Consider the following 51,957-nt stretch of genomic DNA (forward strand, 5'->3'; position numbering starts at 1 on the left):
CGCGCATTAGAGTGAGTCACGAGGACCTCCGTTTGAGTTGGTGTGACCGTCGACAAGCCACACCCAACGGGGGTCCTCCCCACTACGTCAACCCTTCCCAGTGTCACCAACCTGTCTGCCACCAACATCTAGGGGCGTGCCGTGGCGGCTCCCGATCGGCGTCGGAGGAGCACCCGCCGTGCGACTCCGTCGGTGCCGCTCGACGGGCGGCACCGACGCCTCAGTCGCGCGGCGGGAGGAGCCCGCGCTCCGTGAGCTCAGCGCGGAGGCGTCCGGCGCCGACGAAGAGGTGGGCGCGCATCCCGACGGCGCGGGCGCCCTTGACGTTGGCGGGCGAGTCGTCCACGAAGAGGGTCCGACTCGCGTCGAGGCCGTAGCGCTCGAGGAGGACGCGGTAGATCTCCGGCTCGGGCTTGGCGAGGTGCTCCTCGCCGGAGACGACGATCCCGGTGAAGCGCGGCAGCTGCGGCACCATGTGCCGGGTGCGCTCGAAGAGCACGTCGTGGAAGTTGGTGAGCGCGTACAGCGGGACGCCGGCGTCGAGGAGCTCGTCGACGATGGCACCGGTCCCGGGCACGGGACCGGTCTTCGTGTCGGCGAAGTGCTCCCAGTAGAGGCGCTGCAGGCGCTCCCAGTCGGGCCGGTCCGGGTGCGTCGACCGGAGGTCGTCGAGGATCTCCTCGAAGGGCGTTCCGCGGTCCGCCATCGCGTTGAGCCGGCCGAACTCGCCCGAGGAGACGAACTCGTCCCAGTCGGCCACGAGCACGCGACCGGCGACGGCGCCGACGGCGTCCCACGTGTACAGGACGTTGCCGTAGTCGAGGACGACGGAGTCGACCGGTCCGACGGCGTCCTGCGCCGTCGAACCGGTCGACCCCAATCGCTCGGGCGGCCGGGCACCGGGACGGACGGGTCCCTGAGCGCTGGCCGCCGTCGTCGGGCTCCCGGTGGTGGTGTCGGCGTCAGCGGGGCTCGTGGTGCTCGACTGCTCGCTCATGACCTCATGCTGTCACGGCAGGATGTCCTCGTAGTAGGTGCCCTTGAGCATCCGCGTGACGATCTTCCCGCCGGGGAGCTTGCCGTCGTTCATCGTCTTGGCGGCGGCGAGGAGGGCGCGCACGTCGTACTGGGCGGGCCAGATCGGTGGGATGTCGCGGTCCAGGTCGAGGAGCTGGTACACGGCCATCATGGCGGTGCGGGCGCTGCCCTCCGTGGTGAAGATGCAGTCGTCGGGGGTCTCGACGAACTGGCCGAGGAGGCCGAGGTTGGTGCAGCCCTCGGGGACGACGTCGGGGCGGTCGCCCTTGCCGCGCGGCCAGAAGAATGAGGTGATGTAGGGCATCGTCGCGAGACGGACCTTGGTGCGGGCCTTGATCTCCTCGAACTGGTCGAGCAGCCCGAAGTGGTAGCAGTACTCCTTGAGGATCTCCTCGCCGGTGCACTCGATCATCGGCTTGCGCACGCAGTCGCCCTTGGCGTGCGGGTAGAGCCCGTAGGCCCAGGCGACGCCCCAGTCCTTGGGCTGGGCGCGGAACTGCGGCTGGCGGTTCATCGTGAGGCTGAGGCACCAGCCGGAGTCCTCGGCGGTGATGATGCCGCCGGTGACGGTGCGGCCGGAGAGCGGGTCGTTGCCGGTGAGCTCCTGGATCTTGCGCAGGAACGGGTGGTCCTCCCCGATGAAGCTGAAGGAGACGGACTCCCAGACGGTCTCGCGCGGGTGGGAGCAGAAGACGTCGGGGCGGCCGAAGACGGAGGACTTCTTAGCGAGATTGCGCCACAGCGTCCAGGCGCCGCCGGGGCGGTCGGTGTAGAAGGGCGGGACGGTGTCCATGTCCCCGTAGCCGGTGGACTCAGTGCACGAGCCGATCGTGGCGAGGACGAGGTCCTTGGGGGCGACGTCGATCGTGTCCTCGGTGCCGTCGGCGCGGTGGTACCGGATGCCGGTGACGGTCTTGCGGCCGGCCGTGATCTCCATGTCGAGGTCGTCGACGCAGGTGTCGTACTGGAAGCGCACGCCCTTGTCCTTGAGCCAGCTGGTGAGCGGCAGGACGAAGGACTCGAACTGGTTGTAGCGGCTGAAGCGCAGGCAGGACAGGTCGGAGAAGCCGGGGAGGTACTGGAGGAAGCGGTGCATGTAGCGCTTCATCTCGGTGAGGGACTCGTACTGCTCGAAGGCGAACATCGTCTTGAACAGCGTGTAGAAGTTCGAGGCCAGGAAGTCAGCGTCGAACCAGTCCTCGATGGTCTTGTAGTAGGTGTCCTCCTCCTTGGCGAGGAGGAGGCGGACCACGGCGAGCTGGCCCTTCTTGTTGAGCCCCATCTTGTAGGTGTCGCGGCGCTTGCCCTGGTGGTGGATGACGCGGCAGGGGTCGACGTTGGGGTCGTTCTCGTTGACGGTGCGGAACTCGTCGAGGACGGTGTAGGGCTCGGGCATCTCGAGGGCGGGGATCTCGCGCATGATGTCCCAGAAGCACTCGAAGTGCTGGCCCATCTCGCGGCCGCCGCGGGCGATGAAGCCGCGCTCGGTGTCGCCGGCGCCGTCGAAGGAGCCGCCCGGCACGGCGAGCTGCTCGAGGATCGTGATGTTCTCCCCCGGCATCCTGCCGTCGCGGACGAGGTAGGCGGCGGCGATCAGGGAGGCGATCCCGGAGCCGACGAGGTAGGCGTGACGCTCGGCGACGTCGGCGGGCGGGGTCGGGTGGTTGTGCGTGTAGAGGCCGAGGTCGTTGTGCACGTAGGGCTTGCCGTCCGGGGAGACGGGGTAGGTCCGCTGGTAGACGTGCTGCGTGTTGGTCATGGTCGCCTCGCTGGTCCCGTCGGCTCTCGCCGACGTAGCGTCCCGTGCCGGCTCGCGCCGGTCGTGGAGCAGCCCTCGGTGGTCGCTGGCCGGGCGCGGGCTGCGGCGCCCGTCCAACAGGTACGAGTCTAGCGATACGCACCTGTATCTGTCCTGCGTTCCGCCTGGTCAGGAGCAGTGAACGACGGCGTCACCAGCACCGTCATCACCGTCACCAGAGCACGGTCGGGTCGAGCTCGATCCTCACGGCCTCCTCGCGTCGCGCGGAGCGCTCCCGCGCCCGGACGCGGAGCAGAGCGGCAAGCTCGCGCCCGCGGCTGACGGGGGCGCGCACGAGAGCCCGCACCTCCCCCGTCCGGGGCGCCTGCCCCCGGGTTGCCGGCGCCTCGACGGGGCCGAGCACCTCGAGGCCGGCCCCGGCGGCCTCGGCGAGCAGCGCCTCGACGGCGCGGCGCGGCCCGTCGAGCCGCGCGGTGCGCCACGCGGGCGGCAGGTGGAGCTCGGCGCGCTCGGCGAGCTCACGCCGGGCGAGTCCGGGCTGGTCCCACCGGATGAGCGCCTGCGCGGCGGTGGGCTCGGGACCGCCGAGGAGGATGACGCGCGCGCCCGGCTGGACGAGCACGACGGCGTTGGACCAGCGCCTCATCGCCTCGCTCACGGCCCCGAGCTCGGGCCGGGCGGACATCGCGGCGCCGTCGAGGAGGAGGGCCGCGCGGTAGCCGCCGAGCGCGGTGGGCTCGGCCCCGGGAGTGGCGACGACGAGGCGCGGGGAGTCGTCGACCTCGTCGATGACGCCGTGGCTCTCGCGTGCGCCGGAGACGACGACGGGCACCCCGGGGAAGGCACGGCCGAGCTCCTCGGCGGTGCGCGCCGAGCCGACGCTCAGCATGCGCAGGGCGCGGTTCCCGCAGGTGGCGCAGGTGAATGCTCCGACAAGTCGCCCGCACCATCGGCAGGTGACACGGCCCTCGCGGTCCATGGACAGCGGCCCGGAGCAGGCGGGGCAGCGGGCGGGGGTGCGGCACCGCGCGCAGGCGACGACGGGGGCGTAGCCGCCGCGGGGCACCTGGACGAGGACGGGGCCGTCGGCGAGCGCCTCCCGCAGGGCGCGGTGCGCGAGCGAGGGGATCCTGGCCCGGCCGGACGGCCCCTCGACCTCGAGCTCGATCTCGCCGGGGACCTCGACGCGCGGGAGTGCGCGGCGCACGAGCGCGCGCGGTGCGCGGAGCTCCCCCGCCCACCCGGCCTCGACGTAGGACTGCGCCTCGACGGAGCGCGAGTACCCGGCGAGCAGGAGCCCCGCGCCCTCGAGGCCGGAGCGCAGGGCGAGGACGGTGCGTGAGTGGACGTAGGGGGCGTGGCGCTCGTCGAGACGGTCGTCGCCGTCGTCCCACAGGACCATGAGCCCGAGGTCGGGCACCGGGGCGAAGGCCGCGGCGCGCGTGCCGACGGCGACGCGGGCGTGCCCGAGCAGGAGCCGGAGGAAGGACCGGTACCTGCGGGCCGGTCCGTGCTCGGCGGCCAGCGCGACGACGGGCTCCCCCTCGAGCTCGGCGCTCAGTGCCGCGGCGACGGCCTCGGCCTGCTCGGTGGTCGCGACGACGACGAGGACCCCTCGGCCCGCCGCGAGCGTCGCGGCGGCCGCCTCCGCCACGAGTGGCACCCAGCCGCGAACGAGGCCCTTGCGCTCGGGGAGGGCCGACCATGCCGCCCGGGGCGCGCCGCCCTCGGCAAGCGCGGCGAGCAGCGCGGTGCCGCCCTCGTAGGCGCCCCAGCCCTGCGGGCCGGTCTCGGGGACGGTCCAGGACGGCGTCTCGGGGGCCGGTTTGTCCCGCTCGGACCGCTCGGTGGTGGCGTGCCGGGCGGGGACGGCGAGGCGGATGACGTCCGAGCGGGTCCCGGCGGCGCGCACGGCGACGGCGTCGACGAGGCGGCGCGCCTCCTCGGGGAGGACGGGGAGGTCGGAGACGACACGGCGCAGGGCGGTGAGGCGCCCCGGGTGCGTCGTCGTGGTGGCGCGCTCCCAGACCCAGCCGTGCATCTCCTGCCCGCCGAAGCGGACGGTGACCCGGGTGCCCACGCCGGCGGCGACGTCGAGCTCGGGCGGGACGAGGTAGTCGAAGGGCCGGTCCAGGTGCGGGACGGGGGTGTCGAGGAGCACCCGCGCGACGGGCAGGGTGACCCCGGTGCCAGTGACCTCGCGCTCGGCGGGCGCGGGCGCGGCGAGGAGCGCGCCCTGGCCGGCCGTGCCCGGGCCGGCGGTGCCGGACTCCGCCATGCGTCCTTCTCCCGTTCGTCCTGCGGTGCGCGCCCAGGGTAGCCCGGGGCCACGACGCGAACGGGGCCGCCTCTGCGCGGGACCGTGACGGTCCCTGCCAGGCGGCCCCGGTGGAGCGCGATGCGCTCGACGAGCGGTGAGCGGCCGGTCAGGCGACGGCGGAGCGGAGCTCCTCGACGCGGTTCGGCTCCTCCCAGGAGAAGCCGGGGCGGCCGAAGTGGCCGTAGGAGCTCGTGGCGCGGTAGATCGGGCGGAGCAGGTCGAGGTCGCGGATGATGGCGGCCGGGCGGAGGTCGAAGACCTCGTCGACGGCGCCCTGGATCTTGGCGACCGGGACCGACTCGGTGCCGAAGGTCTCGACGTAGACGCCGACGGGGCGCGCCGAGCCGATCGCGTAGGCGACCTGGATCTCGCAGCGCTCAGCCAGGCCGGCGGCGACGACGTTCTTGGCGACCCATCGCATCGCGTAGGCGGCGGAGCGGTCGACCTTCGACGGGTCCTTGCCGGAGAAGGCGCCGCCGCCGTGGCGGGCCATGCCGCCGTAGGTGTCGACGATGATCTTGCGGCCGGTGAGCCCGGCGTCGCCGGCGGGGCCGCCGATGATGAACTGGCCGGACGGGTTGACGAGGACCTCGGCGTCGGCGGTGGCGAGGGTGAGTCCCTTCTCCTCCTCCGCCTCGAGCACGGGACGGATCACCTCGCGGGTGAGGGCGTCGGTGAGCCAGGCGCGGGAGCGGTCGGCGTCGTGCTGCGTGGAGACGACGATGTTCTCCAGCGTGACGGCGTCGTTCCCGTCGTAGCCGATGGTGACCTGGGTCTTGCCGTCGGGGCGCAGGCCCTCGACCACGCCCTGCTTGCGCACGGCGCTGAGCCGCTCGGCGAGGCGGTGGGCGAGGTGGATCGGCAGCGGCATGAGCTCGGCGGTGTCCGTGCAGGCGTAGCCGAACATGAGGCCCTGGTCCCCGGCGCCCTGGAAGTCGAGCGGGTCGAGATCGCCGGAGTCGTCGCGGACCTCGAGGGCCTTGTCGACGCCGGCGGCGATGTCGGAGGACTGCTGGCCGATGGAGACCGAGACGCCGCAAGACGTGCCGTCGAAGCAGACCTCGGAGGAGTCATAGCCGATGGACACGATCTCGGAGCGGACGATGTCGGGGATCTCGACGTACGCGCTGGTGCTGACCTCGCCGGCGACGTGGACGAGACCGGTGGTCACCATGGTCTCGACGGCGACGTGCGCGTGCGGGTCCTGCTCGAGGATGGCGTCGAGGATGGAGTCCGAGACTCGGTCGCAGACCTTGTCGGGGTGTCCCTCGGTGACGGACTCGGAGGTGAAGAGGCGAAGAGAGCTGGATGCCATGACGGTATGGGTCCTCGGTGCGGTAGTGGGCTCTGTGAGTGTACGGGGCGTGGCGGAGGGCTTGCGTGTCAGGCCCGCCACCACGGGCGCTGCGGGTAGTAGTGGCCCTCGGGATCGTCGGTGGGGCGCACGGCGAGGAACTGGTGGATCTGGATGTTGTTGCGCTCGAAGTTCCAGCGGGAGCCGGCCATGTAGAGGCCCCACAGGAGCGGGGTCTGCGGACCCACGGCCTCGACGGCCTCGTCCCAGTGCTCCTGGAGGTTCTCGCACCAGTGCTGGAGCGTCCAGGCGTAGTGCTGGCGGAGGTTCTCCTCGTGGATGACCTCGAGGCCGGAGTCCTCCAGGTGCTGGTGCACGACGCCGGGTGAGGCGAGCTCGCCGTCGGGGAAGACGTAGCGGTCGATGAAGGCGCCCGCGCGGTTGCCCTGGCGTGAGTCGCGGCGGGTGATCTGGTGGTTGAGGAGGCGGCCGCCGGGGCGGAGCATCGAGTACATCTTCGCGAAGTACTCGTCGTAGTGGCGAACGCCGACGTGCTCCATCATGCCGAGCGAGCAGATGCCGTCGAAGTTGCGCTCGGGGATCTCGCGGTAGTCCATGACGCGGGCCTCGGCGAGGTGGTCGAGGCCCTCACGCTTGAGCCACTCGTTCGCATAGGACGCCTGGGCCGCGGAGAGCGTGACGCCGATGCCCTGGACGCCGCGGCGGGCGGCGGCGACGAGGACGCTGCCCCAGCCGCAGCCGATGTCGAGGAGGCGTTGGCCGGGCTGGAGGTCGAGCTTGTCGAGCACGAGCCGGATCTTGTTCCACTCGGCGTCCTCGAGGGAGTCGGTGGGCTCGTCGAAGCAGGCACAGGTGTAGGTCATCGACGGGCCGAGCACCAGGCGGTAGTAGGCGTTGGACCGGTCGTAGTGGGAGGAGACGGTCTCGGAGTCGGCCTTCTCGGAGTGGGGACGCAGTCCCTTGAGGGTGCGCTTCCACATGGGGTCGGCCTCGGCCTCGGGGATCTCCGGGGTGCGCAGGTTGCGCACGCCGACGGTGGCGAGGAGACGACGGGCCTCGGCGGGCGAGGGGCGGCGCAGGCAGTGCTTGAGCTTCTCGAGGTCGTCGAAGGCCTCGTAGGGGTTGCCGGGCTGGACTCCCTCAGTGGTGATGTCGCCCATGAGGTAGGCGCGGGCGAGGCCGAGGTCGCCGGGGGCGGTGAGGGCGTACTGGATGGCTCGCGGGCGCGCGACGTGGAAGGTGACGGTCGCGCCCTCGGGGCCCGTCGCGCTGCCGTCGTAGCCGGTGAAGCGCACCGGCAGGGGTGGACGGAGCACCGTCTCGATCATCTCGGCGACTGTCATCGGGCTGGTGGACGCTCGGGTCAATGCAGGTCACTTCCGCGCGCGGTGCCGGGTTGCGAGGACCGCCGCGCGGTCGGTCCGTCTCCGACACCATAGGCACAGATCTCACCTCTCAGACCCGAGGGTTCCGGGTGAGAAGACAGTCAGGCCAGACGCGCCGCGATCAGGTTGACGAGCCCCTCCGCGATGTGGCCCTTGGAGCCGGAGACCCGGGTGACCTCCTCGCCCTCGCGGTCGAGGACGACGACGGCGGAGTCCACGTCCCCGAAGCCGACGCCGTCGCCGACGGCGTTGACGGCGAGCAGGTCGGCGCCCTTGCGGCGCGCCTTGGCGGCGCCGTGGGCGAGCACGTCCCCGGTGGCGTCGCCCGTCTCCGCGGCGAAGCCCACGACGAGAGTCCGTCCTCCGTCGGCGCGGGGCGGCTGAGCGACGAGGCCGGCGAGGACGTCGGGATTCTCGACGAGCTCGATGGGGGCCGGTCGCGTCGAGTGACCGGCCTCCGAGGAGCCCGGTGCGTCGACGCCGTGCTTCTTGATCTTGGTGCCGGAGACGACGGCGGGCCTGAAGTCGGCCACGGCGGCGGTCATGATGACGGCGTCCGCGTCGCCGCAGGCGCTGCGGACGGCTGCCTCAAGCTCCAGCGCCGTGCCCACGGTCACGACCTCGACACCCGCTGGCAGGAGCGACAGGACGTCGGCCTCGACGTTCGCGGCGACGAGCGTGACGGCGGCGCCGTGACGCGCGGCCTCGGCGGCGATGAGGGTGCCGAGCCTCCCGGAGGACCGGTTGCCGAGGAAGCGGACCGGGTCGAGGGGTTCGCGCGTGCCACCCGCGGAGACGACGACGTGCCGCCGTCCCAGGTCAGGCTCCGTGGTGGCGCCGGTACCTTGCGCGTCGACCTCGGCGTGCGCCTCCGCGAGCACGGCCAGCGCCTCGGCGACGACCCTCTCCGGCTCCGGGAAGCGGCCCACGCCGGAGTCGGCGCCGGTGAGACGACCGGAGTCGGGCTCGATGACGGTGACGCCCCGACGGCGCAGCGTGGCGACGTTCTCGACGGTCGCGGCGTTGAGCCACATCTGGGTGTGCATGGCCGGGGCGACGACGACGGGCGACGTCGCCGTGAGGACGGTCGCGGTGAGGAGGTCGTCGGCGCGGCCGGCGGCGAGGCGGGCGAGCAAGTCGGCGCTGGCCGGGGCGATGAGGACGAGCTCGGCCCACTCCCCCACGGCGACGTGCTCGACGGCGGCAGGGTCGTCGAAGACGCCCGTGTCGACGGGATGGCCGGAGACGGCCGCGAGGGCCGGTGCGCCGATGAAGCGCAGCGCGGCCTCGGTAGGGACGACGCGGACCTCGTGCCCGGCGGCCCGCAGGAGGCGGACGACGAAGGGAGCCTTGTAGGCCGCGATGGACCCGGAGACGCCGACGACGACGCGCCGCGTCCCCGTGGGGGTCGCGGCGCGCTGGGGCGAGCTGCTCATGGCTCGGTCGCTCCTCGTTCCGGTGGGGCGGACCCGTCCGGGTGTCAGAACTGGATGTCGTCCAGGGAGGTGGCGGTGCCGCCCTCCTGGCCGTCGTCGCCGAGCGAGATCGGGGAGTCGAGGGGGATGTCCGCGAACATGTCCTCCTCGGCGGCCTGGCGCGCGGCCTCGGCCTCAGCACGACGGGCACGGGCCTCGTCGCCGGGGATGACCTCGAGCTTGTCGCCGGCGATCTCGCGCAGGGCGATGCCGAGGGCCTTCTCCTCGGACTCGGTCTCCACGAGGGGGCCGAAGTAGTCGAACTGGTTGTCCTCGAGCTGCTGGGTGTAACTGTTGATCTGGCGGGCGCGCTTGGCGGCCTCCACCACGAGCGCGTACTTGGAGTCGACCTTCTCGAGCAGCTCGTCGATGGGCGGGTTGGTGATGCCCTCGGGCTGAGCGGAGGTTCCGAGCATGTGCTTCTCCTGCTTTCGTGGACTGACGTGGTCGCAGTTGCAACCGTGACAGTCTAGCCTGCCAGACCGAGGAGCCCCTCGAGCTCGTCCGTGGCACGCGCCACGGTGTCGTTGACGATGACGCGGTCGAACTCGTCGGCGGCGTCCATCTCGACGCGCGCGGTGGTCAGGCGCCGCTCCCGCTCGGACTCCCCCTCCGTGCCGCGGCCGACGAGGCGGCTCACGAGCTCGTCCCAGCTGGGGGGCGCGATGAAGACGAGCCGGGCCTCGGGCATCGACTCGCGCACCTGCCGGGCGCCCGCGAGGTCGATCTCGAGGAGTGCTGGCCTGCCGGCGTCGAGCTCGGCCTGGACGGGTCCGCGGGGCGTCCCGTAGCGGTTCTGCCCGTGGACGAGTGCCCACTCGAGCATCTGCCCGTCGGCGACGAGACGGTCGAACTGCGCGTCCGAGACGAAGTGGTAGTGCACGCCGTCGACCTCTCCGGGCCGGGGCGAGCGGGTGGTGGCCGAGACCGAAATGAACAGCTCCGGGTGGCGGCGCCGCAGCTCGGCCACGATCGTTCCCTTGCCGACAGCCGTGGGGCCGGCGACGACGGTCAGGCGGGGGGCTCGGGACGGAGTGGGGGCGCTCATGACCCGATCATCGCGCACGCCGGCAGCTGCACGAAGCCCGTTCGGGGCACCGTCGTGATCCTCACGCTCAGCCGAAGCGGCGGATGAGCTCGGCGCGCTGGTGGGCGCCGAGACCGCGGACCCTGCGGGAGGAGGAGACGCCGACCTGCGCCATGACGGCGCTCGCGGTGGTGGCACCGACGCGCGGCATCGACTGGAGGAGGGAGACGACCTTCATCTTCCCGAGGACCTCGTCCCCCTTGGCGGCGTCGAGGAACTCCGAGAGCCGCATGGAGCCGCTCTTGAGGGCGACCTTGACCTCGGCACGACGGGTGCGGGCCTGCGCGGCCTGGGCCAGGGCGTCGGCTCGCTGCTCCTGGGTGAGCACTGGCGGCACCATGGTCGGTCTCCTTCGTCGATAGACAATCGTCGGACAGGTCGAGGATACGGTGCCCGGGCACGATTGGGGAGCGGAACGGCGCCTGCAAAGCTGACTGCGGGGTCGTCGTCGAGGGCTCTCGGCGACGACCCCGCTGCTCAGGAGCCCGCGGTGTGGGAAGCGTCGCAACCACCGCGCGGGTGCGGCTGGACCTCGTCAGGCGCGCAGGGCGCGTGCCACGTGGTCGGTGGCGGCCACAGCCGCCTCGCGCAGGCTCGCCGTGTCCGGGCCGGCACGGAGGACGCCGCGGGAGGTCGAGGCGAGGACGTTGCGGCGCGCCGCTCCGAAGACGGCCTCGAGCTCGGCGGCGCCGGCGCCCTGGGCCCCGACGCCCGGAGCCAGCAGCGGGGCGTTCGCCGCGGCCAGGTCGATGCCGAGGCGGTCCACGGCCTCCCCGATCGTCGCGCCGACGACGAGGCCCACGCTCCCGAGCGTCCCGGCGGCCCGGGCGACCGCGTTGGAGTCGGTCGCGCCCTCGACGACGGCCCGGGCGACGGAGCGCTCCGACTCCCCCACCGCGTGCTGGACCGAGGCGCCCTCGGGGTTGGAGGTGAGCGCGAGGACGAAGACGCCCCGCCCGGTCTCGGCCGCGAGGTCGAGGGCCGGGGAGAGCGACCCGTAGCCCAGGTAGGGCGAGACGGTGATCGCGTCGGCGGCGAGCGGAGCGCCGTCGGCGAGGTAGGCCTGGGTGTAGCCGGCCATGGTCGAGCCGATGTCGCCGCGCTTCACGTCGAGGACGGAGAGCGTGTCCGCGTCGCGCAGCGCCGCGAGGGTCTCCTCCAGGACGGCGATCCCTGCGGAGCCGTGCCTCTCGAAGAAGGCCGACTGCGGCTTGACCGCGGCGACCCGTCCTCCCACGGCGTCGACGACCCGCAGGGCGAAGTCCCGCAGGCCTGCGGGGGTGTCGGGCAGCCCCCACGCCTCCAGGAGCGCGGCGTGCGGGTCGATGCCCACGCACAGGGGCCCCCGCTCGTCCATGGCCTCGGCCAGCCGGGCCCCGAAGGGCAGGGCGCCGGGCAGGTCCCCGCGGACCTCGTTGGTCAGGGCGTCGTCCGGGCTCATGCGTGCTCGCTCTCGATGGTGGTGATGGTGCGGACGCTCTCCGCGTCGGTGATGATCCAGTCGCCGGACAGGACGTCGGACTCGGCGCGCTCGACGCGGTCGGCGTCGTGCTCCTGGAGGCTGCGCACGGCGAAGGAGCCGTGCAGCTGGGCCTCGATCGCCTGGACGGCGGCCTGCAGCTCCTGGACCGTGGTGATGATGGGCTTGTCCGCGCTCGTCGTGGCCTCTCGGATGGCGTAGCCGTCGGCGCGGGCGCCCTGGCCCTTGGGGGTGTTGACGACCATGTCGACGGCGCCGGAGGCGATGAGCCCGACGATGGTCTGCGCGCCGCCGTCCCCGGCGCCCTCCGAGATCTTGCGGACTGCGGTGGCGGGGATGCCGTTGCGGCGCAGGACCTGGGCGGTGCCCGTGGTGGCGAGGATCCCGAATCCGAGCTCGGCCAGGCGGGCCACGGGCAGGACGATGGCCCGCTTGTCCCTGTCGGCGACGGAGACGAAGACCGTGCCCGCGGTCGGCAGGCCGCCGTAGGCGCCCGCCTGGGACTTGGCGAAGGCCCGGGGGAAGTCGACGTCGTAGCCCATGACCTCACCGGTCGAGCGCATCTCGGGGCCGAGGATCGTGTCGACGACCCGCCCGGAGCCGGTGCGGAACCGCTTGAACGGCAGCACCGCCTCCTTGACGGCGATCGGGTCGAAGGGGTCGGAGACGGAGGCGTCCTCCTCGGGCAGGACCCCGGCCTCCTTGAGCTCGGCGATCGACTCCCCCGCCATGAGGCGGGCGGCGGCCTTGGCGAGCTGGACGCCGGTGGCCTTCGAGACGAAGGGGACCGTGCGGCTGGCGCGCGGGTTCGCCTCGATGACGTAGAGCGTGTCGCTCATGAGGGCGTACTGGATGTTGATGAGGCCGCGCACGCCGACGCCCGCGGCGATAGCCTCCGTGGAACGGCGGATGCGCGCGATCTCCGTGTCGGACAGGGTCATCGGCGGCAGGACGCAGGCGGAGTCTCCCGAGTGGATGCCGGCCTCCTCGATGTGCTCCATGACGCCTCCGAGGAAGAGCTCGGTGCCGTCGTAGAGGGCGTCGACGTCGATCTCGACGGCGTCGTCGAGGAAGCGGTCGATGAGGAGCGGCCCGTTGGCGTAGGCGCCGCCCGGCTCCGCGCCGGCGCGGGCGAGGTAGTCCGTGAGGCCGTCCCGGTCGTAGACGATCTCCATGCCGCGACCGCCGAGCACGTAGCTGGGGCGGACGAGGACCGGGTAGCCGATGCCCTCGGCGGCGGCGAAGGACTGCTCGTCGGTGAGGGCGGTGCCGTGCTCGGGTGCGGGCAGGTTCGCCTGCTCGAGCACGACCCCGAAGACCTGGCGGTCCTCCGCGGCGTCGATGGCCTCGGGGCTGGTGCCGAGGATCGGGACCCCTGCCGCCTTGAGACGGCGCGCGAGCGACAGCGGGGTCTGCCCGCCGAGCTGGACCACGACGCCGGCGACGGGGCCGGCGGCCACCTCGGCGTCGTAGACCTCCATGACGTCCTCGAAGGTGAGGGGCTCGAAGTAGAGGCGGTCGGAGACGTCGTAGTCGGTGGAGACGGTCTCCGGGTTGCAGTTGACCATCACGGTCTCGTACCGCTCGGCGAGCGCCATGGTGGCGTGGACGCAGGAGTAGTCGAACTCGATGCCCTGGCCGATCCGGTTGGGCCCGGAGCCGAGGATGATGACGGCCTCGCGCTCGCGCGGGGCGACCTCGGTCTCCATGTCGTAGGACGAGTAGTGGTACGGGGTCCGGGCGGCGAACTCCGCGGCGCAGGTGTCCACGGTCTTGTAGACGGGGCGCAGCCCGAAGGCGTGGCGGACCTCGCGGACGGTGTCCTCGCTGATGGACCGCAGGTCCGCGACCTGCTGGTCGGAGAAGCCGTGGCGCTTGGCGGTGGCGAGGAGCTCGGCGGTGAGGGCCGGGGCGGTCCGGACCTCCTCGGCGACCTCCTGGAGGAGGACCATCTGGTCGAGGAACCAGGGGTCGATCTTGGTCGCCTCGAAGAGCTGCTCGACGGTGGCGCCGCCGCGGATGGCGCGCTGGAGGTCGAGGATGCGGTGCTCGGTGGGCGTCGCGATCGACTCCAGCAGCGCGGCGGTCTCCTCCGCGTCGGGCTTGTCCCCCGCCCAGGAGAAGACTGTGCCCTTCTTGTCGAGCGAGCGCATGGCCTTCTGGAGCGCCTCCGTGAAGGAGCGCCCGATGGCCATCGCCTCGCCGACGGACTTCATGGTGGTGGTGAGCAGCGGGTCCGCGCCCCGGAACTTCTCGAAGGCGAAGCGCGGGACCTTGACGACGACGTAGTCGAGGGTGGGCTCGAAGGAGGCGGGCGTCGAGCCCGTGATGTCGTTGGGGATCTCGTCGAGCGTGTACCCGACGGCGAGGCGGGCCGCGATCTTGGCGATCGGGAAGCCGGTCGCCTTGGAGGCCAGCGCGGAGGAGCGCGAGACGCGCGGGTTCATCTCGATGACGATGATGCGGCCGCTGGCGGGGTCGATGGCGAACTGGATGTTGCAGCCGCCGGTGTCCACGCCGACCTCGCGGATGACGGCGATGCCGATGTCGCGCAGGCGCTGCATCTCGCGGTCGGTGAGGGTGAGGGACGGGGCGACCGTGATGGAGTCGCCGGTGTGGACGCCGACGGGGTCGAGGTTCTCGATGGTGCACACGACGACGACGTTGTCCGCCTTGTCGCGCATGAGCTCGAGCTCGTACTCCTTCCAGCCGAGGATGGACTCCTCGAGGAGGACCTCGGTGGTGCGCGAGGCCGCGAGGCCGGAGCCGGCGATGCGCTCGAGGTCGGCCTCGTTGAAGGCGATGCCGGAGCCGAGGCCGCCCATGGTGAAGGAGGGCCGCACGACGACGGGGTAGCCGCCGAGCTCCTCGACGCCCGCGTGGCAGTCGTCCATCGAGTGGCAGATGACGGAGCGGGCCACCTCGGCGCCGCAGCGCTCGACGACCTTCTTGAACTCGTCACGGTCCTCGCCGGCGTTGATGGCGGCGGCGTTGGCGCCGATGAGCTCGACGCCGTACTGCTCGAGGACGCCGGCCTCGACGAGGCTCATGGCCGCGTTGAGGGCCGTCTGGCCGCCGAGCGTGGGCAGGAGGGCGTCGGGGCGCTCCTTGGCGATGATCGAGGTGAGCACCTCGCTCGTGATGGGCTCGATGTAGGTGGCGTCGGCGACGTCGGGGTCCGTCATGATCGTCGCCGGGTTGGAGTTGACGAGGATGACGCGGATGCCCTCGGAGCGCAGGACGCGGCAGGCCTGCGTGCCGGAGTAGTCGAACTCGCAGGCCTGGCCGATGACGATCGGGCCGGAGCCGATGACGAGGACGGAGCTGATGTCGTTCCGCAGGGGCATGTCAGTTCTCCTCCCCCGCCGGTGCGGCGGACGGGTCGGTCGCGGGCGCCTCGCGGTTCTCGCGCATGAGGCGGATGAAGCGGTCGAAGAGGTGCTCGCCGTCGTGGGGGCCGGCGGCGGCCTCGGGGTGGTACTGGACCGAGAAGGCGGGCAGGTCGAGGGCCCGCAGGCCCTCGACGACGCCGTCGTTGAGGTCCGTGTGGGAGACCTCGACGCGTCCGTAGCGACCCCCGTCGAACGGCGCGACCGAGGGGGCGTCGACGGGGGCGTCGACGGCGAAGCCGTGGTTGTGGGCGGTGATCTCGACGCGGCCGGTGGCGCGGTCGAGCACGGGCTGGTTGACGCCGCGGTGGCCGTAGGCGAGCTTGTAGGTCCCGTAGCCGAGCGCCCGGCCGAGGATCTGGTTGCCGAGGCAGATCCCGAAGAAGGGGATCCGCGCGTCGAGGACGCCGCGCAGCAGCTCGACCTCGCTCGTGGCGGTGCCGGGGTCGCCCGGACCGTTGGAGAAGAAGACGCCGTCCGGGTTCAGGGCGAGGACCTCGTCAAAGGTCGTCGACTGCGGCAGCACGTGGACGCGCACGCCGCGCTCGGCGAGCTGCCAGGGGGAGCGGGACTTGATGCCGAGGTCGATGGCGGCGACGACGGCGACGGGCTCGCGCCCCTCGTGGTCGCCGGAGGGCTCGACGACGTAGCCCTCGGGGGTGGAGACCTCGGCGGCGAGCGCCTGACCCGTCATCTCGGGCTCGGCGCGGACGGCGCCGAGGCAGACGTCGACGGCGGCCTGGGAGGGACCGGCGGCGTCCGCGGCTCCGGCGGGCAGCGCGTCGCCGGAGAAGATGCCGGCGCGCATGGCGCCGCGCTCGCGCAGGTGCCGGGTGAGGGCACGGGTGTCGACCTCGCAGATCCCGACGACCTCGGAGTCGGCGAGCTCGTCCTCCAGCTCGCGGCGGGCGCGCCAGGAGGAGGCGCGGCGGGCGGGGTCGCGCACGACGTAGCCGGCCACCCAGATGCGGGCGGACTCAGGGTCCTCGTCGTTGACGCCCGTGTTGCCGATGTGGGGGGCGGTCTGGACGACGATCTGGCGGTGGTAGGACGGGTCGGTGAGGGTCTCCTGGTAGCCGGTCATGCCGGTGTTGAAGACGATCTCACCGACCGTCCGTCCCGTGGCGCCGTAGGCGCGTCCGCGTAGGACGTAGCCGTCCTCGAGGACGAGCAGCGCGGTCCCCCGCGCGCTCGTGGAACGGGCCGTGGGCCCCTCGGTGGTGCTGGCGGGGGAGGTCATGCGACTCAGTCCTCCTGGTTGATGGGGTGGGCGACGGGCTCGCCGTCCAGGACGGTGGGCCGACCGTGCAGGAAGGTGGCGACCACCTTGCCGGGCAGCTCCATCCCCGCGTACGGGGTGTTCGTCGAGTGCGTCCACTGGGCCCGCGGGTCCACGGTGCGGCGCACCTCGGGATCGACGACGGCGATGTTGGCCGGGGCGCCGACCTCGAGTCCCTGACCCTGGTCGGCTGCGCGGCCGATGAGGGCGGGGGCGGTGGACATGACGCGGGCGAGGTCGCGCCAGCTCATGCGTCCGGGGGCGACCATCGTCTCGATGAGGACGGACAGGGCCGTCTCGAGACCGGTCATGCCGAAGGCGCCGGCCTGCCACTCGCAGTCCTTCGACTCAAGCGGGTGCGGGGCGTGGTCGGTACCGATGACGTCGATGGTGCCGTCGGCGAGGGCAGCGCGCAGGGCCTCGACGTCGGCGGCGGTGCGCAGCGGCGGGTTGACCTTGTACAGGGGCGAGTAGGTGCGGGCCATCTCGTCGGTGAGGAGGAGGTGGTGCGGGGTGGCCTCGGCGGTGACGTCGATGCCGCGGCCCTTGGCCCAGCGGATGATGTCGACGCTGCCAGCGGTGGAGACGTGGCAGACGTGGAGGCGGGAACCGACGTGCTCGGCGAGGAGGACGTCGCGCGCGATGACCGACTCCTCGGCGACGGCGGGCCAGCCGCGCAGACCGAGCTCGGCGGAGACGGCGCCCTCGTGCATCTGGGCGCCGTCGGTGAGGCGGGGGTCCTGGGCGTGCTGCGCGATGACGCCGTCGAAGGCCTTGACGTACTCGAGCGCCCGGCGCATGAGGACGGGGTCGGAGACGCAGGAGCCGTCGTCGGAGAAGACGCGGACCTGGGCGGCGGAGCTGGCCATGGCGCCCATCTCGGAGAGATGCTCGCCCTTGCGGCCTTCGCTGACGGCCCCGATGGGGTGGACGTCGACGTAGCCGGCCTCGCGCCCCAGGCGCAGGACCTGCTCGACGACGCCGGCGTTGTCCTGGACGGGGTTGGTGTTGGCCATGGCGAACACGGCCGTGTAGCCGCCGACGGCGGCGGCGCGTGTGCCGGAGAGGACGGTCTCGGCGGACTCGCCGCCGGGCTCGCGCAGGTGGGTGTGGAGGTCGACGAGGCCGGGCAGGGCGACGAGGCCGGCGAGGTCGTGGCGGACGACGTCGTCGGGCGCCTGGTCCGCGGCGTCGGCGCCGACGGCCGCGATGACGCCGTCGGTGACGAGGAGGTCGACGGCGTCCTCGCCGTAGGGGCGGACTCCGGTGAGCAGGTGGGAGGTCACAGCTGGTTCCCTTCGTCGGCGAGGAGGAGGTAGAGGGCGGCCATGCGGACGGAGACGCCGTTGCCGACCTGCTCGATGACGCGCGAGCGCGGGTCGTCGGCGGCGTCGGCGGTGATCTCGAGGCCTCGGTTCATGGGGCCGGGGTGCATGACGATGGCGTGCTCGGGCATGGCCTCGCGGCGGGCGAGGTTGAGGCCGTAGGCGTGGGAGTACTCGGCGGGGCTCGGGAAGAAGCCGCCGCCGGCGGCGCTCATGCGCTCGCGCTGGACGCGGAGCATCATGACGGCGTCCGGGCGGACCGAGGCGATGGCGTCGTCGAGGTCGTAGGAGACGTCGCAGGTCCAGGACTCCATGCCGACGGGCAGGAGCGTGGGCGGGGCGACGAGGGTGACGTGCGCGCCGAGCGTCGTGAGGAGGTCGACGTTGGAGCGGGCGACGCGGGAGTGGAGGACGTCTCCGACGATGACGACCTCGGCTCCGGCCAGGTCGCGGCCGGCCGGGGCGGGCGAGCCGTCGGCGGTGCCGGCGGGGGCGCCGGGGACGTACCAGCGGCGCAGGGTCATGGCGTCGAGGAGCGCCTGCGTGGGGTGCTGGTGCTTGCCGTCGCCGGCGTTGAGGACGGGGACGTCGATCCAGCCGGCGTGGGCGAGGAGGTGGGCGGCGCCGTCGGCTGAGTGTCGGACGACGACGGCGTCGGCGCCCATCGCCATGATCGTCTGGGCTGTGTCCTTCAGGGACTCGCCCTTGGAGACCGAGGAGCCCTTGGCCGAGAAGTTGATGACGTCGGCGCTCAGGCGCTTGGCGGCCGCCTCGAAGGACAGGCGCGTGCGCGTGGAGTCCTCGAAGAAGAGGTTGACGACGGTCTTGCCGCGCAGGGTGGGGAGCTTCTTGACCGCGTGCTGCTGGGTGGCGGCCATCGCCTCGGCGGTGTCGAGGAGCTGGAGGGCGTCCTCGAGGCTGAGGTCCTTGGCGGAGAGCAGGTGCTTCATCGGGTGGCCTCCTCGTGGCCCTCGGCGGCCGCGCCGCTCGCCTGGATGGTGACGGCGTCGTCGGCGGCGCCGAGCTCGGTGAGGGAGACGACGACCTTCTCAGCGCGCGAGGTCGGCAGGTTCTTGCCGACGTAGTCGGCGCGGATGGGGAGCTCGCGGTGGCCGCGGTCGACGAGGACGGCGAGCTGGACGGCGCCGGCGCGACCGATGGAGCCGAGGGCGTCGAGGGCGGCGCGGATGGTCCGGCCGGAGTAGAGGACATCGTCGACGAGGATGACGGTCTTGCCCTCGAGGGTCTCGCCCGGGATCCGGGTGGGCTGGGGGACGCGGATGGGGTGACGGCCGAGGTCGTCGCGGTACATCGTGATGTCGAGGGTGCCGACGGGCACGCGCTCGGGCTCGGGGATCCCGGCGAGGCGGGCGTCCTCGGCGGCGGCGTGGGCGAGGGCCTCGCTCAGTCGCTGGGCGAGCGGCACACCGGCCGAAGGGATGCCGAGGAGGACGACGTCGTCCAGTCCTCGGTTGCGCTCGATGATCTCGTGCGCGATGCGGAAGAGGGAGCGCGCGATCTCGGGGGCTCCGAGGATCTGCTTCCCGGTGGACTGCGGTTCGGCCACGGTGCGTGGACCTCCTTCCCCGCCTCACGGGACGGGCTTCAAGGATGTCTGACGGCCCCGATGCTAGCCTCTCCGAGGAGGGCTCGTGCACCAGGGACGCCGGCCGGACCGGCCTCGTGAGCAGGATCACTCACCCGAGCGCATAGGTATGCGTCGGTTCAGGACTGTCCCCGGAGCAGCTGGTCGAGGGACAGCGGGGGGCGACCGGTAAGGCGCTCGACGTCACCGGTGACGGCTGCGAGCTCGCCGGAGGCGATAGCCGTGTAGGTGCTCACCCACCCGTCGACCTCCCAGGCGGGCGCGCCGTACGAGGCACGGGACGCGTAGGCCTCCTCCACCGTTTCCTCCTTGTACACCGCCGGTCGGCCGTGCTCCGTGAGGACGCGGGCGACCTCGACGAGACTGAGGGACTCAGGGCCGGTGAGGTCGTAGGCGGCACCGCGATGACGGGCGGCCGCCGCGCCCCCCGCCGCCAGGTCGGTGAGGACCGCGGCGGCGCTCCGCGCGACGTCGGCTCGTGCGACCGCCCCGACCCGACCACCGCTCGGTCCGGCGGGCCCGGCGATGACGCCGTCGACGGCGAGGTCCGGGAGGAAGTCGAGGTAGAAGGAGTCCCGCAGGGCCGTCCAGGCGATGCCGGAGGCGCGCAGCGCCTCCTCCGTCGCCCAGTGCGTCCGGGCGAAGGTGAAGGTGGCGTCGGGCGAGGCGGCCAGGAAGCTCGTGTAGACGATGTGCTGCACGCCCGCGTCGGCGGCGGCCGAGATGAGGCTGCGGTGCTGCTCGAGCCGGTCGGCGGCCTCGGACGCGGAGACCATGAGGAGGAGGTGCGTGCCGACGAGCGCCTCACGTGCCGCGTCGGCGTCCCCGTAGGAGGCTGCGGCGACCTCGGCCGCGCCCGCGCTGGCCCACTGCGGGGCTCGCGACGGATCGCGGACGAGAAGCCGCAGGGGCAGGCCCTCATCACGCAGGGCCTCGGCGACAGCACCCCCGATCCGACCGGTCGCGCCGGTGACGGCGATGGTGGGGACGGCTCCAGGCTCCAGGTTGCTCACGCACCCACTATACGTCGACTCGATGTAGTCGCCGCCCTTGGACGTCAGACGGCCCGGCACCCCGCGGGGTGCCGGGCCGTGCACGCGCTCGACGGCGCGGCAGCTGCAAGCGAGGCCGTCAGCGCAGCGTGTCGGCGAGGTCGTCAGCGCAGCGTGTCGGCGAGGTCGCCGATCCGGCCCAGGAGGCCGTTGAGGTAGCGCGGTGACTCGTCGGTGGAGAGCATCCGGGCGAGCGTCATCGCCTCGTCGAGAGCGACCGGCGCGTCGACGTCGTCGTTCCAGACGATCTCCCAGGTGGCGACGCGGGCGATGGCCCGGTCCACGGCCGGCATGCGGGAGAGCGTCCAGCCCTGGGCGTAGGTCTCGATGGTGTCGTCGACCTCGCTGAGGTGGTCGGCGACGCCGGTGAGGATCTCGCGGGCGTAGGCGGGCGCCTCCGTGTGGTTGGCGGAGTGGACGGCCCGCTCGGCGGCGAACTCGCGGAGGCGCTCGGCGGGCTCGCGCTCGTCGTCGGGCTCCTCGAGGGCCGTGTCGTCCTCGTCCTCGACGAGGTACCAGTCCTCACGGTTCATCCGGTCCTCGATCTCGCGCTCGCGCTCCTCGCGGGAGCGGAAGTCGCGGTCGTAGCCCGGGCGGGCGTCGCGGTCCTCGTCCTGACGGGGGTCCTGGGCGTTGTTGACGCGCAGGAGGCCGCGCTGGTCGGCCTCGAAGAGGATCTCGACGGCGCGGCGGCGGGCCTTGGTGCGAGCCGTGACCGTGTGCTTGACCTGGCCGCCCTTGGCGCGGGAGGCCCCGCCGTCGGTGTCGGCGGCGGGGCTCCCGGGCTGGGCGGCGTTCTCGGTGTCGCTCATGCGGTGGTGCGCGTCAGTCGGTGACGCGGGAGATGTAGCTGCCCGAGCGGGTGTCGACCTTGACCTTGTCGCCCTCGTTGAGGAAGAGCGGGACCTGGATCTCGGTGCCGGTCTCGAGCGTGGCGGGCTTGGTGCCGGCGCTGGAGCGGTCGCCCTGCAGGCCGGGCTCGGTGTGGGAGACGGTGAGGACGACGGCGGCGGGGAGCTCGACGAAGAGGACGTTCTCCTCGTGGAAGGCGACGATGACGTCCTGGCCCTCGAGCATGTACTTGGCGGCGTCGCCGACAGTCTCGGCGGAGACGTAGGTCTGCTCGTAGGTGCTCATGTCCATGAACACGAAGTCGTCGCCGTCCTTGTAGGAGTACTGCATGTCGCGGCGGTCGACGGTCGCGGTCTCGATCTTGAGGCCGGCGTTGAAGGTCTTGTCCACGGTCTTGCCGGACAGGACGTTCTTGAGCTTGGTGCGCACGAAGGCGGGGCCCTTGCCCGGCTTGACGTGCTGGAACTCGACCACCTGCCACAGCTGGCCCTCGATGTTGAGAACCAGGCCGTTCTTCAGGTCGTTCGTCGTTGCCACGAGCGGATTCCTCACTGTTGGGGGGACTTGCGAGTCTTGGGACCTCGCGAGTCTACCGCGCGGGGCGACCGCTCCCCCGGGGCCGTGTGCTTGAGGTCGGTCACGCGCATCCTCCGGGCGCCGGCGCGACCGCCCCGGACGCCACGGGTCCTCTCGCGGGACCGCCGCCGGGCTCAGGAGCCCAGGACCACCCCGGCGGCCTCGACCGGCGTCGTGTCGCTCGTGTCGACGAGGGCGTCGGCAAGCTCCCGGCACCGGGCCTCGCGCTCGTGCAGCGCCTGGACGAACTCGTGGTGCACGTTGCCCAGGCCGACTGAGCGCGGCGCGTCCAGGCCGTTGCGGGTGGACAGGCGGCGGGTGCTCGCGGTCAGGGCGACGACCCGGCCACCGGCCTCCCGGAGCTGGGAGAGGGCGGCGACGACGTCCTCGTCGCCGAGGCAGCCGGAGCCGAGGGCGACCACGCCTGGGCGGGCGGTCGCCTCGGACAGGAGAGCGAGCGCGGTGGCGCTCTCCACCTCGCGGTAGCGGGGCTCCGGGACCGCGACGAGGGCGAGCTCGGGCGTGATATTGAGCTCCTCGGCGACGATGGCCGCGAGGTCTGCCGCGGGGGCACCCGTGAGCTCGGCGAGGGCCTCGGCGACGCTCGTGCAGCCGGCGCCGGGCGCGCCGACGAGGACGACGGAGGAGGTGAGGCTGGGCGCGATCGTGGTCACGCGGCGGCTCCCTTCGCGGTGACGGACTCGTGGGCGGCCCGCAGGATCTCGACCCCGGGCTCGACGCCCCGCGCCGGGGCGGCCACCTCGTCGAGGAGGACCATGCGGATGACGCCGGCACGGACCTTCTTGTCCGAGCGCATGACGTCGAGCACCTCGTCGAAGCGCCCGGAGCCCTCGGGGAAGGAGGTGCGCAGGCCCGCGGCCGCGAAGGCCTCGCGGTGCAGCGCGACGACGTCGGCGTCGAGACGGCCCAGCCGGTGGGCGACCTCGGCGGCGAAGACGCAGCCGACGGCGACGGCCTCGCCGTGGCGCCACGTGTACCCCGAGACGGTCTCGACGGCGTGGGCGTAGGTGTGCCCGTAGTTGAGGATCTCGCGCAGGCCCGCCTCGGTCAGGTCCTCACCGACGACCGCGGCCTTGACGGCCACGGAGCGGGCGACAAGCTCGGCCAGGACGGGGGCGTCCCAGCGGGTGAGCGCAGCGGCGTCGTCGGCGTCTGACAGCACCCGGTCCAGGATGACCGGATCGGCGATGAAGCCGCACTTGATGACCTCGCCGAGGCCGGCGCGCAGCTCGTCGGCGGGCAGCGTCTCGAGGGCGTCGAGGTCGCACACGACGGCCGAGGGGGCGTGGAAGGCCCCGACGAGGTTCTTGCCGTGCGCGGTGTCGATCCCGGTCTTCCCTCCGACGGCCGCGTCGACCATCGCGAGGAGGGTCGTGGGGACCTGGACGACGGGCACGCCGCGCAGCCAGGTGGCGGCGGCGAAGCCGGCCAGGTCCGTCGTCGCTCCCCCGCCGACGGCGACGACGCAGCCGTCACGGCCCATGCGCATGGCGCCGAGAGCCTCCCAGGCCGTGTCGAGCACGGCAGTGGTCTTGGAGGCCTCGCCTCCGGGGACGACGACGTCCTCGACGCGCAGGCCCGCGGCGCGCAGGGCGTCGACGTAGCCGTCGGCCGTCCCGGCGAGCTCGACGGCGTGGACGACGGCGACCCCGCCGGCGCCGGCCCCCGTGGCGGCACGCACGCCGGCGAGCACCTCGTCGGCGAGTCCGTTCCCGATCACGACGTCGTAGGGGCGGACGCCGTTGACGGTGAGGCGCAGCCGTCCGTCGGCGTCCGGCTCGAGGGACCGGGACGGAGGGACCAGCACGGAGTCGTGCGCGGGGCCGCCGCCGGCGGCTGCCGGTGCGGCCGAGCCCGTGCTCGGGGCGCCGGCGCCGTGGACCCGCCGTGATGCGGCGCCCGCGGCGGACAGGGCGCGTGCCGTGTCAGGCGCGTCGGCTCCGAGGGCGACGAGGACGAGCGCGGCCACCTGCTCGGGAGTGAGGCCGTCCGTGGGCACGACGACGTCGGCGACCTCCGCGTAGAGCGGCGAGCGCTGCTGGTGGAGGGCCTCCATGCGCGCGAGGACGGCGGCGCGCCCGGTGCCTGGGTCCGCGGGCGTGGCTGAGGGGTGCTCCGCGGCCGCCTCTGCGGCGTCGGAGTCGGCTCCTGCCTCGGTGCCCGGGGCCACGAGGGGGCGTCCGGTGCCGTCGCCGACGTGGGCGGCGGCCGTCTCAGGACTGGCCGAGAGGTGCACGACGGTGCGAGGGCCGAGCATCGTCCGGTTCTCCTCGCGGAGGATGGCACCGCCACCGAGCGCGATGACGCCCTGGGCTCCCGTCTCGGACTCGAGGACGGCGCGCAGGGCTTGGGTCTCGCGGTCGCGGAAGCCGTCCTCACCCTCCGCCGCGAAGATCTCGGGAATGGTCATGCGGGAGCGGCGGCGGATCTCGGCGTCGGTGTCGGTGACCTGGACACCGAGGGCTGAGGCGAGGAGCCGGGCCACGGTCGTCTTGCCCGCGCCGGGGAGGCCGACGAGGACGAGGGGGAGGTCGTCGCCGTCGACGGCGACGCGGGGGGCGGGACGGTGGTTGGACATGGGCGTTCTCCTCAGACGGTTCCCGCGCTCACCACTGGGTCCTCTCCGCGAGGCGGGCGCGGTAGGCCTCGAGGTTGCGGCGTGCCTCGGTCACCGAGTCGCCCCCGGTCTTCTCCATGAGGGCGTCGGCCAGGACGAGCGCGACCATCGCCTCGGCGATGACGGCGCCGGGGACGACGGCGGTCGTGTCGGAGCGCTGGTGGAGGCCGGTGGCCTCCTCACCCGTGGCGAGGTCGACGGTGCGCAGGGCGCGCGGGACGGTGGAGATGGGCTTGATGGCGGCGCGGACGACGACCGGCGAGCCGTTGGAGGTGCCGCCCTCGATCCCGCCGGCGCGGTTGCTGGCGCGGGTGACGGTCCCGGCGGCGACCTCGAGGATCTCGTCGTGGGCCTGCGAGCCTCGGCGTGCCGACTCAGCGAAGCCGTCGCCGATCTCGACGCCCTTGACGGCCTGGATCCCCATGAGGGCGGCGGCGAGGCGGGCGTCGAGCCTGCGGCTCGCGTCGACGTGCGTGCCCAGGCCGATGGGCACGCCGGTGGCGATGACCTCGACGACGCCCCCGAGCGTGTCGCCGTCCTTCTTGGCGGCGTCGATCTCGGCCACCATGGCCGCTGAGACGGCAGGATCGGTGCAGCGGCACGGGTCGGCGGAGAGCCGGCCCTCGTCGTCGGGCACAGGGCGGGGCGCGTCGTCGGGCAGGGCGACGGAGCCGACGCGGACGACGTGCGAGACGAGGCGGATCCCGGCGACCTGCTCGAGGAGCGCCTCGGCGACGGCTCCGAGCGCGACGCGGGCGGCGGTCTCCCGGGCGCTCGCGCGCTCGAGGACGGGGCGGGCGTCGGGCAGGTCGTACTTGAGGAGCCCCGGCAGGTCGGCGTGGCCGGGCCGGGGCTTGGTGAGGGGCCGGTTGCGGGCGATCTCGCGCTCGTCACCCGTGCCGGCGTCCTTGAGAAGGGCGGCTGGGTCGACCGGGTCGGCGCTCATGACCTCGCGCCACTTGGGCCACTCGGAGTTTCCGATCTGAAGGGCGATGGGGCTGCCGATGGTGGAGCCGTGCCGGATGCCGCCGAGGACGGCGAGCTGGTCCTGCTCGAACTTCTGACGGGCGCCGCGGCCGTGGCCGAGGCGGCGGCGGGCGAGGGCCGCCCGGACGTCGTCGCTCGTGAGCGCGACGCCGGCGGGGACCCCCTCGATGAGCGCGGTCAGGGCCTCGCCGTGCGACTCGCCGGCTGTCATCCATCGAAGCATGGGCCGATCATCCCACAGGCTCGGTGTCGCCCCGGGGCGTCGTCCGACCCGCGTCGGCAGGTGGTCAGCGCTCCGCGATCGCTGACAGGAGGGCGTCACGCATCGGGTCGGGATCCGGCCGACGTCCTGTCATGAGGGCGACCTGCGGGACGGCCTGGTGGAGGAGCATGAGCCAGCCGGGTGCGACCGCGACCCCACCGGCCGAGAGAGCGGCGCCGAGCTCGGTGGGCCAGGGGGCGTAGACGACGTCGAGCGCGGCAGCACCTGCTCTGGCGCCGCCGCGGCGCTCGAGGGCGCGGGCCACCGGCGTCCCCAGCGAGTCGGCGGCGTGGGAGGGCAGGGTCGAGACGACGAGGTCGGCGTCCGCGACGGCGTCGGCGACCTCGTCGTCCGAGGCCGCCTCACCGGGACGCCACGTGATCGTGGTGATGTCGAGGCCCATGCGGTGGGCGGCGGTCATGGCGCGGCCGGGGCCGGCGTGGCGCCGCGCTGCGACGGTGATCTCGCCGGCACCGAGCTCGGTGAGGGCGGCGAGGGCTGAGCAGGCGGTGGCGCCGGAGCCGATGATGACGGCGCGGCGACCAGTGCGTCCCGCGGAGGCGCCCTGCTCGTCCGTGTGCCCGAAGCCCGTGCCGGCCACGGTCGGGGGCTCGGGCATGGTCTCGCGCAGGGCCTCGACCATGCCGGCGACGTCGGTGTTGAAGCCGGTCAGGAGGGCGGGCCCCCGGCCGGAGCGCTGGGCGACGACGGTGTTGGCCGCACCGACCATGCTCGCGAGCGGGTCGACGGCGTCGAGCTGCGGGAGCATGGCCTGCTTGTGCGGCATCGTCACGGACAGTCCGGTGCGGACCGGCCCCTCGCTGACGGGTGCCGCGAGCTCGGCGAGGACCCGGGCGAGCCCCGAGGGCTCCACGTCGCGCAGGTCGTACTCCCAGTCGGTCAGTCCGAGCGAGTCGTAGGCGGCTCGGTGAAGGACCGGCGAGAGGGAGTGCGCGGCCGGGTGGCCGATGACACCGGCGCGGAAACGGACGGGCGCGCTGCTGACGGTCACGGGCGTCTCAGCCCTTCGTGCTCGAGCTGCTGGGCGACGCGGAGGCGGTGGACCCGGAGCAGACCTCGGCGTTCTTCTTGCAGTACTCGGTGAGCTTCTCGGTGTTCTTCTTCTGCTCGTCGAGACTCGTCGCGAAGAGCGTCTCCCCGCTCTTGAGGTCGACGGTGACGAAGTAGAGCCAGTCGCCGGCGGGCGGGTCCATGACCGCCTTGAGGGCGTTCGAGCCGGGACTGCCGATCGGGGTGGGCGGCAGTCCCTGGTGCTTGTACGTGTTGTACTTGTTGGAGCTGTCCGCGACCTCGTCGGCGGTGGGGATGCCGCCGGTGCGTCCCAGGCCGTAGAGGACCGTGGAGTCCATCTGCAGGTAGCCCTTGGTCTCGGCGTTCTTCTTCGCAAGGCGGTTCTCGATGACGCGGGCGACCTGGCCGTAGTAGCTCGAGGAGGAGACCTCGCGCTCGACGATGGAGGCCTCGGTGAGGTCCTTCTCCCAGTTCTTCTCGTCGATGCCGAGGGACTTCAGGGTGCTCACCGTCTTGGAGACCATGGAGGCGACGACGTCCGTGGCGTCGGCGCCCTCGGGGACGTCGTAGGTGGACGGGGCGAGCCAGCCCTCGACGTCGCCGTCGGCGACGTCGGGCAGACCGATCGCGTCGGCGTCCTTGAAGGCGGCGTCCACCTCGCTGGAGGTGAAGCCCCCGACGCTGATGAGACGGTCCTTGACCTGGGCCTTCGTGGAGCCCTCCGGGATGGTCAGGGCGTGGTCCGACTTCGAGGCGGGGTCGAGGAGGGCGGCGACGGCGTCGGCCGCGGACATGTGGTTCTTGAGGCTGTAGGTGCCGGCCTGGATGCTCCCGGAGTGGGAGTTCGCGTTGTAGGCGTCGGTGAAGGCGCCCACCGAGGCGACGACGTCGGCGTCCTTGAGGACCTGACCGATCTCGGAGCCGGAGGCGCCGTCGGGGATGGTGACGACGACGTCATCCTCCCCGGTGCCCGAGTAGTCGGAGATCTGCGTCTGCTCGGCGGCGACGTCGCGCACGGAGCCGACGGCGCGCAGCCCGACCCACGCGACGCCGACGAGGACGAGTGCGAGGACGAGGAAGGAGATGACGCGGGCGCGCACGCGACGGCGGCGCCGGGCGCGACGGTCCTCGACGTCGGGCTCCTCGCCGGCGAGGACGGACTCGAGGCCGCCGTCGGTGTCCCCGTCGTTCGGGTCCGCGGTGGTCTCGTCCTCGTCCTCGGGCTCGTGGCCGAAGAGGTCGGAGCTGCTCATGGTCTGCCTCCCTGGGTCGGTGCGACGGGCTCCCCCGCGGGGCGCCCGGTCGTGCGCTCGGCCTCGAGGGCCTGGTTGAGGATGACGACGGCGGCGGCCTGGTCGACGACGCCGCGGAAGTCCTTCTCGTGACGGCCTGAGGCGTGCAGCGCCTGGTGGGCCGTGACGGTGGTGAGCCGCTCGTCGACGAGCCGCACGCGCACCGGGGTGATCATCCCGGCGAGCTCGCGGGCCCATCGGCGGGCGTCCTTGGTGGACGAGGAGCTGCCCCCGCCCATGTGCTTGGGGAGCCCGACGACGACCTCCATCGCGTCGTGCTCGGCGACGAGGTCCGCGGCCTCCTCGAGGTCGGCGCCGTACCGGTCGCGCCGGAGCGTGACGACGGGGACGGCGAGGATCGCCTCGGCGTCGCAGCGGGCGACGCCGACGCGGGCCTTGCCGACGTCGAAGGCGAGTCGGGTTCCGGGCCTCACGCTCGGCCCGTCAGGCGCCCAGCTCGCCGGCCACGGCGTGCAGGGCCGCGGGGACGGCGGTGGCGTCCTGGCCGCCGCCCTGGGCGAGGTCGGGCTTGCCGCCACCGCCGCCGCCGAGGGTCTTGGCGGCGAGGCGGACGAGGTCGCCGGCCTTGACGCCCTTGTCCCGAGCGGCCTGGTTCGTGGCGACGACGACGAGTGGGCGCTCGTTCGCGACGCCGGCCACGGCGACGACCGCCGGCTCGGACTCGCCGAGCCGGGAGCGGACGTCGAGGGCGAGGGTGCGCAGGGCGTCGGCGTTCCCGACGGTGCCGAGGTCGGCGGAGGCGAGGAGGACCTCGCCGGCGCGGGCGGCGCCGTCGACGATCTGGGAGGCACGGGCCATGATCTGGGCCTGCTCGGCGGCGGCCAGCTTCTTCTCGGCGTCCTTGAGCCGGGACATGAGACCCTCGATGCGCTCGGGGAGCTGGTCGGCGCGGGCTCCCACGAGGGTCGAGATCTGGGAGACGAGGGCGTGCTCCTTGGCCTGGAAGCCGTAGGCGCCGTCGCCGACGAGGGCGTCGATGCGGCGCACGCCGGAGCCGATGGAGGACTCGCCGAGGACCGCCACGCGGCCGATGTGGCCGGTGGAGGGCACGTGCGTGCCACCGCAGAACTCCACGTCGAAGCCGTCGCCGATGGTGACGACGCGGACCTCCTTACCGTACTTCTCGCCGAAGAGCGCGATGGCGCCTGTCTTGCGGGCGTCCTCGATGCTCATGACGTCGGTGCGCACGGTGAGGTCCTCGGCGAGCTTCTCGTTGACGAGGGACTCGATGTCGTCCACCTGGGCCCCGCTGAGGGCGGAGTTGTGGCGGAAGTCGAAGCGCAAGCGCGAGGGCGAGTTCTCGCTTCCGGCCTGGTCGGCGTGCTCCGAGACGACGTTGCGCAGGCCCGCGTAGACCATGTGGGTGCCGGTGTGGGCCCGGGCTATGGCGAGCCGGCGCACGGCGTCGATCTCGGCGTAGGCCTTCTCGCCCACGGCGGCCGTGCCCTCGGTGAGGGTGCCGCGGTGGACGGACAGGCCCTTGATGGGTGCCTGGACGTCCGCGACCTCGATGACGCCGCCGTCGGCGAGGCGGATGACGCCCTGGTCGGCGAGCTGACCGCCCATCTCGGCGTAGAAGGGGGTGCGGTCGAGCACGATCTCGACCTCGGCCGGGGCCGTGGCGACGGGGCTCGGGACGCCGTCGATGAGGATGCCGGTGACGGTGGCGTCGGCGGCGGTCTCGGTGTAGCCGAGGAAGGTGGAGCCGCCTCCCATCGTCTTCTCGATCTCCTGGAAGGCGCGGATGTCCGCGTGGCCGGTCTTCTTGGAGCGGGCGTCCGCGCGGGCGCGCTCCTTCTGCTCGTTCATGAGCGAGCGGAAGGCCTCCTCGTCGACGGAGACGCCCTGCTCGGCAGCCATCTCGAGGGTGAGGTCGATGGGGAAGCCGTAGGTGTCGTGGAGCGTGAAGGCCTCGGAGCCCGAGACGACGGCCTTACGGCCCGCCTTCTCGGCCGACTTCTTCGCGTCGGCGACGGCGGTGTCGAGGATGGTGGTGCCGGCGGCGAGGGTGCGGCGGAAGGCCTCCTCCTCGCCGTAGGCGACCTGGGAGATCTGGTCCCAGTTCGCCTCGAGCTCGGGGTAGGAGAGCTTCATGACGTCCTTGGAGCTCGTCAGGAGGGTCGGCATGGTCGCCTCGTCGACGCCGAGGAGGCGCATGGAGCGCACGGCGCGGCGGATGAGGCGGCGCAGGACGTAGCCGCGTCCGTCGTTGCCGGGGCGGACGCCGTCGCCGATGAGCATGAGGGAGGAGCGGACGTGGTCCGCGACGACGCGCATGCGGACGTCGTCGTCGTAGGCGGCACCGGCGGAGGGACCGGCCGCGCCGAGGCCGTACGTCTTGCCGGAGAGATCCTGGGCGGCGGCGATGACCGGCCAGACCTCGTCCGTCTCGTACATGTTCGGCTTGTCCTGCATGATGAAGGCGAGGCGCTCGAGGCCGGCACCGGTGTCGATGGCGGTCTTGTCAAGCTTCCCGACGAGCTCGAAGTCGTGACCGACGCCCTCACCCCGGATGAACTCGTCGAAGACGAGGTTCCAGATCTCGATGAAACGGTCGCCCTGGACGTCGACGACGGGGCCGCCGTCGGGCCCGAAGGCCGGGCCGCGGTCGTAGTGGATCTCGCAGCAGGCGCCGGCGGGGCCGGGCTGGCCGGTGGACCAGGAGATCTCCGCGAAGGGCAGCTTCTGGACGTGCTCGGCGGGGACGCCGATCTCCTTGGTGAGGTAGTTCCAGGCGACCTCGTCCTTCTCCCAGACGGTCATCCAGAGGCGGTCGCCGTCGAGGCCGTACTTGCCCTCGGCCACGGGACCGGTGAGGAGGTCCCAGGCGTAGCCGATGGCGCCCTCCTTGAAGTAGTCGCCGAAGGAGAAGTTGCCGTTCATCTGGAAGAACGTGCCGTGGCGGGTCGTCTTGCCGACGTTGTCGATGTCGTTGGTGCGGATGCACTTCTGGACGCTGGCGGCGCGCGGCCAGGGCGCCTGCTCGGTCCCCAGGATGTAGGGGATGAAGGGCACCATGCCGGCGACCGTGAACAGGATCGAGGGGTCCGGCGAGATGAGCGGGGCCGAGGGGCGGATCTCGTGGCCGTTCGCGGCGAAGTAGTCCAGCCAGCGGCTGCGGATCTCTGAGGTGCGCATCGGTTCCTCGTCCTGTTCGTGCTCGTGGTGCGCGTCCGTGCTCTGGGGGGCTCTCGGACGCTGCGTGGGTCAGGTGGACCGGGGGTGAGACTACCCCGGAAGGCGGGAACGCCCCGAGCCGGAGACCGGTTCGGGGCGTTCCCGGGCTGTCGCGCCGGGCGCGATCAGCGGGAGTAGTACTCGACGACCATCTGGACGTCGCAGGTCACCGGGACCTCGTCGCGCTTGGGGCGACGGACCAGGGTGGCCTGGAGCTTCTCGAGCTCGACGGAGAGGTAGTCCGGGACGGCCGGGAGGACGTCACGGTGGGTGCCGGCGGCGGCGATCTGGAAGGGGACCATCACCTGGGAGCGCGGGCGGACCTGGATGGTCTGGCCGGGCTTGACGCGGAAGGAGGGGCGGTCGACGACCTTGCCGTCAACGAGGATGTGACGGTGCACGACGTCCTGGCGGGCCTGGGCGATGGTGCGGGCGAAGCCGGAGCGCAGGACGAGGGCGTCGAGACGCATCTCGAGGAGCTCGACGAGGGACTCACCGGTCAGGCCCTTCTCGCGACGGGCCTCCTCGAACACGCGCTGGAGCTGGGCCTCGCGGATGCCGTACTGGGCGCGGAGGCGCTGCTTCTCCTTGAGGCGGACGGCGTAGTCCGACTCGGTGCGGCGGCGGGCGCGGCCGTGCTCGCCGGGGCCGTAGGGACGCTTCTCGAAGTAGCGGACGGCCTTGGGGGTCAGCGGGATGCCGAGGGCGCGCGAGAGGCGCACCTGACGGCGGGAGCGGGAGGAGCTCATGCTCGTCTCTTCTTCCTGTCGGAGTTGTTCGCACGTCGCGGGCGGGTGCCTGCGGCGCGGGGTCAGCCTCGTGACGCGCCGCTGCTGCGGCGCGGTGGGCCAGGACCCCAGGAGTGCCGTGCCGGGGAGCAGGTCCCTGGACGGCAGCCCTGAGACCCTAGCGGACGTCGCCGTGCCCGCGCACGCCGCGACGCCCCGGTGTGAGGCGATCCTCAGACCCCGGGGTGGTCGTCGGCCTCGTCTGCGGACGCCGCGGACGGCTCGTCCTCCCCCGCCCGCGCTGCGGGCTCCGTGAGCGAGAAGGCCACGGCCTCTCGCTCGCGCCGTCGACGCTGGCGCTCCTTGCGCAGGGTGTTGAGGACGACGCAGACGAGGAACAGGCTGAACAGGACGTTGCCCGTCGACGGGCTGATCGCGGCGGCCGTCATCGTGCCGAGGGGCGCCGCGACGGCGGCGCCGACCCCGACGACGAGCCCGGCGCGCAGGTCCACGACGCCGTGCCGGGCGTTGGACCAGGTGCCCGTGATCGCGGTCGGGATCATGACGAGGAGCGAGGTCCCCCGCGCCAGGAGGTCGCCCACGCCGACGATGAGCTCCAGCCCGGGCACGATGACGCTGCCACCGCCCACGCCGACGAGGCCGGAGAGCACGCCCGCCAGGAGGCCCACGCCCACGAGGCCCGCGCCACGGGCGGGGTCGAGGACGAGCGCGGCCTCGCGCACCGGCACCTGGAGCTGCTGCGAGACGATGACGAACAGGGCGAAGGCCACGAAGATCCAGGGCAGGACGCGTGCCGGGAGACGGCGCAGGAGCCAGGTGCCGATCTGCGCGCCGACGAGGGACCCGAGGACGAGGAGGACGGCGGCGACGAGCGAGACCTCGCCGCGCAGCGCGTAGGAGGTCGTGCCGACGGCGGCCGTGAGCACGATGGCGGCCAGCGAGGTGGCGGCAGCGCGGCGCTGGGACATGCCGAGCACGCCCATGAGGGCGGGGACGATGACGAGGCCGCCGCCCACGCCGAAGAGGCCGGAGAGGAAGCCCGCGGCGAGGCCGGTCACGAGGACGAGGAGCGACGTCCCCAGGCTGCCGCGGGTGGTGGCTGAGTCGGTCGGGCGGCTCACTGCCGCTCCGTGATCCGGCGCACCGCGTCGAGCCGGGCCGCGATCTGCTTCTCGAAGCCGTTGGCGGTGGGCTCGTAGTAGCGGGTGCCGTCGAGCTCGTCCGGCAGGTACTGCTGGGCGACCACGGCGTGGGGGAAGTCGTGCGGGTAGCGGTAGCCGGCCCCGTGACCGAGCTTCTCCGCGCCCGCGTAGTGCGCGTCGCGCAGGTGGGGCGGGACCGCTCCCCCGCGGCCCGCCGCGACGTCCTTCATGGCGGCGCCGATGCCCGTGGTCACGGCGTTGGACTTCGGGGCGGTGGCGACGGCGAGTGCCGCCTCCGCCAGGACGAGCTGCGCCTCGGGCATGCCGATGAGAGCGACAGCCTGCTGCGCGGCGACGGCGGTCTGGAGGACGGTCGGGTCCGCCAGACCGACGTCCTCGGCCGCGTGGATCGTGATCCGGCGGGCGATGTAGCGGGGGTCCTCCCCCGCAGCCATCATGCGGGCCAGGTAGTGGAGCGTCGCGTCGGGGTCGGACCCGCGCATGGACTTGATGAACGCGGAGACCACGTCGTAGTGCTGGTCGCCCTGGCGGTCGTAGCGCACGGCGGCGACGTCGGCGGCCTGCTCGACGTCGGCGAGGGTGATGGCCGGGGCGTGCGCGTGCGAGGCCCCGGCGCCGTCCTCGTCGCCCTCCCCGTCCGCGGCGGGGCCGCGGGCAGCGAGGACCGCCCCGGCCGCGGCCTCCAGGACGGTGAGCGACTTGCGCGCGTCGGAGCCGGCCATCCGGATGACCTGCTCACGAGCGTCGTCGTCGATGGTGACGGCCCCGGCCAGACCACGCTCGTCGGCCACGGCGCGGTCGATGAGGGCGCGGACGTCGTCGGGGGCCAGCGGGCGGAGGGTGAGCAGGAGGGAGCGCGACAGGAGTGGGGACACCACCGAGAAGCTCGGGTTCTCCGTGGTGGCGGCCACGAGGGTGACCCATCGGTTCTCCACGCTGGGCAGGAGGGCGTCCTGCTGCGAGCGGGAGAAGCGGTGCACCTCGTCCACGAAGAGGACGGTCTCCTCCCCCGAGGCGGTCAGGCGGCGGCGCGCGTCCTCGACGACGGCTCGCACGTCCTTGACGCCGGCCGTCACGGCGGAAAGCTCGACGAAGCGCCGTCCGGACCCGCGGGCGACCAGGTAGGCGAGGGTCGTCTTGCCCGTGCCAGGCGGTCCCCACAGGACGACGGAGGAGACGCCCGCGCCGCGGCCCGCGCCCGGGCCGGCCGGCTCGACGAGACGACGCAGCGGCGATCCCTGCGCGAGGAGGTGGGACTGCCCGAGGACCTCGTCGAGGGTGCGCGGGCGCATGCGCACGGCCAGGGGCGCGTGGGCGTCGACGGGCAGGCCGACGTCGTCCGTTCCCGCCGACTCGAAGAGATCCATGCGGCCGAGACTATCGCCACGGCACCGGTGGCACGCAGCCGGACCGACGTCGGTCGTCGCACCCAGGATGCGAGAATGGGCAGGTGCTGGAGCATCTCGCCAACAGGGTCGTCAAGGACGCGTGGGTCGTCGTCGGGGCCTGGGCAGCCCTCGCGGCGCTCCTGCTCACGCTGACGCTCACTGGCTTCGGCGGCAAGGCCCTCTTCGACCGGCTCGAGGGCGGGACCGTCGGCGTCGACGGCACCGAGTCCGCGCAGGGGCAGGAGCTCCTCGACACGCTGGCGGGCGACGGGGTGACCGTCACTCTCGCGGTCACGGGCACGGACCTGACCGACCCGGCGGTCGTCACCGGGATCACCTCGGACCTCGGTCCGACCCACCGAGCGCTCACCCGTCTCGTCGGCGAGGGCTCGGTCCTCGACCCCTTCATCATTCCCGGTGGCCTCACCGAGCCCGCCGCGCAGGTCCTCGCCTCGAAGCACCAGGACGGCTTCCTCGTCGTCGTGACGGTCGACCCGAACGGGGACGAGGTCGCCTCCGCGGACGACGAGCAGTACCACGAGCAGCTCGACGAGCTCGTCGGGAAGGTGGAGGACCGCCTGCGCGAGGTGCCGGCCGCGTTGCACGACGTCGCACCGGGCGCTCGCGGAACGGTCTCCGACGACGCCCTCCTCCAGTCCGCCGTGACCGACCAGGTCGAGAAGGACCTCGTCACCGGCGAGCTCATCTCGCTGCCGCTGTCCCTTCTCATCATGGTCCTCGTCTTCGGCGGGTTCCTCGCCGCGGGGATGCCGCTCATCGGAGCCCTTGCGGCGATCGCCGGCTCGCTCGGCGTCCTGTACGGGCTGACGTACGTCATGGACCTGCAATCCTTCGTCGTCACCATCGTGACGGTCATCGGCCTGGGCCTGTCGATCGACTACGGGCTCCTCATCACCTCGCGCTACCGGGAGGAGCTCGCCCGCCTCGACGCGGCTGAGACCGTGGGAGACGGCGTCGGGGAACGGCGTCTCCGCCGTCGCCCCGTCGTCGCGACGGCCATGAGGACGACGATCATGACGGCGGGACGGACGGTCGTGTTCTCGGCCCTCACCGTCGCCATCGGCATGCTGGGGCTGCTCCTCATGGGCACGAGCGTCCTGCGCTCGATCGGGCTGGCCGGAGTCGCGGTGGTCCTCATCGCGGGGGCCGCCGCCGTCACGCTCGTCCCCGCCGTCCTCGTCCTGCTCGGCGACCGTCTGCGGCGGCCCTCCGTCCTGTCCAGGGTCCCGCTGCTCGGCTCCCTCCAGCGCCGCATGGGGGACGTGACCAGCGAGGAGGGCTTCTTCTCCCGCCTGGCGCACGCCGTGCGCCGCGTGCCGTGGGTGGTACTCGTCGCCTGCCTCGCCCTGCTCGTCGTCCTGGCGGCTCCGGTGCGCCACCTGCACATGCTGTCATCGACGACCGAGATGCTGCCGCCCCACTCGGACCAGCGCGACTACGTGCGGGTCCTCGCTGAGGACTACCCCGCGGCCACGCAGCCCGACGCGACACTGGTCATCGCCGGCACGGGCCAGCGGGTCACGAGCTACGTCGGACGCGTCGCGCAGGCCGAGAGCGTCGACTCGGTCCTCTCAACGGCGACCGCCGGCAGCTACACGGTCGTCTACCTCGACCTGGCCGGAGAGCCCTCGAGCAGCGAGGCCGAGGAGGCCGTGGCCGCCGTCCGGGACGTCCCGGCGCCTGCGGATCGCTGGGTGACCGGTCAGGCGGCGACGCAGCTCGACTTCCGGCACGCCATCGAGCACGGGCTGCCGTGGGTGCTCGGCACCATCGTCGCTGCGACCTTCATCCTGCTGTTCCTCATGACCGGATCGGTGCTCGTCCCCCTCAAGGCGCTCGTCATCAACTTGATCTCGCTGGCGGCCTCGATGGGCGCGCTCACCTGGGTCTTCCAGGAGGGGAACCTCACGGGGCTGCTCGGCTTCACCCCGGTGGGCGGCCTGGAGAGCTACGTCGTCATCACGGCGGTCTGCGTGGGCTTCGGGCTCGCCATGGACTACGAGGTCTTCCTCCTGGCCCGCATCAAGGAGTACTGGGACGCGGGCTGCGACAACGACACCGCGGTGGAGCTGGGCCTGCAGCGCTCGGGGCGCGTCGTGACCTCGGCCGCGCTCATCATGGTGACGGTGTTCCTGGGCTTCGTCGCCGGGGACCTGCGCGTGGTCAGGGAGATCGGGGTGGCGATGGCGGTCATCGTGGCGCTGGACGCGACCCTCGTGCGCCTCCTGCTCGTGCCCGCGACGATGACGCTGCTCGGCCGTTGGAACTGGTGGGCGCCGGCCCGCATGCGCGGGTGGTACGAGCGCTACGGGGTCGGGCACGAAGAGGCCTCGCGGCTCAGCCGCCCCGGCGCTCACGCGCTCAGGCGCGCCGGCCGGGCTCGGCGGAGCTGAGGAGCCACAGGAGGTAGAAACCGCCGAGCGCCGAGGTGAGCAGGCCCACAGGGATCTGGAAGGGGCTCAGGAGCCGGCCCGCCGCCAGGTCCGCACCCAGCAGGAGCGCGGCGCCGACGGCGCCGGCGGGCAGCACCCCCAGACCCGTCGTGCGGGTCAGCCGCGCGGCCACCTGGGGCGCGGCGAGCGCGAGGAAGCCGATCGGGCCGGACACCGCGACGCACGCGGAGGCGAGGACCACGCCGTAGCCGATGAGGACGAGCCGGGTACGCGCCACGCGCATCCCGAGCCCGGCGGCGGCGTCGTCCCCCAGCTCCAGGACGCGGCCGGGGACGGCCAGCACGAGCCCCAGGGGCAGGACGATGGCGATGAGCACGAGCAGGGGCCGCACGCTCGCCCACGTGATGGCGTTCAAGCTGCCGTGCTGCCAGGTGCGTGCCGCCTCGGCGGACTCCAGGTCGGAGGCCGCGAGGAGGTAGTCGTTGAGCGCGGCGAGCATCTGCCCCACGGCGATGCCCACCAGGATGAGGGTCTCACCGCGCAGGCGGCTGCGAGCGCCCAGCGCGATGACGAGGACCGCGGTGAGGGCGCCGCCCAGCACGGCACCCAGCGAGGTCGCCCCGATCGACGTCGAGCCGAGGACGAGGAGGGCCAGGATCCCCCCGGTGCTCGCCCCTCGGGTGAATCCGACGACGTCCGGGCTGCCCAGGGGGTTGCGGGAGACCGACTGGAAGAAGGCGCCTGAGACCCCGAGCGTCCCTCCGATGGCGAGGGCCGCCACCACGCGCGGCAGGCGCTGGTCCAGCACGATGTACCGCGCCGTCGGGTCACCGGAGCCCCGCAGGATGGTGAGCAGCCCGCGAGGGCTGACCGGGAAGGTGCCGGTGCTCAGGCCCACGAGGACGCCGAGGCCGGCGACGAGGAGCGCGCCGAGGGTGACCAGGAGCGAGCGGCGACGCAGTAGGAGGCTCCAGCGCCGGCCCAGGACGAGCTGCCCGGGAGGCGCGACGGGCCGGTCGGGCTGGACGGGCAGGGCGGGAACACGGCGGCGGGTCATGCGGACCTCCGGCCAAGCGCGAGGCCGATGAGCACCGGAGCCCCGATGAAGGCCGTGACGACCCCGGCCTCCAGCTCGGCGGGCCGGACCAGGACGCGCCCCACGACGTCGGCGGCCAGCAGCAGGAGGGGACCCGCGAGCAGCGACCAGCCCAGCAGGTGGCGCTGGTCGGCGCCGACCATCAGGCGCACGATGTGCGGCACGACGAGGCCGATGAAGGAGATGGGTCCCACGGCGGCGGTCGCGCCGCCGCACAGGAGGGTGATCGTGACGAAGGCCAGCAGGCGCGTGCCGACCACGTTGACGCCGAGCGCGCGGGCCGTCTCCTCCCCCAGGACCAGGGCGTTGAGCGGCCGGCCCAGACCCAGGGCGAGCAGCAGGCCGGCCGCGAGGGCCGGCGAGACCGCCACCAGGGTGCCGAGGTCGCGGCCCGCCAGGGAACCGACGACCCACGTGCGGTAGGAGTCGAAGGCCGCCGAGTCGTAGAGCGTGACCGTGCCGGTGACCGAGCTGAGGCTCGCGGCCAGAGCGACGCCGGCCAGGAGGAGTCGCACGGAGTCCTCCCCAGCGGCGCGGCGCGCGAGCAGGTAGACCATGGCCGCGGCCACTGCCGCCCCGAGCAGCGCGAAGGGCAGGGTGCCCGAGGCGCTCGTGCGGCCCAGCGCCGCGATCGCGATGACGACGCCGAGGGCGGCGCCCGCGCTCACCCCGAGCACGCCGGGCTCAGCCAGCGGGTTGCGCGTGAGCGCCTGCATGACGACGCCGGCGACGGCGAGCGCGGCGCCGGCCGCGAGCGCGAGGAGCGTGCGGGGCAGGCGCAGCTGCCACACGATGACCGCGGGCACGCTCGTATCGTGCGCCAGCAGGCCGTGCCACGCCTGGCCGAGCGTGAGGTCCCGCGAGCCGAGGGCGAGGCTGGCCAGGAGCAGGACGAGCAGCGTCCCGACCAGCAGAGCAGCGCCGAGCGCGGGCCGGGCCCGGGTCAGCCGGTCGGGCAGGGGGCGGGAGGGCATGAACATGAGGGTAGCCTTACCTCATGACCCCTTCGCACACCCTCTCCCCCACCTCCCCGTCCGCCCTGGCCGACCTGGCCGCCCGGCCCCTGACGCGACGCGGCCTCGTCGGCCTCGGCTCCGCCGCGGTCCTCGCCTCGCTCGCCGCGTGCGGCTCCTCCTCGGGCGGCACCGCCGACGCCACCGCGAGCAGCGGCGCGTCCGCCGGCGGCGCCTCCGCCGCAGCCTCCGGGCCAGCCGCCGAGGACTCCGCCACCGGCGTGCCGGCCACCCTCAGCCCCGGCATGGGATCCGGCGCCGCTGACGGCGTCTTCCCCCGGGACGTCGTGCACTACCAGGGCACGACGACGATCACGGCGGCACCGAGCAAGGTCGTCGTCCTGTCCACGGGACAGGCGGACGCCATGCTCACCCTCGGGATGTGCCCCATCGGCTCGTCGGCCGCCTCCGGCACGGATGCCCCGGTCCCCCAGTACCTCCAGGACGCCTTCCCCGAGCAGGCGGCCGCGATCAAGGCGATCACATACGTCGGCTCACGGATGGAGCCCGACGTCGAGGCGATCGCCGCCCTGCACCCGGACCTCATCCTGGTCAACATCGCTGGCAAGGATGACGCCGCCGCCATGTACACCTCTCTCAGCGCGGTCGCCCCGACGGTCGCCACCCACGGCACCGGGCAGTACTGGAAGGTCGACTTCCTGCTGCTGGCCGACGCGCTGGGCAAGCGGGAGGCAGCGCAGGCGGAGATCGACGCCGTGACGGCCGCCGCCGCCTCGGCAGGGGCGGGTCTGACCTCCCCCGGCACCGTCTCGCTGCTGCGCAAGAACGGTGACAAGCTGCGCGTCTTCGGACCCCTGTCCTTCCCCGGGTCGCTCGTGGCCGAGATGGGTCTGGCCCGGCCGGCCTCCCAGCAGTTCACCACCGGCGTCTCCACCGACCTGTCCGAGGAGACCCTGGACCAGGCCGACGGCGACTGGTTGCTCTACGCCGTCCAGGGCGGGGACGAGTCGGAGGCCACCGCGCTGCCGCTGTGGTCCTCGCTGGGCGCCGTCAGCGCCCACCACGCCGTCGAGGTCGACGACGACCCCTTCTTCCTCAACGCCGGCCCCCGTGCCGCGCGGACGGTGATCTCCGCGACCGCGGCCGCCCTCGCCTCATGACCCGGTCACGCGCACCGGAGCAGGTCCCCTCACCGGTGCTGGCAGCGCGGGGGCTGCGGGCCGGCTACGCCGAGCGCGACGTCATCACGGACCTCGACGTGCGCGTGGAGGCCGGGTCCTTCACCGTCATCGTCGGCCCCAACGCCTGCGGGAAGTCGACGCTGCTGCGCTCGCTGAGCAAGGTGCTGCCCCCGCGCGCGGGGCAGGTGCTCCTCGACGGCGCCGAGATCGCGTCCATGCGGCCCAAGGCCTTCGCCCGCGAGGTCGGGTTCCTCTCCCAGTCCTCGACGGCGCCGGAGGGCGTCACGGTGCACGAGCTTGTCTCGCGGGGGCGCTTCCCCCACCAGTCCGTGCTCCACCAGTGGTGCCAGGAGGACGACGCGCAGGTGCGCCTCGCCATGGAGCGCACACACGTCGCTGACCTGGCGACGAGGCGGGTGGGCGACCTGTCCGGCGGGCAGCGCCAGCGCGTGTGGATCGCCATGGCGCTCGCGCAGCAGACCCGCGTGCTGCTCCTGGACGAGCCGACGACGTACCTCGATCTGGCTCACCAGGTCGAGGTGCTCGAGCTGTGCCGCGAGCTCAACCAGCGCCTGGGGACCACCATCGTCGCGGTCCTGCACGACCTCAACCAGGCGTGCCGCTACGCGGACCACCTCGTGGCGATGCGCGAGGGAAGGATCGTGGCGCGGGGCGCGCCGGCGGAGGTGGTGACGGCCCAGTGCGTCGAGGCCGTCTTCGGGCTGCCGGTGAGCGTGATCAAGGACCCGCTCACGGGCACGCCGCTCGTGCTCTCGGCTCCGCCGCGCCGCTACTCGGCGAGCCCGGAGGGGGTTCCGCCCCGCCTGCGCAGGGCGGTCTGAGCGCGGCCGCGGGGAGCCGGCCCACCTAGAGCCACCTAGAGCACAGAGGCGTCCCCCGCGCCCTCGCGCAGCACCTCGGGGACGTCGCTGGTCAGGTCGAGCACCGTCGTCGGCTCGGTGGAGCCCACGGGGCCCTCGATGACGACGTCCAGGAGATGACCCAGGCCGTCCTGCACCTCCCAGCCACTGCTCTCAGGCTCCTCGTTGCCGGGCAGGATGAGGGTCGAGGACAGGATCGGTGCGCCGAAGCCGGCCACGATCGCCTGGGTGATTGCGTGGTCCGGGATCCGCACGCCCAGGGTGTGCTTGGTGGGGTTGAGCGTCATCCGCGGCACCTCCCGGGTTCCGCGCAGGATGAAGGTCCACGGCCCGGGAGTCAGGCGCTTGACGAGCCGGAAGGCGTTGTTGCCGATGATCGCCAGCGGCCCGGCCTGGGCAAAGTCGGCGCAGACGAAGGTGAAGTTGTGCTTGTCGTCGAGCCGGCGGATCTGCCGGATACGATCCAGACCGGCCTTGTTGCCGGGCGCGCAGGCCAGGGCGTACCCCGAGTCGGTGGGATAGGCGACGAGCCCGCCCCCGCGCAGGGTGTCGACGATCCTCGTGATGAGCCGCGCCTGGGGGTTGACGGGGTGGAGCTCGACATAGCGTGACATGGGGCCATTGTGCCGCCAGTCACGTCGTCGTGCCGTCTCCGGAAGCCCAGGTGCTGAGGTTGCTCACGACGAATCGCCCGCCGTCCCAGGTGAAGTCGGCCGTCCCACTGCCGCTCGCGCAGGCGTGGCAGGTGCCGTCGCCGTCCATGGACTCGCCGTCCCACTGCACGGAGAAGCCGTTGGGGATGCCCACCAGGGTGCCGCTGGTCGGCACCCGGCTGTAGTCCTGGTCCCCGAGCCCGTCCTCGCGCAGGTCCGAGACCATGACCGGCGTGAGGCTCGCGTCGTACAGGGTGATCGTGGCGACCGAGGCGTTCCCACCGCTCAGGCACTGGAAGTCGACGACCCGGTAGGCGGCGCCGTCCACCATGGTGCTCGTCGTCTGCTCGATGAGGACCTCGCCTCCCAGGTCACTCAGGGGCGCGACCCCGTCGGTGAAGCGCAGCGGGAGGTCACCGCTGCCCCAGGTGCATGCCGCAGGCACCGTGATCCCGCCGTTGCGAACCTCGTCCTCGCTCGGGGCCGTGGAGGCCGGCGCGGCGCTGGAGCCGGACTGCGTGAGCCCGGTGGCGGAGGACGAGGCCTGCATGAGCGGGGGCGGCGTCGTCGCTGCGTCCGGCGTCGCAGCGTTCGACGTCACGGCCGGAACGGACACAGAGGGACCGACCGCAGTGACGCCGTCCGAGGAACCATCAGAGGCTGCGCCGCAGCCCGCGAGGAGGAGCGGCAGGACGAGGAGGGTCGTCGCGACGACGCGTCGGCTGCCGCGACGGCCGCGGAGGGAGCCGGGTCGGGTGTGTGGGAGCACACGCTGATTCTGCCCTGTCTCCCACGCTCCCGGGCGCGTGCGGGAGGTGCTGGCGACAACGCACCTGCCCCGGCCGGCGCGCGGAAGCCAGCCCGGGCACAGTGCGCCCGCCACCGCCACCGCCGCCGGTCAGCCGGCCACGGTGATCTGGATCTTGACGTCGCCCGGCCGGCCCTCGGCGACCCGCTCGAAGGCGTCGACCGCGTGGTCCATGTCGAAGGTGTGCGTGATGAAGGGCGCCAGGTCGATCTTCCCTGCCGCGACCAGGTCGATCGCCCGCTGGTAGACGTTGGCGTAGCGGAAGACGCTCTCGATGCGCGTCTCGCGGGCCTGGACCTCGGTGACGTCGACGCTCACCGGCTCCACGGGGATGCCGACCAGCACGGTGCGGTTGCCGGGCGCGCCGATCCGCCACAGGTTCGTGTAGGCGCTCGGGTGGCCCGAGCACTCGAAGACGACGTCGGCGCCCCACCCGCTCGTCCGCTCCTGAACGGCGTCGAGCAGGCTCCGCTCGCGCCCGTCGACGGCGGTGACGCCCTCGATGCCCGAGGCGATGGCGAGCTTCTCTGCGGAGACGTCGGAGATCAGCACGCTGGACGCGCCCCCGGCCAGCGCCGCGGCCGCCGTGAGCAGCCCGATGGTGCCCGCCCCGCTCACGGCGACGACGTCGCCGGGGCTGATCGCGGCCTTCGTGGCGGCGTGCATCCCGACGGCGAGCGGCTCGAGCAGCGCGCCCTGCCCGAAGGAGACGGACGGCGGCAGGTGGTAGGTGAAGGCGGCCGGGTGGACGACCTCCTCGACGAGGCAGCCGTCCACCGGCGGGGTGGCCCAGAACGAGACGGAGGGGTCGACGTTGTACATGCCCGCTCGCTAGGCGCGCGAGCTGAGGTCCGGGACGCCGGGCTCCATCGCGACGCGGTCGCCCACCGCGAAGTCCTCGACGCCCTCACCGACCTCGAGCACGGTGCCGGAGGCCTCGTGGCCCAGGATCATCGGTGCCTCGACGACGTAGCGCCCGATCCGTCCGTGCGTGTAGTAGTGCACGTCCGAGCCGCAGATGCCCACGGTGTGCGGGGCGATCCTCAGCTGGCCCGGGCCGACGACAAGGTCGTTCTCGACCTCGCGGACGGCGATCTCGTGCTGCTTCTCCAGGACGACGGCCTTCATCACTGCTCTCCTCGTGGCACTGGGCGTGACCGAGGCCGGACCGGCGCCGGTCACCACCCAGCATGCCACCGGGGAGCGAGGCCGGTCCGGCAAATGACGAGGGGCCCGGAACGATGACGTTCCGGGCCCCTCGCCTGGTCCTGGCGGGCGCGCCGCTCAGCTGGCGTCGGCGGGCTGAGCCTTGGCCTCGGCCGCGGCCGCCTTCGCAGCGGCTCGCTTGTCCTCCTTGGTCTCGGGCTCGGCGTCCACGCCGGCCTCCTTGCGCTGCTCCGGGGAGATCGGGGCGGGCGCCTCGGTAAGCGGGTCGTAGCCGCCACCGGACTTCGGGAAGGCGATGACGTCGCGGATCGACTCGGCCTTGGTCAGCAGGGAGACGATGCGGTCCCAGCCGAAGGCGATGCCGCCGTGCGGCGGGGCGCCGAACTGGAAGGCGTCGAGCAGGAAGCCGAACTTTTCCTGCGCCTCCTTCTCGCCGATCCCCATGACCTTGAAGACGCGCTCCTGGACGTCGTGGGAGTGGATACGGATCGAGCCGCCGCCGATCTCGTTGCCGTTGCAGACGATGTCGTAGGCGTAGGCGAGCGCGTTGCCGGGGTCCTGGTCGAAGGAGTCGAGCCACTCGGGCTTCGGTGAGGTGAAGGCGTGGTGCACGGCGGTCCAGGCGGACTTGCCGAGCGCGACGTCACCCTCGGCCTTGGCCTCGGCGGAGGGCTTGAACAGCGGGGCGTCGACGACCCAGGTGAAGGCCCAGGCGTCGTCGTCGATGAGGCCGCAGCGCTTGCCGACCTCGAGACGGGCCGCGCCCAGGAGGGCGCGGGAGGCGTCCACCTTGCCGGCCGCGAAGAAGATCGCGTCGCCCGGGTTGGCGCCCGTGGCGGCGGCGAGGCCCTCGCGCTCGGCGTCCGTGATGTTCTTGGCGACGGGGCCGCCGAGGGTGCCGTCGTCGGCGATGGTGACGTAGGCGAGGCCCTTGGCACCGCGGGACTTGGCCCAGTCCTGCCACGCGTCGAAGGTGCGGCGGGACTGCGAGGCGCCGCCGGGCATGACGACCGCGCCGACGTACTCGTTCTGGAAGACGCGGAAGGTCGTGTCCTTGAAGTACTCGGTGAGGTCGACGAGCTCGAGGCCGAAGCGGAGGTCCGGCTTGTCCGAGCCGTACCTCTCCATCGCGTCCTTGTAGGTCATGCGCGGGATCGGCGTCGGGAGGTCGTAGCCGATGAGGGCCCAGACCTCCTTGAGGACGTCCTCGGCGACGGCGATGACGTCGTCCTGCTCGGCGAAGGACATCTCGACGTCGAGCTGGGTGAACTCGGGCTGACGGTCGGCGCGGAAGTCCTCGTCGCGGTAGCAGCGGGCGATCTGGTAGTAGCGCTCCATGCCGGCGACCATGAGGAGCTGCTTGAACAGCTGAGGGCTCTGCGGCAGCGCGTACCAGGAGCCGGGAGCGAGACGGGCCGGGACGAGGAAGTCGCGGGCGCCCTCGGGGGTGGAGCGGGTCAGTGTCGGCGTCTCGATCTCGACGAAGTCGTGGGAGTCGAGGACGCGGCGCGCCGCCTGGGAGACCTTGGAGCGCAGGCGGATGGCGTGCTGCATGCTCGAGCGGCGCAGGTCGAGGTACCGGTACTTGAGGCGGGTCTCCTCACCGACCTGGCCGGCGTCCTCAGCGTGGTCGGAGACCTGGAAGGGCAGCGGGGCGGAGGGGTTGAGGATCTCGACGTCGGAGACGACGACCTCGATCTCGCCCGTGGGGAGGTTGGGGTTCGCGTTGCCCTCGGGGCGGGCCGAGACCTCGCCGGTGACCTTGAGGACGTACTCGGCGCGCAGGTCGTGGGCGACCTCCTCGCGGATGACGACCTGGGCGATGCCCGAGGCGTCCCGGAGGTCGATGAAGGCGACGCCTCCGTGGTCGCGGCGGCGGTCCACCCAGCCCGTGAGGGTGACGGTGGTGCCGATGTCGGCGGCGCGCAGGGAGCCTGCGTTGCGGGTTCGCAGCACGATGCTGTGTTCCTTCCAGCTGGGGGCACTGGTTCCGGTGCCCGGCGAGGCGCACCGCGAGACGGGCGGGCGCCGGCGCGATCCTATCGCCGTGGACCTGGGGGTCCCGAGCCCGGGCAGGGCGGGGTGATGGGGGCAACACGCCCACGCGAGCGCCGACGGGGCGCTCCAGGACGCCGGTGACGGTCGGCTCCGCGACGCTCAGCGCTGCTCGGCGAGGGCGCGCTCGTGCGCCGCGAGACGACGGCGGTTGCGCACGACGAAGCCGGCGAGGCCCACCATGATGATGCCGAGTCCGAGGAACGACGCACCGATGACCGGGAACCCGTGGGGCTCCGACCGCCCGCTCGAGGCCGAGGCGTCGGCGGCCTCCGCGTCCGACGTCGCCGTGACCGACGGCGCGGGAACCGTAGGCACGCCGGGGGCCGTCGGCTGGGCGGTCGCGGCGGAGTCGCCGCCTCCGATGATCGTCACGCCGGCGACGGTGAAGTAGGGGCTCTTGTTGGTGTAGTCGGCCGTGCGCACCTGGGACGTGGGGACGTCGGTACCCGCGGAGACGCGGAAGCGCAGCCAGTGCGTGCCCTCGTCCACGTACGCGGGCAGCTCGATGTGACCCGAGGTCGTGCCGTCCTCGTCGACGGGCGTCTCGGAGACGACGGGGTCCTGAGTGTCCAGGTCACCGTCGTCGACGAGAACCTGGACGGTGGAGTCCTTGGGGAATCCCGACAGGGTGTACGTCAGGGTGCCCCCGACGGCGATCGTCGAGGGACTCACGGTGGAGGCGGTCCCGGTGGTCGAGGGGCCGGTGGAGGTGTCGGCCGGCAACGCGTCCGCAGGAGTGAGGGCGGAGGCGCACAGGACGACGGCGCCTGTCTGGAGGAGCGCCAGGGTACGGAGGGACCGGCGTCGTGCCCCGGCGTCAGGCGCCAGGACGCGAGGGTGCGACCGCGAACGGTGCTGCACAGTCCCTCCTTCCTTCCGTGATGCTTCCGTGATCGTCTCACAGGTCAATGACGCGCTGAGACGCCGGCCGGCTTGGCGAGAAGGATGAAGGACGCCGCCCCGAGCATGAGCAGCCCGCCGGCGGAGACGAGCATCCAGTCGCCAGGCCCAAGGAGGGCGCCGCGAGTCCCGTCGACGGCGATGATCCCCGCGTTCGGGTCCGTCGTCGCGCGGGTCCCGGAGATCTCGAGCTGGGCCCAGCCGAGCAGGGCGTTGTCACGGTTCGCGACGGCGAGCTGGTAGGTACCGGCGCCGAGCGCGGACACGTCGACGGAGACCGAGTTGTCGGAGTCGACCTGCGCCCAGCCCGTCGTCGTGCCCCCGGGGAAGAGGAAGACCGAGACCCAGTCGCCCTTGTGCGCCTTCGAGCTGGGCAGGATGAGCTGGACGATGTTGCCCTCCCTGCCGCCGGAGAGCGAGCCCGCGTTCGCGACGGTGAGGGCCGAGGCGTCCGCGACGGGTGCGACGGGGCTCGAGGCAGGACGGGAGGTGCGGGCCGCCTCGGCCGCGGCAGCGGCGTCGGCGACGGACGTGGTCGGGACGCGGCCCTCGGCGAGACGCTCCGCGGCCTCACGGATGGCCCGGGAGGCGGCGTCGTCGGAGCCGGGGTTGGAGGGCACCGGATCGGTCGCGGCGCGGGTCGGCGTGACGTCCTCGCCCGGAGTCACGACGATCTCACGGCCGTCGCCGCCGCCCGGCTCGGCACCGCCGCCGGGCTGCCCCGGCACCACGGGCGCGATCGGATCGTCCGTGGCGCCGCCGCCCGGCTCGGCACCGCCGCCGGGCTGCCCCGGCACCACGGGCGCGATCGGATCGTCCGTGGCGCCGTCGGCCGGTGCCGTCGGGACGTCGGGAGCGCCCGTCGTGACGGGCGTGGGCGCCGCGGTGGGCTGAGCGTCTCCGGGCACGGTGACGCTCACGGTGGAGCCGGCGCCGAGGGAGACGTCGTAGGTACCGGGGGCGACACCGGCCGCCTTGAGCGCCGCGGCGATGTCGCTCACGGAGGTCGTGAAGGAGCCGTCGGTGAAGGGGACGAGGAGGGAGACCCTGGCGGGGCCGACGCCCCACGAGCCGGTGAGCGTCACGGCGTAGAGGTCATCGGTGTCGCCGCGCCCCGGCACGGCGCCGGTCGTCGAGTCATTGAAGACCCAGCCGGAGCCGGTCAGCGTCCTCCCGTCCCCGGAGACGGTGACGGAGGCGTTCGCGCCGGGGCCAGCGGCGGAGACGGTCATCGTGACCTCACCCAGGCTGCGCCACTGCGAGTCGGCCTGTCCCGGCGCACGGTACTGGATCGTGTAGGTCGCGGCGTCAGCGGGCGCGAGCCCCTTGGTGAGGGTCCACAGCTGGACCCACTTGGAGGCGTCGGAGCCGTCTGCCGGGACCGCCACCTCGATGCTCACGGGGTTCGAGCTCGTGCCGTCGGCGGCGACCGCACGCACCTGGACGGAGGTGATGGAGCCGCCGGCGAGCGGGCTGCCGTCGGCCGTCGTCCATCCTCCGAAGGTCAGCTGGATCTTGCCCTCGGCAGACGTGGCGACCTCGCCGTCGGCGTAGGGGGCGTCCTTCGCACCGCCCTGGCCGATACGCGTCAGCGTCCTGACGCTGGCGCTCGCGGGGGCGACGACGACGGGGCCGGGCTCCGTGGAGGGCTCGGTGGTCGGCTCGCCCGACGCAGCCGCTGTCGGCTCGTCGGTCGGCTGCGCGGTCGGGAGGCCTGCGGTGACCGCGAAGGCACCCGTCGTCGCGGTCCAGCCGTCCTCGTTGGTGAGCGTGAGCGAGTAGGTGCCGGTGCCCAGGGGCGAGCCGTCGCCCTCGAGACCTGCCCGCGTCAGGATGCCGGCGACGTCGAGGTCGAAGGAGCTGCGTCCCGAGGTCGGCAGGACGACGCTCTGGCCGAGGTCGTAGGAGTGCAGCACCTCGCCCGTCGCAGGGTCGAGGGCGTTGAGGGTGAGGGCGGGCTGGCTGAGGACGGCTCCGTCGAGGGACCGCCAGTCCGCGACCTCGAGGGAGAGCCGGCCGTCCTGGGTCACCGTCGTCGCGTCGACGGCGGCTGTCGGCCTCACGGTGACGGCGTCACCGACGACGGCGCCCCCGTCGAGCGCCTGCGCCGAGACGACTCCCCCGACGGGCGCGACCGCAGCGAGCTGCTCGGGGCTGATGGTCAATGTGCCCGAGGTGAAGGAAGCGGGCACGTCGACGTCGTACGTGCGCCCCTGCGCGTCAGTGAGGCGGACGGCGACCTTGAAGACGCCGTCGATGCCGGTCTTCCCGTCGAAGCTCCAGCCGGTGCCGGTGACACCGGAGCCCGTGCTGGTGAGCGTCGCGTCATTGCCGGCTTCCGGGAGGGAGACCGCGAGGTGGACCGAGCCGAGCTCGGTCCAGTCCTGAGCGCCCTCGAGCCGGTACCGGATGGTGTAGTCGCCCTCATGGGGATCCATGTTCTTCGTGAAGGGCCACAGCGGCAGGCTGTAGGACGAGGCGCCTTTGATGAACCTCGGGAGGATGGTGGCGGTCTGGGCGTTGCCGTCAGCGTCGACGAGCGCGATCTGGACGCGCACGCCGTCGGGGGCGTTGAGCAGCGCACCGTCGGCGTCCCGCCAGCCGGAGAAGCTGAGCACGGGACGCGTCGACGCGGAGGCGGTGTCGTACGAGGCGCCCGAGGTCGTCGTCGCCGTTCCTGGTGTCACGGCGGGCACCGGCGCGCTCGCCTCGGGGGCGGCGCCGGGCGCGGCGGAGGGGGAGCCGCTCGCCTGGGCCGTCGGGGTGTTGACGCCGTCGTCGCCCGACGTCGACTGCTCCGTCGGTGCCGCCGACTCCTCTGTCGCTGCGGTCTGCGTGGCCCGGGGGGCCGCCTCGGCCCCGGGTGCGGAGCCCTCCACCGCCGCGGCGGTCTGACCGGTGCCCTGCGCCGGCTCGCTCGCGTCCGCGGCGGGGCTCGTGACGGGAGCGGTGGTCGCCTGGGCCGCCGCCTCGACCGGGCTCGCCGCCGCCACCGGTGCGGCCTCGGCCGTCGCTCCGGCCCCAGCGTCCTCGACGGGCGCAGCGGCCTGCGCGGCGAGGGCGGCGCTTCCCATGACCGAGCTCGAGAGCACGATCCCGGCGACTGCGGGCACGGCGAGCACCCGTCGCACCGAGGAGGCACGGCGGGAGCGTCGCGTACCGAGGTCGCGAGCGTTCTGTGCGGTCAAGGGGTTCCTGAGGCGGCCGGTCGTGGGGGAACTGATCCGCCCGGGCGACGCCCGAGGGACGTCAGTGCGGCTCACTACGACGGAGCGCGCGGCCGTGGCCTCAGACGCGCAGCATTCCGTCGCAAAAGGATCGTATCGTTCTGAACGGGCGGTAGACCGGGGCTTGCGGGGATCTTGCGCCCGCCGCGGCTTACGCAAGAAGCGTGTCAGGGCGGCATCCCGCGCTCCCGAGTGAGACGCATCGGCGGGAGGACGCCGAAGGAGCGCCGTCATCACCCCCGCGGCAGACCGTGACCACCCTCACGCCGGAAAAGGTCTCTGTTTAGTCACGGCGCTATTCTGCGGAAAACCCGCAAGCATGACCGTCAACGGATGGGAGCCGCGGTCGCACCGTGACGAACGACCTGCCCCGTCGCCCGTCCGTTGACGCTAACGTCGGTGCCATGGCAAGCAGCGCTCCCACGTCCAGCACCGCCCGCGGCAGCTTTGTGCCCGCGGTCATGCGCGACGTCATGGCGTGTTGCCGCTGTCAGGCCCGGTGACCCTGTCCCGAAGGCGATGACGCCGCCCGACAGCCTCTGAGATCCCCCCGGCCGGTACCCACCGGCCCGCGCCGCCGCGCGCCCGGGACCTCCTCGCGCCGTGCACCGCCCCGAGCCTGGCAGCTTCCCCCCCCTGGGACGCCCCCCTGGGACGCCCCCACCTCTCACGTCCTCCTGAGGAGTCCCCATGAGCACCCCCACCGACCCCACCAACCCCTCCCAGCAGCCCTCCACCCAGCCCACGCCCGGGAACGACGACGTCACGAGCGAGAACGCCGCCGACATCCTCGCCGCCGACGACTCCGACGAGTCGACCGCCGCCGGCAAGGGCACGAGCCGTCGCAACCTCCTCATCGGCGGCGGCCTCGCTGTCGCCGCCCTCGCCGTCGGCGGCGGCTGGTGGGCGACCCGCTCCAACAAGGGCTCGGACGGCGTCACCGGTACCACCGAGGCCCTCCCCCTCGTCATCGGCGGCGACATCTGCGCCGCCCCCCTCTACGCCGCCTACCACAACGGCTACTTCGAGGACGCCGGCCTCAACGTGACCCTCACCCGCACCCAGCGCACCGAGGACACGAAGGACGCCGTCGGCGCCGGCAAGTACATCGGTGCGCCGGGCATCTTCTTCTCCTGGCTCGAGCCGATCTACAACGGCCTCAACGCCCGCCTCACCGGCGGCTTCCACTCCGGCTGCCTGCGGGTCGTCGTCGCGAACGACTCGACCATCGCCTCCCTCGCCGACCTCAAGGGCAAGAAGATCGGCGTCCCGTCCCTGTCCTCCTCGGCCTTCTCCTACTTCTCGATCGGCCTGTCCGAGGCGGCCATCAACCCCGACCCGGAGAAGGGCGACGTCACCTGGACCACGATCGACGAGGACTCCCTCGGCACGCGCCTCACCAACGGCGACATCGACGCGATCATGGGTTCCGACCCTGCGTCCCTCCTTCCGGTCTTCTCCGGCAAGGCCAAGGAGATCGCGAACAACGACGGCGAGGCCTTCTGCTGCTCCGTCGCCCTCAACGGCGACTTCGTCACCAAGATGGCCTCCCAGGCCAAGGCCCTCACCGAGGCCTGGTTCAAGGGCTCCGACTGGCTCGCCGCGGACGAGTCCCACCTCACCCAGATCGCCAAGATCGAGGTCGACAACGACTACGTCGCGGCCGACCAGGACGTCGTCGAGAAGGTCCTCAAGACCTACGGCTGGCACGCCTCCGCCACCGACTTCCGCGCCGCCATCGAGCCCGGGATCGAGAAGTTCAAGGGCACCGGCTTCATCAAGGCCGACGTCACCGCCAAGGACCTCGCCGACAAGGTCTACGGCGACCTCGGCATCACGCGCTGACGCCGGCGGGTGGTGGGGGGGGGGGCCCCCCCCGGGGGGGCCCCCCCCCCCCCCCCCCCCCCCCCCCCCCCCCCCCCCCCGCCCCCCCCCCCCCCCCCCCCCCCCC

40 protein-coding genes and 2 pseudogenes are annotated in these 51,957 nt (G+C 72.9%); 4 read left to right on the top strand and 38 right to left on the bottom strand.

The features are described 5' to 3' along the window. Nucleotides 1-220 precede the first annotated feature (220 nt). The 29 genes and pseudogenes from IXW69_RS06650 to IXW69_RS06790 form a co-directional block, all read right to left on the bottom strand. Nucleotides 221-997: an HAD family hydrolase gene (locus tag IXW69_RS06650; RefSeq protein ID WP_194785579.1), complete on the bottom strand. Its 777-nt coding sequence runs from the start codon at nucleotides 995-997 to the stop codon at nucleotides 221-223. 12 nt (nucleotides 998-1,009) lie between these two features. Next, on the bottom strand, nucleotides 1,010-2,797 hold the full coding sequence (locus IXW69_RS06655) for an oleate hydratase (RefSeq protein WP_194785580.1): 1,788 nt from the start codon (nucleotides 2,795-2,797) through the stop codon (nucleotides 1,010-1,012). A 211-nt stretch (nucleotides 2,798-3,008) separates the two neighbouring features. Beyond that, nucleotides 3,009-5,075, bottom strand: a complete 2,067-nt coding sequence (locus tag IXW69_RS06660; protein WP_194785581.1) for a primosomal protein N' family DNA-binding protein — start codon at nucleotides 5,073-5,075, stop codon at nucleotides 3,009-3,011. A 148-nt stretch (nucleotides 5,076-5,223) separates the two neighbouring features. Continuing rightward, nucleotides 5,224-6,432, bottom strand: coding sequence for a methionine adenosyltransferase (metK, locus tag IXW69_RS06665; protein ID WP_194785582.1), 1,209 nt, complete (start codon nucleotides 6,430-6,432; stop codon nucleotides 5,224-5,226). 68 nt (nucleotides 6,433-6,500) lie between these two features. Further along, nucleotides 6,501-7,775, bottom strand: a complete 1,275-nt coding sequence (locus tag IXW69_RS06670; RefSeq protein WP_194785583.1) for an SAM-dependent methyltransferase — start codon at nucleotides 7,773-7,775, stop codon at nucleotides 6,501-6,503. Between the two features lie 143 nt (nucleotides 7,776-7,918). Next, complete coding sequence (gene coaBC, locus IXW69_RS06675) at nucleotides 7,919-9,253, bottom strand: bifunctional phosphopantothenoylcysteine decarboxylase/phosphopantothenate--cysteine ligase CoaBC (protein WP_194785584.1); 1,335 nt, start codon at nucleotides 9,251-9,253, stop codon at nucleotides 7,919-7,921. Nucleotides 9,254-9,297: 44 nt separating this feature from the next. Beyond that, entirely contained in the window at nucleotides 9,298-9,708 is a 411-nt protein-coding gene (gene rpoZ / locus IXW69_RS06680; protein WP_194785585.1) for a DNA-directed RNA polymerase subunit omega, read from the bottom strand. A 53-nt stretch (nucleotides 9,709-9,761) separates the two neighbouring features. Then, nucleotides 9,762-10,340, bottom strand: a complete 579-nt coding sequence (gene gmk, locus IXW69_RS06685) for a guanylate kinase (protein ID WP_194785586.1) — start codon at nucleotides 10,338-10,340, stop codon at nucleotides 9,762-9,764. Between the two features lie 67 nt (nucleotides 10,341-10,407). Then, nucleotides 10,408-10,719 (bottom strand): integration host factor, actinobacterial type, encoded by a 312-nt coding sequence (gene mihF, locus IXW69_RS06690; RefSeq protein ID WP_194785587.1) that lies wholly within the window; start codon nucleotides 10,717-10,719, stop codon nucleotides 10,408-10,410. A 195-nt stretch (nucleotides 10,720-10,914) separates the two neighbouring features. After that, on the bottom strand, nucleotides 10,915-11,820 hold the full coding sequence (gene pyrF / locus IXW69_RS06695; RefSeq protein ID WP_194785588.1) for an orotidine-5'-phosphate decarboxylase: 906 nt from the start codon (nucleotides 11,818-11,820) through the stop codon (nucleotides 10,915-10,917). Continuing rightward, a complete protein-coding gene (gene carB, locus IXW69_RS06700; protein ID WP_194785589.1) occupies nucleotides 11,817-15,206 on the bottom strand; it encodes a carbamoyl-phosphate synthase large subunit in 3,390 nt (1,129 codons plus the stop codon). The genes pyrF and carB overlap by 4 nt, the downstream gene beginning before the upstream one ends. A 1-nt stretch (nucleotide 15,207) precedes the next feature. After that, nucleotides 15,208-16,488 (bottom strand): glutamine-hydrolyzing carbamoyl-phosphate synthase small subunit, encoded by a 1,281-nt coding sequence (gene carA, locus IXW69_RS06705; protein WP_194785590.1) that lies wholly within the window; start codon nucleotides 16,486-16,488, stop codon nucleotides 15,208-15,210. Between the two features lie 5 nt (nucleotides 16,489-16,493). Continuing rightward, nucleotides 16,494-17,813, bottom strand: coding sequence for a dihydroorotase (locus IXW69_RS06710; RefSeq protein WP_194785591.1), 1,320 nt, complete (start codon nucleotides 17,811-17,813; stop codon nucleotides 16,494-16,496). Further along, nucleotides 17,810-18,802, bottom strand: a complete 993-nt coding sequence (locus IXW69_RS06715) for an aspartate carbamoyltransferase catalytic subunit (RefSeq protein ID WP_194785592.1) — start codon at nucleotides 18,800-18,802, stop codon at nucleotides 17,810-17,812. Before IXW69_RS06715 ends, IXW69_RS06710 begins: the two co-directional genes overlap by 4 nt. Continuing rightward, nucleotides 18,799-19,419 carry a bifunctional pyr operon transcriptional regulator/uracil phosphoribosyltransferase PyrR gene (pyrR, locus tag IXW69_RS06720; RefSeq protein ID WP_194785593.1) on the bottom strand — a complete coding sequence of 207 codons (621 nt, stop codon included), beginning with the start codon at nucleotides 19,417-19,419 and terminating at the stop codon, nucleotides 18,799-18,801. The genes IXW69_RS06715 and pyrR overlap by 4 nt, the downstream gene beginning before the upstream one ends. Before the next feature lie 158 nt (nucleotides 19,420-19,577). Further along, a complete protein-coding gene (locus IXW69_RS06725) occupies nucleotides 19,578-20,471 on the bottom strand; it encodes an SDR family oxidoreductase (RefSeq protein WP_323745214.1) in 894 nt (297 codons plus the stop codon). Between the two features lie 143 nt (nucleotides 20,472-20,614). Next, nucleotides 20,615-20,971, bottom strand: a pseudogene (gene nusB, locus IXW69_RS12030) (transcription antitermination factor NusB); the annotation flags it as partial. Between the two features lie 183 nt (nucleotides 20,972-21,154). Beyond that, nucleotides 21,155-21,322, bottom strand: a pseudogene (locus IXW69_RS12035) (transcription antitermination factor NusB); the annotation flags it as partial. Nucleotides 21,323-21,335: 13 nt separating this feature from the next. Next, entirely contained in the window at nucleotides 21,336-21,899 is a 564-nt protein-coding gene (gene efp, locus IXW69_RS06740; RefSeq protein WP_194785594.1) for an elongation factor P, read from the bottom strand. 173 nt (nucleotides 21,900-22,072) lie between these two features. Further along, nucleotides 22,073-22,612 carry a shikimate kinase gene (locus IXW69_RS06745; protein ID WP_323745215.1) on the bottom strand — a complete coding sequence of 180 codons (540 nt, stop codon included), beginning with the start codon at nucleotides 22,610-22,612 and terminating at the stop codon, nucleotides 22,073-22,075. After that, nucleotides 22,609-24,537 carry a 3-dehydroquinate synthase gene (gene aroB, locus IXW69_RS06750; protein ID WP_194785595.1) on the bottom strand — a complete coding sequence of 643 codons (1,929 nt, stop codon included), beginning with the start codon at nucleotides 24,535-24,537 and terminating at the stop codon, nucleotides 22,609-22,611. Before aroB ends, IXW69_RS06745 begins: the two co-directional genes overlap by 4 nt. Nucleotides 24,538-24,565: 28 nt before the next feature. Next, complete coding sequence (aroC, locus tag IXW69_RS06755) at nucleotides 24,566-25,786, bottom strand: chorismate synthase (RefSeq protein ID WP_194785596.1); 1,221 nt, start codon at nucleotides 25,784-25,786, stop codon at nucleotides 24,566-24,568. A gap of 64 nt (nucleotides 25,787-25,850) precedes the next feature. Next, entirely contained in the window at nucleotides 25,851-26,837 is a 987-nt protein-coding gene (locus IXW69_RS06760; protein ID WP_194785597.1) for a shikimate dehydrogenase, read from the bottom strand. A 7-nt stretch (nucleotides 26,838-26,844) separates the two neighbouring features. Then, nucleotides 26,845-28,110 carry an endolytic transglycosylase MltG gene (gene mltG, locus IXW69_RS06765; RefSeq protein WP_194785598.1) on the bottom strand — a complete coding sequence of 422 codons (1,266 nt, stop codon included), beginning with the start codon at nucleotides 28,108-28,110 and terminating at the stop codon, nucleotides 26,845-26,847. After that, nucleotides 28,107-28,583, bottom strand: a complete 477-nt coding sequence (gene ruvX / locus IXW69_RS06770; RefSeq protein WP_194785599.1) for a Holliday junction resolvase RuvX — start codon at nucleotides 28,581-28,583, stop codon at nucleotides 28,107-28,109. Before ruvX ends, mltG begins: the two co-directional genes overlap by 4 nt. A gap of 10 nt (nucleotides 28,584-28,593) precedes the next feature. Beyond that, nucleotides 28,594-31,308 carry an alanine--tRNA ligase gene (gene alaS, locus IXW69_RS06775; RefSeq protein WP_194785600.1) on the bottom strand — a complete coding sequence of 905 codons (2,715 nt, stop codon included), beginning with the start codon at nucleotides 31,306-31,308 and terminating at the stop codon, nucleotides 28,594-28,596. Between the two features lie 164 nt (nucleotides 31,309-31,472). Next, on the bottom strand, nucleotides 31,473-32,096 hold the full coding sequence (gene rpsD / locus IXW69_RS06780; RefSeq protein WP_194785601.1) for a 30S ribosomal protein S4: 624 nt from the start codon (nucleotides 32,094-32,096) through the stop codon (nucleotides 31,473-31,475). 212 nt (nucleotides 32,097-32,308) lie between these two features. After that, nucleotides 32,309-33,217, bottom strand: coding sequence for a sulfite exporter TauE/SafE family protein (locus tag IXW69_RS06785; RefSeq protein ID WP_194785602.1), 909 nt, complete (start codon nucleotides 33,215-33,217; stop codon nucleotides 32,309-32,311). Beyond that, on the bottom strand, nucleotides 33,214-34,626 hold the full coding sequence (locus IXW69_RS06790; protein ID WP_194785603.1) for a replication-associated recombination protein A: 1,413 nt from the start codon (nucleotides 34,624-34,626) through the stop codon (nucleotides 33,214-33,216). The genes IXW69_RS06785 and IXW69_RS06790 overlap by 4 nt, the downstream gene beginning before the upstream one ends. An 83-nt stretch (nucleotides 34,627-34,709) precedes the next feature. Here IXW69_RS06790 and IXW69_RS06795 point away from each other — a divergent pair, with 83 nt between their 5' ends. Further along, a complete protein-coding gene (locus IXW69_RS06795; protein ID WP_194785604.1) occupies nucleotides 34,710-37,061 on the top strand; it encodes an MMPL family transporter in 2,352 nt (783 codons plus the stop codon). Here IXW69_RS06795 and IXW69_RS06800 read toward each other — a convergent pair. Further along, on the bottom strand, nucleotides 37,030-38,118 hold the full coding sequence (locus tag IXW69_RS06800; protein ID WP_194785605.1) for a FecCD family ABC transporter permease: 1,089 nt from the start codon (nucleotides 38,116-38,118) through the stop codon (nucleotides 37,030-37,032). The two genes, IXW69_RS06795 and IXW69_RS06800, sit on opposite strands and share 32 nt — an antisense overlap. Beyond that, nucleotides 38,115-39,131, bottom strand: a complete 1,017-nt coding sequence (locus tag IXW69_RS06805; protein WP_194785606.1) for a FecCD family ABC transporter permease — start codon at nucleotides 39,129-39,131, stop codon at nucleotides 38,115-38,117. The genes IXW69_RS06800 and IXW69_RS06805 overlap by 4 nt, the downstream gene beginning before the upstream one ends. Nucleotides 39,132-39,154: 23 nt before the next feature. Here IXW69_RS06805 and IXW69_RS06810 point away from each other — a divergent pair, with 23 nt between their 5' ends. Continuing rightward, nucleotides 39,155-40,291, top strand: coding sequence for an ABC transporter substrate-binding protein (locus IXW69_RS06810; RefSeq protein WP_194785607.1), 1,137 nt, complete (start codon nucleotides 39,155-39,157; stop codon nucleotides 40,289-40,291). Next, entirely contained in the window at nucleotides 40,288-41,154 is an 867-nt protein-coding gene (locus IXW69_RS06815; protein ID WP_194785608.1) for an ABC transporter ATP-binding protein, read from the top strand. Before IXW69_RS06810 ends, IXW69_RS06815 begins: the two co-directional genes overlap by 4 nt. Before the next feature lie 35 nt (nucleotides 41,155-41,189). Here IXW69_RS06815 and IXW69_RS06820 read toward each other — a convergent pair whose 3' ends face one another. The 7 genes from IXW69_RS06820 to IXW69_RS06845 all read right to left on the bottom strand — a co-directional run bounded on the left by IXW69_RS06820 (nucleotide 41,190) and on the right by IXW69_RS06845 (nucleotide 49,967). Then, nucleotides 41,190-41,807: an L-threonylcarbamoyladenylate synthase gene (locus IXW69_RS06820; RefSeq protein ID WP_194785609.1), complete on the bottom strand. Its 618-nt coding sequence runs from the start codon at nucleotides 41,805-41,807 to the stop codon at nucleotides 41,190-41,192. Between the two features lie 19 nt (nucleotides 41,808-41,826). Continuing rightward, nucleotides 41,827-42,615, bottom strand: a complete 789-nt coding sequence (locus IXW69_RS06825; RefSeq protein ID WP_194785610.1) for a hypothetical protein — start codon at nucleotides 42,613-42,615, stop codon at nucleotides 41,827-41,829. A gap of 129 nt (nucleotides 42,616-42,744) precedes the next feature. Further along, the gene (locus IXW69_RS06830) at nucleotides 42,745-43,476 is read right to left on the bottom strand and encodes a zinc-binding dehydrogenase (RefSeq protein ID WP_228524983.1); all 732 of its coding nucleotides are present in this window, start codon (nucleotides 43,474-43,476) and stop codon (nucleotides 42,745-42,747) included. A 9-nt stretch (nucleotides 43,477-43,485) separates the two neighbouring features. Further along, complete coding sequence (locus IXW69_RS11620; protein ID WP_228524985.1) at nucleotides 43,486-43,782, bottom strand: alcohol dehydrogenase catalytic domain-containing protein; 297 nt, start codon at nucleotides 43,780-43,782, stop codon at nucleotides 43,486-43,488. Nucleotides 43,783-43,938: 156 nt separating this feature from the next. Then, nucleotides 43,939-45,777 carry an aspartate--tRNA ligase gene (aspS, locus tag IXW69_RS06835; protein ID WP_194785611.1) on the bottom strand — a complete coding sequence of 613 codons (1,839 nt, stop codon included), beginning with the start codon at nucleotides 45,775-45,777 and terminating at the stop codon, nucleotides 43,939-43,941. A gap of 201 nt (nucleotides 45,778-45,978) precedes the next feature. Beyond that, nucleotides 45,979-46,740, bottom strand: coding sequence for a DNA-directed RNA polymerase II (locus IXW69_RS06840; RefSeq protein ID WP_323745216.1), 762 nt, complete (start codon nucleotides 46,738-46,740; stop codon nucleotides 45,979-45,981). 44 nt (nucleotides 46,741-46,784) lie between these two features. Then, nucleotides 46,785-49,967 (bottom strand): hypothetical protein, encoded by a 3,183-nt coding sequence (locus tag IXW69_RS06845; RefSeq protein ID WP_194785612.1) that lies wholly within the window; start codon nucleotides 49,965-49,967, stop codon nucleotides 46,785-46,787. Nucleotides 49,968-50,696: 729 nt separating this feature from the next. Between IXW69_RS06845 and IXW69_RS06850 the strand changes: the two genes are divergently transcribed. After that, nucleotides 50,697-51,851, top strand: coding sequence for an ABC transporter substrate-binding protein (locus IXW69_RS06850; RefSeq protein ID WP_194785613.1), 1,155 nt, complete (start codon nucleotides 50,697-50,699; stop codon nucleotides 51,849-51,851). Nucleotides 51,852-51,957 lie beyond the last annotated feature (106 nt).

Origin of the sequence: Actinomyces haliotis (genome assembly GCF_015355765.1) — a bacterium.
Lineage (GTDB): Bacteria > Actinomycetota > Actinomycetes > Actinomycetales > Actinomycetaceae > Actinomyces > Actinomyces haliotis.

Coding starts and splice junctions, on each gene's coding strand:
- IXW69_RS06715 (WP_194785592.1), bottom strand. CDS start 18,802: ATGAAGCACCTGCTCTCCGCCAAGGACCTCAGCCTCGAGGACGCCCTC.
- mihF (WP_194785587.1), bottom strand. CDS start 10,719: ATGGTGCCGCCAGTGCTCACCCAGGAGCAGCGAGCCGACGCCCTGGCC.
- metK (WP_194785582.1), bottom strand. CDS start 6,432: ATGGCATCCAGCTCTCTTCGCCTCTTCACCTCCGAGTCCGTCACCGAG.
- IXW69_RS06670 (WP_194785583.1), bottom strand. CDS start 7,775: ATGACAGTCGCCGAGATGATCGAGACGGTGCTCCGTCCACCCCTGCCG.
- IXW69_RS06815 (WP_194785608.1), top strand. CDS start 40,288: ATGACCCGGTCACGCGCACCGGAGCAGGTCCCCTCACCGGTGCTGGCA.
- aroC (WP_194785596.1), bottom strand. CDS start 25,786: ATGCTTCGATGGATGACAGCCGGCGAGTCGCACGGCGAGGCCCTGACC.
- IXW69_RS06655 (WP_194785580.1), bottom strand. CDS start 2,797: ATGACCAACACGCAGCACGTCTACCAGCGGACCTACCCCGTCTCCCCG.
- IXW69_RS06830 (WP_228524983.1), bottom strand. CDS start 43,476: ATGTACAACGTCGACCCCTCCGTCTCGTTCTGGGCCACCCCGCCGGTG.
- IXW69_RS06850 (WP_194785613.1), top strand. CDS start 50,697: ATGAGCACCCCCACCGACCCCACCAACCCCTCCCAGCAGCCCTCCACC.
- carB (WP_194785589.1), bottom strand. CDS start 15,206: ATGCCCCTGCGGAACGACATCAGCTCCGTCCTCGTCATCGGCTCCGGC.
- IXW69_RS06660 (WP_194785581.1), bottom strand. CDS start 5,075: ATGGCGGAGTCCGGCACCGCCGGCCCGGGCACGGCCGGCCAGGGCGCG.
- rpsD (WP_194785601.1), bottom strand. CDS start 32,096: ATGAGCTCCTCCCGCTCCCGCCGTCAGGTGCGCCTCTCGCGCGCCCTC.
- coaBC (WP_194785584.1), bottom strand. CDS start 9,253: ATGAGCAGCTCGCCCCAGCGCGCCGCGACCCCCACGGGGACGCGGCGC.
- gmk (WP_194785586.1), bottom strand. CDS start 10,340: ATGAGCGCCCCCACTCCGTCCCGAGCCCCCCGCCTGACCGTCGTCGCC.
- IXW69_RS06810 (WP_194785607.1), top strand. CDS start 39,155: ATGACCCCTTCGCACACCCTCTCCCCCACCTCCCCGTCCGCCCTGGCC.
- alaS (WP_194785600.1), bottom strand. CDS start 31,308: ATGCGCACCTCAGAGATCCGCAGCCGCTGGCTGGACTACTTCGCCGCG.
- IXW69_RS06790 (WP_194785603.1), bottom strand. CDS start 34,626: ATGGATCTCTTCGAGTCGGCGGGAACGGACGACGTCGGCCTGCCCGTC.
- IXW69_RS06650 (WP_194785579.1), bottom strand. CDS start 997: ATGAGCGAGCAGTCGAGCACCACGAGCCCCGCTGACGCCGACACCACC.
- IXW69_RS06805 (WP_194785606.1), bottom strand. CDS start 39,131: ATGCCCTCCCGCCCCCTGCCCGACCGGCTGACCCGGGCCCGGCCCGCG.
- rpoZ (WP_194785585.1), bottom strand. CDS start 9,708: ATGCTCGGAACCTCCGCTCAGCCCGAGGGCATCACCAACCCGCCCATC.
- carA (WP_194785590.1), bottom strand. CDS start 16,488: ATGACCTCCCCCGCCAGCACCACCGAGGGGCCCACGGCCCGTTCCACG.
- aroB (WP_194785595.1), bottom strand. CDS start 24,537: ATGTCCAACCACCGTCCCGCCCCCCGCGTCGCCGTCGACGGCGACGAC.
- IXW69_RS06800 (WP_194785605.1), bottom strand. CDS start 38,118: ATGACCCGCCGCCGTGTTCCCGCCCTGCCCGTCCAGCCCGACCGGCCC.
- mltG (WP_194785598.1), bottom strand. CDS start 28,110: ATGAGCAGCTCCGACCTCTTCGGCCACGAGCCCGAGGACGAGGACGAG.
- IXW69_RS06820 (WP_194785609.1), bottom strand. CDS start 41,807: ATGTCACGCTATGTCGAGCTCCACCCCGTCAACCCCCAGGCGCGGCTC.
- IXW69_RS11620 (WP_228524985.1), bottom strand. CDS start 43,782: ATGAAGGCCGTCGTCCTGGAGAAGCAGCACGAGATCGCCGTCCGCGAG.
- pyrF (WP_194785588.1), bottom strand. CDS start 11,820: ATGAGCCCGGACGACGCCCTGACCAACGAGGTCCGCGGGGACCTGCCC.